The sequence below is a fragment of the Pseudomonas sp. RIT409 genome, from assembly GCF_003052515.2.
Taxonomy (GTDB): Bacteria; Pseudomonadota; Gammaproteobacteria; order Pseudomonadales; family Pseudomonadaceae; genus Aquipseudomonas.
Window position 1 is genome coordinate 1 of sequence record NZ_QARE02000030.1, and the last position, 56,794, is coordinate 56,794.

The 56,794-nt window shown below is 61.3% G+C and carries 42 protein-coding genes, 3 tRNA genes and 3 pseudogenes; 24 read left to right on the plus strand and 24 right to left on the minus strand.

All coding sequences use genetic code 11. The annotated features are described in order from the left end of the window. Positions 1 to 161: pseudogene (locus tag DBP26_RS27410) on the minus strand (oxidoreductase); the annotation flags it as partial. Positions 162 to 208: 47 nt separating this feature from the next. Further along, positions 209 to 847 (minus strand): TetR/AcrR family transcriptional regulator, encoded by a 639-nt coding sequence (locus DBP26_RS24790; RefSeq protein WP_108240228.1) that lies wholly within the window; start codon positions 845 to 847, stop codon positions 209 to 211. 110 nt (positions 848 to 957) lie between these two features. Between DBP26_RS24790 and DBP26_RS24795 the strand changes: the two genes are divergently transcribed. The 6 genes from DBP26_RS24795 to DBP26_RS24820 all read left to right on the plus strand — a co-directional run bounded on the left by DBP26_RS24795 (position 958) and on the right by DBP26_RS24820 (position 8,467). Continuing rightward, on the plus strand, positions 958 to 2,040 hold the full coding sequence (locus DBP26_RS24795) for a nitronate monooxygenase (RefSeq protein WP_108240229.1): 1,083 nt from the start codon (positions 958 to 960) through the stop codon (positions 2,038 to 2,040). 180 nt (positions 2,041 to 2,220) lie between these two features. After that, on the plus strand, positions 2,221 to 2,931 hold the full coding sequence (gene modA / locus DBP26_RS24800) for a molybdate ABC transporter substrate-binding protein (RefSeq protein WP_177411135.1): 711 nt from the start codon (positions 2,221 to 2,223) through the stop codon (positions 2,929 to 2,931). After that, positions 2,932 to 3,612: a molybdate ABC transporter permease subunit gene (gene modB, locus DBP26_RS24805; protein WP_108240231.1), complete on the plus strand. Its 681-nt coding sequence runs from the start codon at positions 2,932 to 2,934 to the stop codon at positions 3,610 to 3,612. A gap of 4 nt (positions 3,613 to 3,616) precedes the next feature. Further along, the gene (gene modC, locus DBP26_RS24810; protein ID WP_108240232.1) at positions 3,617 to 4,705 is read left to right on the plus strand and encodes a molybdenum ABC transporter ATP-binding protein; all 1,089 of its coding nucleotides are present in this window, start codon (positions 3,617 to 3,619) and stop codon (positions 4,703 to 4,705) included. A gap of 87 nt (positions 4,706 to 4,792) precedes the next feature. Next, a complete protein-coding gene (locus DBP26_RS24815) occupies positions 4,793 to 5,842 on the plus strand; it encodes a DNA topoisomerase IB (protein WP_108240233.1) in 1,050 nt (349 codons plus the stop codon). A gap of 60 nt (positions 5,843 to 5,902) precedes the next feature. After that, positions 5,903 to 8,467 (plus strand): excinuclease ABC subunit UvrA, encoded by a 2,565-nt coding sequence (locus DBP26_RS24820; protein WP_108240234.1) that lies wholly within the window; start codon positions 5,903 to 5,905, stop codon positions 8,465 to 8,467. 146 nt (positions 8,468 to 8,613) lie between these two features. Here DBP26_RS24820 and DBP26_RS27415 read toward each other — a convergent pair. The 8 genes and pseudogenes from DBP26_RS27415 to DBP26_RS24860 form a co-directional block, all read right to left on the minus strand. Next, positions 8,614 to 8,691 (minus strand): annotated as a pseudogene (locus DBP26_RS27415) (DUF6021 family protein); the annotation flags it as partial. Between the two features lie 758 nt (positions 8,692 to 9,449). Then, a tRNA-Leu gene (locus tag DBP26_RS24830) sits at positions 9,450 to 9,536 on the minus strand. Between the two features lie 181 nt (positions 9,537 to 9,717). Beyond that, positions 9,718 to 9,791, minus strand: a tRNA-Cys gene (locus DBP26_RS24835). Between the two features lie 45 nt (positions 9,792 to 9,836). After that, positions 9,837 to 9,912, minus strand: a tRNA-Gly gene (locus DBP26_RS24840). 245 nt (positions 9,913 to 10,157) lie between these two features. After that, positions 10,158 to 10,709, minus strand: a complete 552-nt coding sequence (pgsA, locus tag DBP26_RS24845; protein WP_108240235.1) for a CDP-diacylglycerol--glycerol-3-phosphate 3-phosphatidyltransferase — start codon at positions 10,707 to 10,709, stop codon at positions 10,158 to 10,160. Between the two features lie 32 nt (positions 10,710 to 10,741). Further along, a complete protein-coding gene (gene uvrC / locus DBP26_RS24850) occupies positions 10,742 to 12,565 on the minus strand; it encodes an excinuclease ABC subunit UvrC (RefSeq protein WP_108240267.1) in 1,824 nt (607 codons plus the stop codon). Position 12,566: 1 nt separating this feature from the next. Next, complete coding sequence (gene uvrY / locus DBP26_RS24855; protein WP_108240236.1) at positions 12,567 to 13,211, minus strand: UvrY/SirA/GacA family response regulator transcription factor; 645 nt, start codon at positions 13,209 to 13,211, stop codon at positions 12,567 to 12,569. A gap of 204 nt (positions 13,212 to 13,415) precedes the next feature. After that, complete coding sequence (locus tag DBP26_RS24860; RefSeq protein ID WP_108240237.1) at positions 13,416 to 13,760, minus strand: helix-turn-helix transcriptional regulator; 345 nt, start codon at positions 13,758 to 13,760, stop codon at positions 13,416 to 13,418. Between the two features lie 82 nt (positions 13,761 to 13,842). On the opposite strand from DBP26_RS24860, the gene DBP26_RS24865 reads away from it, so the two are divergent. The 11 genes and pseudogenes from DBP26_RS24865 (at position 13,843) to DBP26_RS24910 (ending at position 26,046) form a co-directional block, all read left to right on the plus strand. After that, a complete protein-coding gene (locus tag DBP26_RS24865) occupies positions 13,843 to 14,076 on the plus strand; it encodes a DNA-binding protein (protein WP_108240238.1) in 234 nt (77 codons plus the stop codon). A gap of 453 nt (positions 14,077 to 14,529) precedes the next feature. Next, complete coding sequence (locus DBP26_RS27095; RefSeq protein WP_177411133.1) at positions 14,530 to 14,679, plus strand: hypothetical protein; 150 nt, start codon at positions 14,530 to 14,532, stop codon at positions 14,677 to 14,679. Positions 14,680 to 14,720: 41 nt separating this feature from the next. Continuing rightward, positions 14,721 to 15,806 (plus strand): 3-deoxy-7-phosphoheptulonate synthase, encoded by a 1,086-nt coding sequence (locus DBP26_RS24870; protein ID WP_108240239.1) that lies wholly within the window; start codon positions 14,721 to 14,723, stop codon positions 15,804 to 15,806. A 153-nt stretch (positions 15,807 to 15,959) separates the two neighbouring features. Next, a pseudogene (locus DBP26_RS24875) lies at positions 15,960 to 16,247 on the plus strand (peptidylprolyl isomerase); the annotation flags it as partial. Between the two features lie 329 nt (positions 16,248 to 16,576). Further along, positions 16,577 to 18,445: an extracellular solute-binding protein gene (locus tag DBP26_RS24880; protein WP_108240241.1), complete on the plus strand. Its 1,869-nt coding sequence runs from the start codon at positions 16,577 to 16,579 to the stop codon at positions 18,443 to 18,445. Continuing rightward, complete coding sequence (locus DBP26_RS24885; RefSeq protein ID WP_108240242.1) at positions 18,445 to 19,509, plus strand: microcin C ABC transporter permease YejB; 1,065 nt, start codon at positions 18,445 to 18,447, stop codon at positions 19,507 to 19,509. Before DBP26_RS24880 ends, DBP26_RS24885 begins: the two co-directional genes overlap by 1 nt. Next, positions 19,509 to 20,531, plus strand: a complete 1,023-nt coding sequence (locus DBP26_RS24890) for an ABC transporter permease (protein ID WP_108240243.1) — start codon at positions 19,509 to 19,511, stop codon at positions 20,529 to 20,531. Before DBP26_RS24885 ends, DBP26_RS24890 begins: the two co-directional genes overlap by 1 nt. Position 20,532: 1 nt before the next feature. Next, the gene (locus DBP26_RS24895) at positions 20,533 to 22,116 is read left to right on the plus strand and encodes an ABC transporter ATP-binding protein (RefSeq protein WP_108240244.1); all 1,584 of its coding nucleotides are present in this window, start codon (positions 20,533 to 20,535) and stop codon (positions 22,114 to 22,116) included. A 61-nt stretch (positions 22,117 to 22,177) separates the two neighbouring features. After that, positions 22,178 to 23,596 carry a sigma 54-interacting transcriptional regulator gene (locus tag DBP26_RS24900; RefSeq protein ID WP_108240245.1) on the plus strand — a complete coding sequence of 473 codons (1,419 nt, stop codon included), beginning with the start codon at positions 22,178 to 22,180 and terminating at the stop codon, positions 23,594 to 23,596. A gap of 277 nt (positions 23,597 to 23,873) precedes the next feature. Further along, positions 23,874 to 25,265 (plus strand): GntP family permease, encoded by a 1,392-nt coding sequence (locus tag DBP26_RS24905; protein ID WP_108240246.1) that lies wholly within the window; start codon positions 23,874 to 23,876, stop codon positions 25,263 to 25,265. A gap of 10 nt (positions 25,266 to 25,275) precedes the next feature. Beyond that, on the plus strand, positions 25,276 to 26,046 hold the full coding sequence (locus DBP26_RS24910; RefSeq protein ID WP_108240247.1) for a 3-hydroxybutyrate dehydrogenase: 771 nt from the start codon (positions 25,276 to 25,278) through the stop codon (positions 26,044 to 26,046). Positions 26,047 to 26,083: 37 nt separating this feature from the next. Here DBP26_RS24910 and DBP26_RS24915 read toward each other — a convergent pair whose 3' ends face one another. Next, positions 26,084 to 27,247, minus strand: coding sequence for a PilT/PilU family type 4a pilus ATPase (locus DBP26_RS24915; protein ID WP_108240248.1), 1,164 nt, complete (start codon positions 27,245 to 27,247; stop codon positions 26,084 to 26,086). A gap of 190 nt (positions 27,248 to 27,437) precedes the next feature. On the opposite strand from DBP26_RS24915, the gene DBP26_RS24920 reads away from it, so the two are divergent. Then, complete coding sequence (locus tag DBP26_RS24920; protein WP_108240249.1) at positions 27,438 to 27,713, plus strand: peptidylprolyl isomerase; 276 nt, start codon at positions 27,438 to 27,440, stop codon at positions 27,711 to 27,713. A 49-nt stretch (positions 27,714 to 27,762) separates the two neighbouring features. On the opposite strand, the gene DBP26_RS24925 is transcribed toward DBP26_RS24920, so the two are convergent. After that, on the minus strand, positions 27,763 to 28,347 hold the full coding sequence (locus tag DBP26_RS24925) for a TIGR04211 family SH3 domain-containing protein (protein WP_256602026.1): 585 nt from the start codon (positions 28,345 to 28,347) through the stop codon (positions 27,763 to 27,765). 400 nt (positions 28,348 to 28,747) lie between these two features. Here DBP26_RS24925 and mapR point away from each other — a divergent pair, with 400 nt between their 5' ends. Continuing rightward, complete coding sequence (mapR, locus tag DBP26_RS24930) at positions 28,748 to 30,205, plus strand: GntR family transcriptional regulator MpaR (protein WP_108240251.1); 1,458 nt, start codon at positions 28,748 to 28,750, stop codon at positions 30,203 to 30,205. A gap of 52 nt (positions 30,206 to 30,257) precedes the next feature. On the opposite strand, the gene DBP26_RS24935 is transcribed toward mapR, so the two are convergent. The 8 genes from DBP26_RS24935 to DBP26_RS24970 all read right to left on the minus strand — a co-directional run bounded on the left by DBP26_RS24935 (position 30,258) and on the right by DBP26_RS24970 (position 44,001). After that, positions 30,258 to 31,004 (minus strand): SDR family oxidoreductase, encoded by a 747-nt coding sequence (locus DBP26_RS24935; protein ID WP_108240252.1) that lies wholly within the window; start codon positions 31,002 to 31,004, stop codon positions 30,258 to 30,260. 100 nt (positions 31,005 to 31,104) lie between these two features. Then, a complete protein-coding gene (locus tag DBP26_RS24940; RefSeq protein ID WP_108240253.1) occupies positions 31,105 to 32,994 on the minus strand; it encodes an EAL domain-containing protein in 1,890 nt (629 codons plus the stop codon). A gap of 129 nt (positions 32,995 to 33,123) precedes the next feature. Beyond that, on the minus strand, positions 33,124 to 34,614 hold the full coding sequence (locus tag DBP26_RS24945) for an efflux transporter outer membrane subunit (protein ID WP_108240254.1): 1,491 nt from the start codon (positions 34,612 to 34,614) through the stop codon (positions 33,124 to 33,126). Continuing rightward, positions 34,611 to 37,718 carry an efflux RND transporter permease subunit gene (locus DBP26_RS24950; protein WP_108240255.1) on the minus strand — a complete coding sequence of 1,036 codons (3,108 nt, stop codon included), beginning with the start codon at positions 37,716 to 37,718 and terminating at the stop codon, positions 34,611 to 34,613. Before DBP26_RS24950 ends, DBP26_RS24945 begins: the two co-directional genes overlap by 4 nt. 118 nt (positions 37,719 to 37,836) lie before the next feature. Next, on the minus strand, positions 37,837 to 40,932 hold the full coding sequence (locus DBP26_RS24955; RefSeq protein ID WP_108240256.1) for an MdtB/MuxB family multidrug efflux RND transporter permease subunit: 3,096 nt from the start codon (positions 40,930 to 40,932) through the stop codon (positions 37,837 to 37,839). Continuing rightward, entirely contained in the window at positions 40,929 to 42,257 is a 1,329-nt protein-coding gene (locus DBP26_RS24960; RefSeq protein ID WP_177411134.1) for an MdtA/MuxA family multidrug efflux RND transporter periplasmic adaptor subunit, read from the minus strand. Before DBP26_RS24960 ends, DBP26_RS24955 begins: the two co-directional genes overlap by 4 nt. Before the next feature lie 210 nt (positions 42,258 to 42,467). Continuing rightward, entirely contained in the window at positions 42,468 to 42,968 is a 501-nt protein-coding gene (gene tpx, locus DBP26_RS24965) for a thiol peroxidase (protein WP_108240257.1), read from the minus strand. Between the two features lie 100 nt (positions 42,969 to 43,068). After that, positions 43,069 to 44,001 (minus strand): LysR family transcriptional regulator, encoded by a 933-nt coding sequence (locus DBP26_RS24970; RefSeq protein ID WP_108240258.1) that lies wholly within the window; start codon positions 43,999 to 44,001, stop codon positions 43,069 to 43,071. A gap of 133 nt (positions 44,002 to 44,134) precedes the next feature. On the opposite strand from DBP26_RS24970, the gene DBP26_RS24975 reads away from it, so the two are divergent. After that, complete coding sequence (locus DBP26_RS24975) at positions 44,135 to 45,130, plus strand: aldo/keto reductase (RefSeq protein ID WP_108240259.1); 996 nt, start codon at positions 44,135 to 44,137, stop codon at positions 45,128 to 45,130. An 87-nt stretch (positions 45,131 to 45,217) separates the two neighbouring features. Here DBP26_RS24975 and DBP26_RS24980 read toward each other — a convergent pair whose 3' ends face one another. The 3 genes from DBP26_RS24980 to DBP26_RS24990 all read right to left on the minus strand — a co-directional run bounded on the left by DBP26_RS24980 (position 45,218) and on the right by DBP26_RS24990 (position 51,349). Then, entirely contained in the window at positions 45,218 to 48,871 is a 3,654-nt protein-coding gene (locus DBP26_RS24980; protein WP_108240260.1) for a translocation/assembly module TamB domain-containing protein, read from the minus strand. A 35-nt stretch (positions 48,872 to 48,906) separates the two neighbouring features. After that, positions 48,907 to 50,637 (minus strand): autotransporter assembly complex family protein, encoded by a 1,731-nt coding sequence (locus DBP26_RS24985; protein ID WP_108240261.1) that lies wholly within the window; start codon positions 50,635 to 50,637, stop codon positions 48,907 to 48,909. Positions 50,638 to 50,704: 67 nt separating this feature from the next. Continuing rightward, positions 50,705 to 51,349, minus strand: coding sequence for a GNAT family N-acetyltransferase (locus DBP26_RS24990; protein ID WP_108240262.1), 645 nt, complete (start codon positions 51,347 to 51,349; stop codon positions 50,705 to 50,707). Positions 51,350 to 51,698: 349 nt separating this feature from the next. Here DBP26_RS24990 and xthA point away from each other — a divergent pair, with 349 nt between their 5' ends. Next, complete coding sequence (gene xthA, locus DBP26_RS24995; RefSeq protein ID WP_108240263.1) at positions 51,699 to 52,511, plus strand: exodeoxyribonuclease III; 813 nt, start codon at positions 51,699 to 51,701, stop codon at positions 52,509 to 52,511. Positions 52,512 to 52,589: 78 nt separating this feature from the next. Here the strand turns inward: xthA and DBP26_RS25000 are convergent, their stop codons facing one another. Further along, positions 52,590 to 53,822, minus strand: a complete 1,233-nt coding sequence (locus DBP26_RS25000; RefSeq protein WP_108240264.1) for an acyl-CoA dehydrogenase — start codon at positions 53,820 to 53,822, stop codon at positions 52,590 to 52,592. A 168-nt stretch (positions 53,823 to 53,990) separates the two neighbouring features. On the opposite strand from DBP26_RS25000, the gene DBP26_RS25005 reads away from it, so the two are divergent. Genes DBP26_RS25005 through DBP26_RS25015 form a run of 3 tightly spaced genes read left to right on the plus strand, consistent with a single transcriptional unit; the run spans position 53,991 to position 56,316 of the window. Further along, complete coding sequence (locus tag DBP26_RS25005; protein ID WP_108240269.1) at positions 53,991 to 54,950, plus strand: LysR family transcriptional regulator; 960 nt, start codon at positions 53,991 to 53,993, stop codon at positions 54,948 to 54,950. A gap of 57 nt (positions 54,951 to 55,007) precedes the next feature. Continuing rightward, complete coding sequence (locus tag DBP26_RS25010) at positions 55,008 to 55,388, plus strand: MerR family DNA-binding transcriptional regulator (RefSeq protein WP_108240265.1); 381 nt, start codon at positions 55,008 to 55,010, stop codon at positions 55,386 to 55,388. Positions 55,389 to 55,416: 28 nt separating this feature from the next. Next, positions 55,417 to 56,316 carry a hydroxymethylglutaryl-CoA lyase gene (locus DBP26_RS25015; RefSeq protein ID WP_108240266.1) on the plus strand — a complete coding sequence of 300 codons (900 nt, stop codon included), beginning with the start codon at positions 55,417 to 55,419 and terminating at the stop codon, positions 56,314 to 56,316. The last annotated feature ends 478 nt before the right edge of the window (positions 56,317 to 56,794 follow it).

Here is a 56,794-nt window from a genome sequence, read left to right on the forward strand (position 1 = left end):
ATGGGCCCTTTGTTGGTGATGGCCAAGGCATCCTTATAGTTGAGCGTGCTGTGGGCCACGCGTACCGTCACATCGCCTTGCGGCAATTGTGCCTCGTCAACGGCGGTGAGCTTTACCTGGTAGCCGCCGTCATCCTTGTCGATCAAAACGCCGTTAAACATGGTTTGCCTCCGGTATAGACCAATCGTCTATAAATAGAACCGGAAAATCACCGTGGCAGGCCACGGAGAAATCCGCTGATGAAGGTGTTAAGGGGAGCGTCGCCTTGGACCAGCCGAGCACGAAGCACCGCGCCCTCCCAGCCGATCCAGAAATAAGCCGCCAACTCAGCGCAATCGGTGTGTCGGGGCAGTTCGCCCGCCTCTTTAGCGGCTTCGAAACACCGGCACAGTCGTCGCTGCCAGTCGAGGAAGATGGCTTCCAGCGCGCCTCGGAACCCTTCGGGCAGGACGCTGACTTCCTGACCCATGTTGCCGACCAGACAACCTCGACGGTAGTCATAGCGCGCCATGCTGGCCTTTGAGTGTTGCACGAACCCGGCCAGTCGCTCCAAAGGTGAAAGCGACTCGTCCAGCAGCCAGCGGTCCAGCCGCCGGGCAAAATACCCGGCATAGCTGGCCAGGACGTCGAGACCGAACGCCTCTTTGCTCGCGAAATAGTGATAGAACGACCCTTTCGGCACGCCAACGCGCTTGAGAAGGCCGTCGATACCGGTGGCCATGAAGCCCTGTTCGGTCAAGACTTCCACGCCACACCGAATCAGCGCTTCACGGGTGTCGAAGTCATCCGGACGGGCGATTTTCGGCGGCCGACCTGGGCGTCTGGGTTTAACAGTCGAGTCATTCATGGGGTTGCATATTAGACTGACCGTCTATTAAATCAACCGCGCACTGAAAAAAATAATCGACGCCCTCACCGCGTCGCCAGCGGAAAAGAGTCTTTCAGGAGAAGCTGCCCATGATTGCCTGGCCTGACACCCGGTTGCTCAAGTTACTCGGCATCGAAGTCCCCATTCTGCTTGCACCCATGGCAGGGGCTGCAGGCTCGGAACTGGCCATCGCCGTCGGGCGAGCCGGTGGGCTGCCGTCGCTGCCCTGCGCGATGCTCAGCCATGAACAGATCATCGAGGAGGTGGCATTGATCCGCGCCGGGACTCGCGCGCCGTTGAACCTCAATTTTTTCAGCCACCCAAACCCGGCGCCCAATGCAGCAGCCGATGAGGCCTGGAAGCAACTCCTCAAGCCTTACTATCAAGAACTGGGGGCCGACTTCGAGGCGCCTACGCCGCGCTCGAACCGGGCCCCATTCGACGAGGCCAGTTGTGCCTTGGTCGAAAACCTCAAGCCCCAAGTGGTCAGTTTCCATTTTGGCCTGCCCGCCGCGCCCCTCGTCGAACGCGTCAAGGCCACCGGCGCTGTCATCCTTTCCTCCGCAACGAATGTCGAGGAAGCCATCTGGCTGGAGCAGCATGGATGCGACGCGATCATTGCCATGGGGTACGAGGCCGGAGGGCATCGCGGCATGTTCCTCAGCGACCAGTTGCACACCCAGATCGGCACACTGGCCCTGGTGCCACAAGTCGTCGACGCCGTCAGCGTCCCGGTCATCGCCGCCGGCGGCATCGCCGACAGCCGTGGGATTGCCGCCGCGTTCATGCTCGGCGCCGCTGCGGTCCAACTGGGGACCGCCTATCTGTTCACTCCACAAGCCCGAATCTCGCCCCTGCACCGCACGGCGCTCGCGTCGGCAACCGACAGCCAGACAGCGCTGACCAATCTTTTCACCGGTCGCCCGGCGCGCGGGATCGTCAACCGCATCATGCGGGAGATCGGCCCGATGAACCCCAGCGCCCCTGCCTTTCCAACGGCCGGGGGTGCGCTGATGCCCTTGCGCAGCCAGGCTGAAGCCAAAGGCGACGAGGGCTTCATGAACCTGTGGGCAGGCCAGGCCGTGGGCATCAAGCACGCTTTACCAGCCGAAACACTGACCCGAGAGCTTGCGATTGGGGCCCTGGCTCGGCTCAGCGGCATCCGCAGCTGACCGACACGGTGTACGTCGGGCTTCCTTGAGGTGATCAGTCGCTATATATTTCACTGCATAGCGGTTGACCGACCTCCGGCGGCTCCGTGATCACCCTGTCCCAGCTATCATGGAGCTGCTTCAATGCGCGCCACGCCCTTTCGCATCCCGTTCACTTCCTTGACGATCGCCCTGTTCGCCATGTCGACCGCGACCTGTTATGCCGATGAAGTACAGGTCGCCGTCGCGGCCAACTTCACCGCGCCGATCCAGGCGATCGCCAAGGACTTCGAGAAGGACACCGGTCATACGCTGGTCGCCTCGTACGGAGCGACTGGGCAGTTCTATACCCAGATCAAGAACGGCGCGCCTTTCGAGGTGTTCCTGTCGGCGGATGACACGACCCCAGCCAAGCTGGAAAGCGAGAACGAAAGCGTAAAGGGCTCGCGGTTCACGTATGCGGTCGGCACCTTGGCCCTATGGTCGGCCAAGGCAGGCTATGTCGATGACAAAGGCGAGGTGCTCAAGAGCCCTGGTTACCAGCACCTGTCGATCGCCAATCCTAAAACGGCCCCCTACGGCCTCGCTGCGACGCAGGTGCTGGAAAAACTGGGCCTGACCGAGGCCACCAAAGCGCGGATCGTTGAAGGCCAGAGTATTGCCCAGGCCTATCAGTTCGTGCAGACAGGCAATGCCGAGTTGGGTTTTGTCGCCCTTTCGCAAGTGTACAAAGATGGCAAGCTGAGTAGTGGCTCGGCCTGGATCGTGCCCGCCGACCTGCATGAGCCGATCCGACAAGACGCGGTGATCCTCAACAAAGGCAAGGACAACCCCGCCGCCAAGGCGTTGATGGATTACCTCAAGGGCCCGAAAGCCGCCGCTGTGATCAAGTCGTTCGGGTACCAGCTGTAAATGCCGCTCAGCAGCGCGGACTTTGCCGCCATTTGGCTGACCCTGAAGCTGGCCTCCCTGACGACTCTGATCTTGCTGATCCTCGGCACGCCCGTGGCGCTGTGGCTGGCGCACACGCGCTCCTGGCTCAAGGGGCCGGTTGGCGCAGTGGTGGCCTTGCCGTTGGTGCTGCCGCCGACGGTCATCGGCTTCTACCTGCTGCTGTTCCTCGGGCCGAACGGCGCAGTAGGCCGGTTTCTGGAGAGCCTGGGGCTCGGCAGCCTGACCTTCAGCTTCAGCGGCCTGGTGGTCGGGTCGGTGCTGTATTCCATGCCGTTTGTGGTTCAACCTTTGCAAAACGCCTTCATGGCCATCGGCCCGCGCCCGCTGGAAGTGGCCGCCACCCTGCGTGCCAGTCCGCTGGACACGTTCTTCTCAGTGGTGTTGCCGCTGGCGCGCCCGGGTTTCGTCACGGGTGCGATCCTGGGGTTTGCCCACACCGTCGGAGAATTCGGCGTGGTACTCATGATCGGCGGCAACATTCCGGAGCGAACCCGCGTGGTGTCGACGCAAATCTACAACCACGTCGAATCCATGGAATACACACAAGCACACTGGCTGGCCGGTGCCATGCTGGCGTTCTCCTTCCTGGTCCTGTTGGTGCTCTATTCCCGCGGCAAGACCCAAGCAGCCTGGCGCTGATCCCATGACTTCATCCCTCGATATTCGATTGAACCTGACGTTTCCCGACTTCGACGTCGACCTTGATTTGTCGCTGCCGGGACAGGGCGTGACGGCCTTGTATGGCCAATCCGGCTCGGGCAAGACCACCTGCCTGCGCTGCATTGCCGGGCTTGAAGCGGCGGCCCGCGGCTACATCTCGATCAACGGCCAGGTCTGGCAGGACAGCAGCACTCGCCTATTCGTCCCGCCATACAAGCGTGCACTGGGCTACGTGTTTCAAGAAGCCAGCCTGTTCGAGCACCTGACCGTGCGGGGTAACCTGGAATTCGGGCTGAAACGCGTCGCCCCCGCCGAGCGTCGAGTGGACCTCGAACAGGCGACCACGTTGCTGGGCATCGATCATCTGCTGGCGCGACGTCCCGACAAGCTTTCGGGCGGCGAACGCCAGCGCGTCGGCATCGCACGCGCGCTGCTGACCAGCCCTCGCCTGTTGCTGCTCGATGAACCCTTGGCGGCGCTGGACGCGCCGCGAAAGGCAGAGATCCTGCCCTATCTGGAGCGCTTGCACGCTGAACTCGAAATCCCCATGGTGTACGTCAGCCATTCCCAGGACGAGGTCTCGCGCCTGGCCGATCACCTAGTGCTGCTCGACGGTGGCCGCGCGCTGGCCAGCGGCCCCATCGGCGAAACCCTCGCCCGCCTCGACCTGCCACTGGCCATGGGAGACGATGCGGGCGTCGTCATCGAAGGCGTCGTCGACGCCTACGACAAGGCTTACCAATTGGTCACCGTGCGGATTCCCCACAGCGACCTCACCTTGCGCGTCGCCCACAGCGCTGTGGCGACCGGCAAAGGGCTACGCTTCAAGGTGCAAGCCCGGGACGTCAGCCTGAGCCTGCAAGCCGAGGACCACAGCAGCATCCTCAATCGCTTGCCGGTGACCGTGGTCAGCGAAGCGGCTGCGGACAACGCGGCCCACGTGCTGGTCAGGCTCGACGCCGCGGGCACTCCGTTGCTGGCGCGGATCACCCGCTACTCCCGGGACCAATTGCACCTCAGAGCGGGCCAGCAGCTCTGGGCGCAGATCAAGTCAGTGGCGGTGCTGGCGTGAAGCGTCCACTGACAATCCGATCAGAATTCCGGCACGACTGCGCATGGGAACGGTCAACCAAGAGACTCGTTATCAGGACCGCTGCTCATGCCGGACGTCACCCACATCGAAGACCTGCCCAAAGACCTGCATTACGTCGATGACAGTCAGCCGGGCTTCACCCGCAAGATCCTGCGGGGCAAATTCGCCTATTTCGATACCCACGGCGAACGCATACGCGATGAGGCGCAGATCAAACGCATCAATGCCCTGGTCATCCCGCCTGCCTATAAGGATGTGTGGATCTGTGCCGACCCGCAGGGCCACCTTCAGGCCACCGGGCGCGATGCGCGAGGACGCAAACAATACCGTTATCACCCGCGCTGGCGAGAGATCCGAGATGAGAACAAGTACTCGCGCATGATCGCCTTCGGCGCGGCGCTGCCCAAGGTGCGCAAACAACTGGAAGCCCAACTGGCAGCCCCGGGCATGGGCCGAGAGAAAGTCATGGCGGCCGTGGTGTCTTTGCTGGACCAGACGCTGATCCGAATCGGCAACAGCCAGTACGCACGGGACAACCGTTCCTATGGCCTGACCACCTTGCGCAACAAACATGTCGACGTGCGTGGCAGCAAGATTTTGTTCCAGTTTCGCGGCAAGAGCGGCGTCGAGCATCAGGTCAGCGTGACCGACCGACGCCTGGCGAACATCATCAAGCGTTGCATGGAGCTGCCTGGTCAAAACCTGTTCCAGTACCTCGACGATGAGGGTCAGCGGCACACCGTAAGTTCCCACGACATCAATCAGTACCTGCATCAACTGACCGGCGCCGACTTCACCGCGAAGGACTACCGCACCTGGGCTGGCAGCGCCATGGCCCTGGCGACGTTGCGTAAACTGGACTGGGAACCGGAATCCGATGCGAAGAAGCACATCGTCGCCATGGTCAAAGAAGTGGCCCGATTGCTGGGCAACACGCCTGCCGTGTGCCGCAAATGCTACATCCACCCGGCGGTACTGGAAGCATTCGTGATTGGCGAATTGGCTAAACTGCCTCGCTCACGCCAACGCAAAGGCCTGCGCCTCGAGGAAGCCGCGCTCGCCGGTTTCCTCAACGGCCTGCAAGTTGCCGAGCGGTTGCGAGAGGAAACCCCCTGAGTCACCGTGTACCGCCCGCGCAGATAAGCTGCGCGTTGTCACCGCTGAACAAGGCCCACCATGACGACTGCGCCACAACCGCCTGAAAAAGCCAATCCGCCCTCCGACGCCTCGTCCAACGCGCCGCCAGACCGTACCGGTTTCGTGCGGGTGCGAGGCGCGCGCGAGCACAATCTCAAGAACGTCGACGTCGACATTCCTCGCGATGCGCTTGTGGTGTTCACGGGCGTTTCCGGCTCGGGCAAATCTTCACTCGCCTTCTCGACGCTGTACGCCGAGGCGCAGCGCCGCTATTTCGAATCGGTCGCGCCTTATGCCAGGCGTCTGATCGATCAGGTCGGCGTCCCGGACGTGGACGCCATCGATGGACTGCCGCCTGCCGTGGCGCTGCAACAGCAACGTGGCACGCCCAGCACTCGCTCCTCGGTCGGCAGCGTGACCACGCTGTCGAGTCTTATTCGCATGCTGTACTCTCGCGCCGGCGACTACCCCGCCGGGCAACCGATGCTCTATGCAGAAGACTTTTCACCCAACCTGCCGCAGGGCGCCTGTCCCGAATGCCATGGGCTTGGCCGGGTCTATGAAGTGCCTGAAGACCTGATGGTGCCGGATGATTCCCTGACCATCCGCCAACGCGCGATTGCTTCCTGGCCTCCGGCCTGGCAAGGGCAAAACCAGCGGGACATCCTGGTGACGCTGGGGTATGACGTGGACATCCCTTGGCGCGACCTGCCGAAAAAACAACGCGATTGGATTCTGTACACAGAGGATCAGCCCACCGCCCCCGTGTATGCAGGCATGACGCCCGAACAAACCCGTCAAGCGCTCAAGCGCAACCTTGAACCCAGCTATCAGGGGACTTTCATCGGCGCCCGGCGGTATGTTCTGCATACGTTTACCCATTCACAAAGCGCGCTCATGAAAAAGCGTGTTTCTCAGTTCATGCGCGGCAGTCCCTGCCCGCTGTGCGATGGCAAACGGTTGAAGCGTGAAGCGCTTTCAGTGAAGTTCGCTGGGCTGGACATCGGCGAGCTGTCGCAGATGCCTCTGCTACGCCTGGCCGATATCCTGGCCCCCGTCGCAGCGGGAGACGACGCGACGGGCGCTTCCGTGGAGAAGAAGCTTGCCGCCGAGCGCATCGCTCAGGACCTGCTGGCTCGGGTCCGCACCCTGACCGATCTGGGCCTGGGCTACCTCTCGCTCGATCGGAGCACACCCACCCTTTCTTCGGGGGAACTGCAACGCCTGCGGCTGGCTACACAGCTCGGGTCGCAATTGTTTGGCGTGATCTACGTGCTGGATGAGCCCTCCGCCGGACTTCACCCGGCCGACAGCGAAGCGCTGTTCGCTGCTCTTCAGCAGCTCAAGGCCGCGGGCAACTCGCTGTTCGTGGTCGAGCATGATGTCGAAACCATGCGCCGGGCCGATTGGCTGGTGGACGTCGGCCCGGCTGCCGGCGAACAAGGTGGACGGGTACTGTACAGCGGCCCGCCCGCAGGCCTGGCGCAGGTCGAGGCATCAAAAACCCGAGAGCACCTGTTCGACGATCGACACGACTTGCGCACCGATCGGCGTCAACCGAAGGACTGGTTGCGTCTGGCGGGGGTAACGCGCAACAACCTCCAGGACCTGAGCGCCGAATTCCCGGTGGGCTGTTTCACCTCAGTGACGGGCGTCTCCGGATCAGGCAAATCCAGCCTGATCAGTCAGGCGTTGCTGGAATTGGTGGGTGATGAATTGGGGCGGCCCGCCACGGGGCCCGACCAGGAAGAGCTCAGCCTCGAAGACGACTCACCTCAGCCTACCGATGGCCGCATCACGAGCGGCCTCACGGGCATCAAGCGGTTGGTGCAAGTGGATCAGAAACCGATCGGCCGTACCCCACGCTCCAATCTCGCGACTTACACCGGTCTGTTCGACAATGTCCGTAAACTGTTCGCGGCCACCGACGACGCAAAAGCCGCTGGCTATGACGCCGGTCAGTTCTCCTTCAACGTCGCCAAAGGTCGTTGCGAGCGCTGCGAAGGCGAAGGTTTCGTCAGTGTCGAATTGCTGTTCATGCCCAGCGTGTATGCCCCCTGCCCGACCTGCCATGGCGCGCGTTACAGCCCGCAGACACTGGCCATCCAGTGGCAAGGGCTGACCATTGCCCAGGTGCTTCAACTGACGGTTGACCAGGCCGTCGAGGTGTTCGCGGCCCAACCCGGCGTGTTACGCGCACTGACCGTTCTGCATGACATCGGTTTGGGCTATCTGCGCCTGGGCCAACCGGCCACTGAACTGTCGGGTGGCGAAGCGCAACGTATCAAGTTGGCGACCGAACTCCAGCGTAATGCCCGCGGCGCCACGCTCTACGTGCTGGATGAGCCCACGACGGGCCTGCACCCCAGCGATGTGGACCGACTGCTCAAGCAGCTCAATCACCTGGTCGACAACGGACACACCGTCATCGTGGTCGAGCATGAAATGCGAGTGGTTGCGCAGAGTGATTGGGTGATCGATATCGGACCGGGCGCCGGCGATGAGGGGGGCAACGTCGTGGCCAGTGGAACGCCCGAACACGTGGCCAGCTCCCAAACCAGCCGCACGGCGCCTTTCATCAGAAAACTCGTGCGCAAGCCCTGATACACCCCTGCTGGATACGGGACGGCGCTGATCGCGGTGCCCAAAGAAAAGCCCGGCTGCGAAAGCCGGGCTTGGAATGCCGAAACCAGTTCCTATTCAGGGACTTTTCCGGGCACCGCTTCGCGAGAAACGGGGTCATTGCTGGTGCGGGCAGGATGCAGCGGATCCACTTGAGGATCCGACACATCGGGAGAGTCAGGATCGAAACCCAGCTCATCATCCACGCCACTGCCAGTATTCGCCGTGCCGTTTTCCCGTTCGACCTGCGAGTCCTGATCCGACCCCGGGTTGCCAGGGGGTGGATTCCAGTCGACGGGGCGCTCGCCCCCCTGTTTCGGCTCGGACGCCGCTTGCTCCAAGCCCGAGCCGTGCCCTTCGCCGGTATCGGCGTTCGGCTCATCCGGGCCGGGATAGGCAGCTTTAGGTCCATTGTTATCGATGTTCATCTCATTCTCCCGAGTGACACGCGGTCTATCGCGCATACACATCGGAATGACGATATCGCCGAGAGTGCGATGGGATCGACGAGCGGGCAAATCCTGCATCATCCCCGCTTGCGGCGCTTAAATGATTGCCCACAGCAAACCGGCACAGAACACAATCAGCACTGCACAGCCGAAAAATTGCAGGTCAGTGGCAAAATCCAGTTCTTCATCCATTTCACAGCACTCCATGGGGTCGAGATGGATTGATTGATTCTGCGGATTATCAGGAGTTCACAGCGTTTTCTGGCTAGAAATCATCGGTACTGATCGTGACTGATGGGTCGGCTGTGGAGCAGTCGCCCGGATGCTTTCCATGCAACCTCTCGTCAGTCCGCCCCAAGGGTAGGCCAGGTCATGGGAGCCGGCACGACAGTTGATTTCGAGGCTGAGCAATAAGGTAAAACTCGGAAACCCGCTAAAGTGGTCGAGCGCTTTCAACAGGCCGAAGTAGGGAGAGGAGAAACAAGGACTGCACGCTGCAATCCCTGTTTGAAAGATGGTGCCCCGAGCCGGAGTCGAACCGGCACATCCTTTCGGACGACGGATTTTAAGTCCGGTGTGTCTACCAATTTCACCATCAGGGCATGTTGCAAATGGATTCAGCCGGTTCGACATTTGTCGACTGCTGAACCCGCAAGAGCTGGGAATATATACATCCCCTCCCTGCGACGCAAGCGTGAAACATTGCTGGATACATCTAAAAAATCTACAGACTCAAAAATAAAAAAGCTCTGTAAATCATGGATCTACAGAGCTTGTTTATAGTGGAGGCCGAGGTCGGAATCGAACCGGCGTAAACGGATTTGCAATCCGCGGCATAACCATTTTGCTACTCGGCCTCAAACATTCAACGCTCTAACCGCTAGCGCTCAATGCATACAAACTGGAGCGGGAAACGAGACTCGAACTCGCGACCCCGACCTTGGCAAGGTCGTGCTCTACCAACTGAGCTATTCCCGCTTGGTGTGGGCGCCATTCTATAGATTCAAATGACCCCGTCAACCCCTTGATTTAAAAATACTTATTATGGGCCCCTACTGCGCGCCGCCTGAAAGCACACTGCCCTTTGCGCCAGTATCCAGCCCCGCCGCGGCGGCGACCTCGAGGCAACGACGCCCATGGGTTCATGGTAGGAGCCTTTACGCACGGCGCAGGGGAAAATGCCCCTTAATTGAACGCTTGAGGGGGCAATTGATCCACGACGACTACGCCGTTGTCTTCAAATGCGGCCAGGCCGCCCGCAAATATTGCATCATCGACCACAACGTGAGCCCTGCCGCGACCATCAGTAGCACATAACCCAACACCACCCAGAACGTAAAGGCAGGCGGGTTGGCAAGCAGGATCACCAACGCAAGCATCTGCGCTGCTGTCTTCCATTTGCCGAGGTTCGAAACGGCGACTTGAGCACGCGCGCCCAGCTCGGCCATCCATTCGCGCAATGCAGAGATCACGATTTCGCGGCCGATGATCACCGCTGCGGGCAGGGTCAGCCAGAAATTGGCATGGACCTGCACCAACAGCACCAGCGCCACGGCTACCATCAGCTTGTCGGCAACGGGGTCGAGAAAGGCACCGAAGGGCGTGCTCTGCTGCAGGCGACGCGCCAGGTAGCCATCGAGCCAGTCTGTCGCGGCCGCGAGTGCGAATACCGAACTGGCCGCCAGGTAGCTCCAGTGGTACGGCAGATAAAACAGCAGAATGAAGATCGGAATCAGCAGGACACGTAAGACGGTGATCAGATTAGGGATGTTCATCGGCACAACTGGCTACAAGGTGAACGGGCATTCTACTCGCTGTGCAAGCTTGCATAAATCGACTCTGCAAGCTTTTTGCTGATTCCAGGTGCCTTGGCGATTTCCTCGATGCTGGCGCGGGACAGCTCCTGCAGGCCGCCGAAATGCTTCAACAGATCGCGACGCCGTGTCGGGCCGACCCCGGCTACCCCTTCCAGCGTCGACGTGCGGCGGGTTTTACCGCGGCGCGCGCGGTGCCCCGTGATCGCAAAACGGTGCGCCTCATCGCGAATCTGCTGGATCAGGTGCAACGCTGGAGAATCGCCACGCAAGGTGAACTCATTGGCCGCCTCATTGAGGTACAACGTTTCGAAACCCGCCTTGCGTGTGGTCCCCTTCGCCACACCCAACAGGATCAGATCAGGTATGGCCAGTTCATTCATGACTTCCCTCGCCATGTTCAATTGGCCTTTGCCACCGTCCACCAACAGGATATCCGGAAGTTTGCCTTCGCCGTCCTTGATCTTTCCGAACCGCCGGGTCAGCGCCTGATGCATCGCGGCATAGTCGTCGCCGGCCGTGACCCCTTCGATGTTGTACCGACGGTAATCCGACTTGATCGGGCCTTCGGGGCCGAAGACCACGCACGACGCAACGGTCGCTTCGCCGCTGGAATGGCTGATGTCGTAGCACTCCAATCGCTGAGGCGGCTCGTCGAGTTTGAGGACCTCGGCCAGCGCATCGAACCGCGCGGCGACGTGTTGACGGTTGGCGAGGCGCGCAGCGAGCGCTTGCTCGGCGTTGGTGACGGCCAGTTGCTGCCAGCGCGCCCGGGTGCCGCGCACTCGGTGACTGATGGTGATTTCACGACCACGGGAGTTCTCGATCGCTTCGATCAACGCAGGAAAGTCTTCATTGACGACGTTGACGATCACTTCCCCCGGCAATTCGCGCTCACCCCCGCCTAAAAAGTACTGCGCGAGGAAAGCCGACATCACTTCGCCGACCTCTTCCTCGATACCGACCTGAGGGAAGAAATTCTTGCTCCCCAGCACCCGGCCTCCACGCACGCTGATCAGGTGAACACAAGCGCCCCCGGGATTGACGAACGCCGCGACCACATCGACATCCCCCGTCCCGCCTTCCATGCTTTGTTGATCCTGAACGCGCCGCAGCAGGCCGATCTGGTCGCGCAACTCGGCGGCATGTTCGAAATCCAGGGCCATCGCGGCCTTCTCCATGAGCGCATTGAGTTCATCGCTCAGGGCATTGCTTCGCCCTTCGAGAAACATCACCGAGTGACGCACGTCCTCGGCGTAAATCTCAGGCTCCACAAGGCCCACGCAAGGTCCCTTACAGCGCTTGATCTGGTACTGCAGGCACGGCCGCGTGCGGTTTTTGTAGAAACTGTCCTCGCACTGGCGCACGTGAAAGGTCTTTTGCAGGATGCTCAGGCTTTCGCGAATGGCCCCAGCACTGGGGTAAGGGCCGAAATACCGACCTTTGGCCTTCTTCGCCCCGCGGTGAATGCTCAGACGCGGAAATGCGCCGTCCGACAGGTGCACGTAAGGATAAGACTTGTCGTCGCGCAACAGAATGTTATACGGCGGCCGTGATTCCTTGATCAACGTCTGCTCAAGCAGCAGGGCTTCCGTTTCGTTGGCGGTGATGGTGGTCTCAACGTGGGAAATGCGGCCAACCAGCGCGCTGGTTTTCGGCGCATGGCCGGTCTTGCGAAAGTAACTGGCCAGGCGCTTCTTGAGGTTCTTGGCCTTGCCCACGTAGAGCAGCCGCCCCTCCGTGTCGAACATGCGATACACGCCGGGTCGGCCGCTGCAGGTGGCCAGAAAGGCACTGGGATCGAACGATGGATTCATTTCAGGCGCTGGCATCGACCATGCCGTGACGCACGGCGAGCAAGGCAAGCTCGACGTCACTGCCGATCGACAGTTTCTCGAAGATACGATAACGGTAGGTATTGACGGTTTTGGGCGACAGACACAGTTTGTCGGAAATGGTCTGCACCTTCTGACACCCGACGATCATCAAGGCAATCTGGATTTCCCTTTCGGAGAGCAGATCGAAGGGGGATTGGCTGGTCTGGGGCTGAAAGGATTTCAAGGCCAATTGCTGGGCGATCTGCGGACTGATATAGCGCTGACCGGCAAACACCAGGCGGATGGCCTGGACCATTTCCGTCAGCCCCGCACCTTTGGTCATGTAGCCCGCCGCCCCCGCTTGCAGCAGGCGGGTCGGGAACGGATCTTCCTCGCACACCGTGACGGCGACCACCTTCATGTCGGGATGGCTGCGCATCAGTTTGCGCGTGGCCTCCAGCCCTCCTATGCCAGGCATCTTTACGTCCATCAGGATGACGTCAGGCTTGAGCTCGCGAGCCTTTTTCAAGGATTCTTCGCCCGAGTCGGCCTCCCCGACCACCTGAAGACCGTCGATGTCAGCCAGCATCCGCGTGATACCTGTCCGAACCAGATCATGGTCATCGACAACCAACACCCTAATCAAGCAGACACCTCGCGGAACGTTTTATGACGAAAGATCGCCACCTTAACAAAAAGAAAGTGCATGACCTAGCGCGACATCGGTCGTCTGACCATGACAGAGGGTGTGTAGAGATAACGTCACGCTACCACTACCAACCTCGGAACCTGCAAAAAATCTCCACCGGCGCTGCCCGGCGCCCCTAGACCCGCGGCCCTCCTACCCGGTTCATTTATCGGCTGTATAACTGGCTTTGTACTCGGCCAGAGTCGTCGTCAGGCGCCGAATGGCATCCTGATCCTCTTTGACCAGCGTTCGGTAGCTGCCCAATACCCATTCCTCCACTTCACTCAGGTTATCGATCGGCATCGGTGTGCGCGCGCCGGTCAGGACATACAGGACGTCGACACCTTTGGCGGCCACGGCCGCCAGGTAGTCGGCTTTGGGCGTGCGGTCGCCACTTTCATATTTACCCTGAGCATTGGGCTCAACACCGCCAATTTCTCCAAACGCTCGTTGTGAAAGCCCCAAGCGTTCGCGTTCTTCCCTAAGACGGGCACCAATTCCACTCATTTGAATGCGTAACCTTATTGACCCCATCCTTACGAATGGTAGAATCCCGATAAATTTAAACAGACTTGAACGGTTTTGAACTATGCCCGGAATACGCACCGCAGCACAAGCCAAGGCCTGGCTGGAACAACAGGGCAAATCTGTTCAAGAGTTTGCTCGGGAAAACAGCGTCGATCCGGCCACTACTTACCAGATCCTTTCCGGCCGGAAGAAGGGCCGACGTGGCGAATCCCACAAGGTCGCGGTGCTTCTTGGCATGAAAATCGGAATCATCCCGACAGCGCCCGTGGCAGAGAGCGAGCCATCGGCTGACTGAGCGTAGACTGGCCAGTCTGCGATAAACATTTTTTCGTCATGATGTCGCGGGCGGATTCAACCGTTCACGCTCCCGACCCTTCGGAGCGCCCTCGCACCGATCGATGTCATCGAAATTTCCAATTGCCCGGATGCAGCAGCGTGAAGTAAGCTCCCGGTCATTCAACGGAGACAGACCATGTTCCTTTCCATCCTTCCACAGCCTGTGAACCCTGCCGACGCCTCGCGTCAGGTGGCGGTCCCGACTGCATGCAAGGGCGGTTCGGATCGCTCTCCCGCTTCCTATTTTTATGGGTATTGGTTTAGCCACTGGCGCGCCTGATACCCAAACGGCGCCCGCGATCAAAGGGACGCCACCAGAGAACACTCTAACCCCCGGTCGGCCTCCCGATCGGGGGTTTTGTTTTTCTGGCCTGAACACACCGAACACCGTTACGACTCAAGGAGCCCTCACATGAACGTCATCACCTATTACCGCAGCGACCTCGGCTTTGACTGGCGATTTAGCAACCTCCGTTCGGGACAGCCTGCCGCCTCCGATCGGTCACTCAACGGTGGCGAATCAGCATTGACGCTCACGACCCTTTGTCGAACACCCCAGTAGGTCCGCGCGGGAAAACGCCCGCCGACCAGGAAGCCTTGCACATGAACTCATCCGTCGCCGCAAAAGCCTTGTCCAACCTGCCAGACAGCCCAGTCAGGTTGATGGACACCCACCCTGCCCCGCCTCGTCTGCCCAGTACCATGGCGCTCAAACACCAGTTGCCGTTGACGTCTGAATTGACCCAGCAGATCGCTCGCCACCGGCAATCGGTGCGCGCCATCCTCAATGGCGAAGACAGTCGCCTACTGGTCGTCGTTGGCCCTTGCTCCCTTCACGACCCGCTATCCGCCCTTGAGTACGCCGAACGGCTGGCCAACCTGGCCACCGACGTCAGCGATCAGATGCTGCTGGTCATGCGCGCCTACGTTGAAAAACCGCGTACCACGGTAGGTTGGAAAGGGCTGGCCTACGATCCCCGCCTGGATGGCAGTGACGACATGATCGGGGGGCTGACACTGTCCCGCACCCTGATGCGCGAGATGGTCGGCTTGGGATTGCCGATCGCGACCGAACTGCTGCAGCCGATGGCCGCCGGGTATTTCGATGACTTGCTGAGCTGGGCCGCCATCGGCGCGCGCACCACCGAATCACAGATTCACCGCGAAATGGCCAGCGGCCTTGCTTTGCCGATCGGGTTCAAGAACGGCACCGACGGCGGCGTTGCAGTGGCCTGTGACGCGATGCGCGCTGCCGCTCATGCCCACCGTCATTTCGGGGTCGACGCCCACGGGCACCCTGCGGTCATCGAAACCTCTGGCAACCCGGACACCCACATTGTGCTGCGGGGCGGCCATGGCGGACCCAACTACGATGCGCAGAGCATCGAGCGAGTCAACGCCAGCCTCGATAAACAACGCATCGCGGCGCGCATCATGGTCGATTGCAGCCACGCCAACAGCGGCAAGGATCCGCTGCGCCAGCCCCATGTCTTCAACGATGTGTTGCAGCAACGCCTGGCAGGGAATCAAACCCTGATCGGCATGATGCTGGAGAGCCACTTGTTCGAGGGTTGCCAGCCGTTGAGCGAGTCGTTGCGTTACGGCGTTTCCGTGACGGACGGCTGCCTGGGCTGGGACGGCACAGAGCGACTGTTGCGCGACGCCGTCGACAGGCTGCGCTACCGATAATCGACGGTCACAAGGTGCTGGCTAAACGCTGGCCTCTCCTTAATCCTTCAGGGGATCGCCGACGATGATCGCCCTGAGGGGGAACCCGTCGGAACTTTCCGCGGGAAAACCCGACCTTAATCCGGTAGGCTTTCATCTCTTTATCAGGAGTACCTTTCCATGGCCAAAGCCACTGCCCGCCACATCCTTGTTTCCAGCGAAGAGAAATGCCAGGAGCTCAAAACCCAAATCGAAAACGGAGCTGACTTCGCCGAGGTCGCCCGCGCCAACTCCAGCTGCCCCTCGAGCCGCCAAGGAGGCGATCTGGGCTCGTTCGGTCCCGGCCAGATGGTCAAGGAATTCGATACGGTGGTGTTCAGCGCCCCGGTCAATGTGGTTCAAGGTCCGGTGAAAACCCAATTCGGCTACCACCTGCTCGAGGTCACCAGCCGCCAGGACTGAGGTTCCGGCTGACTGACCCAGACGGCTCGCTTAGGCGGGCCGTTTTGTTTTGTCCGAAAGAAGCCGGTGTCCAATCGATTCCGGCAGAGAACTTGCTTGGCTTTCAACCGCCGACGGCAGTCCAGCATGGCCTTCCTTGCAATGCCTGATCCAGCAAGGGACCAGACCGACGACCGCGGCGATACGGTGACAAAGATCACGGGATTCCGGTACCTTGCCACCGGAGGTAACGCACAACAACAAATGGAAAACCGATGGAGCGGGCGGCAATCGTCGGCTCAAGACCTTCAACCCTGATGTTGCGCGCAACGTCAGTCAGGATTCGTGTAATGCGTTTTGTTTTTTCGTCGCTGCTGGCTGCCACACTGATCCTGCTTTCGGGTTTTCAATCCTTGTCCGCCGCACCACAGCACGCTTTGACCGTCTATGGCGAAGCCCCTCGCTACCCCGCGGATTTCAAACATTTCGATTACGTGAACCCCGATGCCCCAAAAGGCGGCAGCATGCGTCGCTCTGCGCAGGAAATCGGTCAGTTCGACCACATCATGCCGTACATCGACAAAGGCACGGGTGTATCGCAAGTCAACGGTCTTCTTTATTCACCGCTGGCGGTCAGGTCCCTGGACGAGCCGTACACGGTCTATGGCCTGATTGCGGAAAAAATGGAACGCGCGCCGGACGGGCTCTCGCTGCGTTTCTATCTGAACCCCAAAGCCACCTTCTCCGACGGAACGGCCATCACCGCCGAGGACGTGCGCTTCACGTACAACCTGTTGATGACCCAGGGCAGCCTCTCCTATCGCACCGAGTTCGGCGACGTACAGCAGGTCGAGGTCGAATCGCCCACCACGATCCGTTTCGTCTTCAAAAGCAGCGAAAGCCGTACCCTGCCCCTCGATCTCGCTTCTCTGCCGGTGTTTCCGGAACATGACTGGAAAGGCCGGGATTTCGCCAACGGCGGCGGTTTCGATATCCCGGTCGGCAGTGGCCCCTACCGCATCGGTAAGGTCGATCCGGGCCGCAGTATCACGTTCGAGCGCAACCCCGAGTGGTGGGCCAGGGACCTGCCCGTCAGCCGCGGGATGTATAACTTCGATCATTTCAGCGTCGAGTACTTCGGCGACACGGACGTGGCCCGCCAAGTGTTGCTGGGCGGCGGGTATGACTACAACCGCGAATATTCAGCCACCGGCTACGCCGTGCGTTATGACAGCCCGGCATTGACCGAGGGTCGGCTGCAACGCGCGCAACTGGCGCCCGGCGCGGTGCAGAGCTCTCAGGGCTTCGTGTTCAACCTGGATCGGCCGAAATTTCAGGACCGCCGGGTGCGCCAGGCGTTGGCGATGCTCTGGGACTTCGAATGGACCAACAAGCAGATGATGCGCAACGGCTACGTGCGCCAGAACAGCTATTTTTCCAACAGCGAACTGGCGGCGACCCAGTTGCCCAGCGAATCCGAACTGAAAATCCTGGAACCCTTGCGGGGTCAAGTTCCGCCGGAAGTGTTCACCCAAGTGTTCCATACGCCAAAAACCGATGGCAGCGGCTTCATCCGTGACAAACAACTTCAGGCGCTGGGGTTGCTGGAAGAAGCCGGTTGGATGCCCAAAGGCGACAAACTGGTCAATGCGGCCGGCGAGCCGCTGAGTTTCACCTTCCTCAATGGGCAAAGCGGCTTCGAAAAAATCCTGTTGCCCTACAAGCGCAACCTGGCGCAGATCGGCGTTGGCTTCGAGATCCGACGCATCGACTCGGCCCAGTACCTGAACCGGGTGATGGCGAGGGACTACGACATGATCGTCACCGGCTACGGCGTGTCGACCTCCCCGGGCATGGAGTTGTACAACAACTTCGGATCGAAAGTCGCTCGCGACCCCGGCTCCAGCAATTACATGGTGCTGCGCGATCCCGCCATCGACAGCCTGATCGAAGGATTGGCCAAAGCCGACAGCAAATCGGCCATGATCGATTACGCCCACGCGCTGGATCGCACCCTGCAATGGGGGTTTTACTGGATCCCCAATTATTACCCGCCCGGCTCGTCCACCGTCTGGTGGAATCGCTTCGGCATTCCCCGCACGCAGGCTGCCAACAGTGAGGCGATCGATACCTGGTGGGAGCTGAGCCCTCAGGCGCTGACCACCGATCAGTTCGCGCGTCAGCGAGGCGCCTCGGCCCTGCCTTGGGAGATCAAGTGATGCTCGGCTACTTGATGCGGCGTCTGCTGCTGATCATCCCGACGCTGTTCGCCATCCTGCTGGTGAACTTTTTCATCGTCCAGGCGGCCCCTGGAGGGCCCGTGGAGCAGGCCATCGCAAAATTGCAGGGCGTGGCGGGCGGCACCATCGGTGCCGGTCATACGGAAACCATGAACACCGGCCAGTCCCGCGCCAGCCGTGGCCTGGATCCGAAGCTGATCAAGGAGATCGAGCATCAGTACGGCTTCGATAAACCCTTGCACGAGCGTCTGTGGCTGATGTTGAGCCACTACGCACGGCTGGATTTCGGCAACAGTTTCTTCCGCGGGGCCAAGGTGACTGACCTGATCCTGCAAAAGATGCCCGTTTCGATCTCGTTGGGCCTATGGGCGACGCTGATCACCTACCTGGTGTCGATTCCGCTGGGTATCCGCAAGGCTGTCAAGCACGGCAGCCATTTCGACATCTGGAGCAGCACCGCCATCGTCATCGGGTATGCGATGCCGGCTTTCCTGTTCGCCATGCTGCTGGTGGTGCTGTTCGCCGGGGGCACTTCGCTCAGTTGGTTCCCGGTTCGCGGCCTGGTGTCGGAAAACTTCGACCAGATGAGCCCGCTGGGCAAGGTCGCCGATTACTTCTGGCACTTGGTCCTGCCGGTGGCGTCGCTGGTGATCGGCGGGTTCGCGACGCTGACCATTCTCACCAAGAACTCCTTCCTCAATGAGGTGACGAGACAATACGTGGTGACCGCGCGAGCCAAGGGCCTGAGTGAACGCCGCGTGCTCTACGGTCATGTGTTCCGCAACGCCATGCTGTTGGTGGTGGCAGGCATACCTCAGGCGTTCATCAGCGTGTTCTTCGCCGGGTCGTTGCTGATCGAAGTGATCTTCTCCCTCGACGGGCTGGGGCGCATGAGTTACGAAGCGGCGGTGTCCCGGGATTACCCCGTGGTGTTCGGCTCGCTGTTCATCTTTACCCTGTTCGGCCTGCTGATCAAACTGGTCGGTGACATCTGCTACACCCTGGTCGACCCCCGCATCGACTTCAGCGCGAGGAATGCGTGATGCGCAGACTGTCTCCGGTGGCTCGCCGACGCTTCGAGCGTTTCCGCAACAATCGCCGTGGTTGGTGGTCGCTGTGGCTGTTTTGTGGCCTGTTCGTCATCAGCCTGTGCGGGGAGCTGATCGCCAACGACAAACCGCTGGTGCTCAGTTACCAACACCAACTCTACTTTCCTGCCTTCAAACGCTACACCGAGCAAGCCTTCGGCGGGCAATTGCCTTTCCAGCCGGACTACCGCAGCGATTACGTGCGCCAACTGATCAGCAAGGGCGACGGCTGGATGCTGTTCCCGCCCATTCCATTCAGTGAAGACACGCCCAATTACGATTTGAACAAGCCGGCCCCCAGCCCACCGTCCGACATCAACTGGCTCGGTACCGATGACCAGGCGCGCGACGTGTTGGCACGGGTGATCTATGGCGCCCGTGTCTCGATCCTCTTCGCCCTCGCCCTGACCGCGATCAGCGCGCTGATCGGCATCGCGGCTGGCGCGCTGCAGGGCTATTACGGCGGCTGGGTGGACTTGCTCGGGCAGCGCCTGCTGGAAGTCTGGTCCGGGCTGCCGGTGTTGTACCTGCTGATCATCCTGTCCGGCTTCGTCGAGCCCAACTTCTGGTGGCTGCTGGGCATCATGGCGCTGTTTTCGTGGCTGGCGCTGGTGGACGTGGTGCGTGCCGAATTCCTTCGGGGCCGCAATCTGGAATACGTCAAGGCCGCGCGGGCGCTGGGCCTGGATGACCGCAAAGTGATCCTGCGGCACATCCTGCCCAACGCCATGAACGCCACATTGAGCTACCTCCCCTTCATTCTGACCGGGGCCATTTCGACACTCACGGCGCTGGATTTTCTCGGGTTCGGCATGCCGGCGGGAAGCGCGTCGCTGGGGGAGCTGATCAGTCAAGGCAAGCAGAACCTGCAGGCCCCGTGGTTGGGTTTCACGGCGTTCTTCACCCTGGCGTTGATTCTTTCGTTGCTGGTGTTCATTGGCGAGGCGTTGCGTGACGCCTTCGATCCGAGGTCCTGACATGACTGAAAACCTGATTGAAATCCGTGATCTGTCGGTCTCGTTCAACGGCAATACGGTCGTCAAACACCTGAGCCTGGACATCCCCGCCGGGCAGTGCCTCGCGTTGGTCGGCGAATCGGGCTCGGGTAAATCGGTCACTGCCCATTCGATCCTGCAACTGCTGCCCCAGACCGGGACGGTCAGCACAGGCAGCATTCGTTACCGCGGGCAGGAATTGCTGGGAGCCGACGGCAAGTTGCTGCGCCAGATCCGGGGCAACCAGATCGGCATGATCTTTCAGGAGCCGATGACCTCGCTCAACCCCTTGCATACGGTGGCAAAGCAGATCGGTGAAACCCTGCTGCTGCACAAAGGGCTGAGCGGCAAGGCAGCGCAGGCACGCATTCTCGAACTGCTGGAGATGGTCGGTATTCAGCACCCGGCAAAGCGTTTGAAAGCCTACCCCCACGAATTGTCGGGCGGGCAGCGCCAGAGGGTGATGATCGCCATGGCCCTGGCCTGCGAGCCCGAATTGTTGATCGCCGACGAGCCCACCACCGCGCTGGACGTCACGGTCCAGCGCAAAATCCTTCTGCTGCTCAAGGCCCTGCAGCAACGCCTGAACATGTCCCTGTTGCTGATCAGTCACGATCTCAATCTGGTGCATAGCATCGCCCAGAAAGTCTGTGTGATGCGCGCGGGAGAAATCGTCGAGCAGTCGAACTGCCAGAGCCTGTTCAAAAACCCGCAGCATCCTTATAGCCGTCTGCTGCTGGACGCTGAACCGGCAGGCGAACCCTTGCCACGCGACACGCGGGAAAAGGTCCTTGAAGTGGACAACCTGCGGGTCTGGTTTTCCCTGGGCAGCGGCATTTTCAATCGCCATGTCGAATACCTCAAGGCGGTGGACGACATCAGCCTGAGCATCGAGCGGGGCAAGACCCTCGGTATCGTCGGCGAATCGGGCTCTGGAAAATCGACACTTGGTCAGGCCATCCTGCGCTTGCTGGAATCCCGTGGCAGTATTCGGTTCAAGGGTCATGCACTGGACCACCTCAATCCCAAGCAAATGCGCCCGTGGCGCAAGCAGATGCAGGTGGTGTTTCAGGACCCTTATGGCAGTCTCAGCCCGCGCATGTCGGTGGCGCAGATCATCAGCGAGGGACTGGAGGTGCACAGTGAACTGGACAAGGTGTGTTGTGAGGCCGAAGTCGTTCGCGTGCTGGAGGAAGTCGGGATCGACCCCCTGAGTCGGCACCGCTATCCCCATGAATTTTCCGGCGGGCAGCGGCAACGCATCGCCATCGCCCGTGCCCTTGTGCTCAAACCTGCCTTGATTCTGCTCGACGAACCCACGTCTGCGCTGGACCGCACCGTGCAGAAACAGGTCGTGGCCTTGTTGCGCCAGTTGCAGGAAAAACACGGCCTGACGTACCTGTTCATCAGCCACGATCTGGCCGTGGTCAGGGCGTTGGCCCATGACCTGATCGTGGTCAAGGATGGCAAGGTGGTCGAGCGGGGCGCCAGCCATGACGTGTTCGACGCACCCCAGCACCCCTACACGCGGGAGTTGCTGGCGGCGGCACACCCAGGCTTCAACTGAGAGCAGCACCTAACAGCAGTCTGTGCGGCCAGATGCCGAGATGGAGACATCGGAACAGTGCATGAAAGACAGTGACAGCCTGAAGGACTACCGCCGCGTGCGTCGACTGGCGATCCGTTCGCTGTTCGAAATCATCGAGCAGTCCAGCGAAGGCACGGTCATCGTCGACAAAGAGGCGCGGATTGTCTGGATCAACGAACGCTACGCCAGGCGCTTCGGCCTCGAGGACGCCAGCCGTGCGGTGGGCCAGCCATGTGAAAAAGTGATTCCCGGCAGCTTGCTGCGGCAGGTGGCCACCAATGGGCAGCCGATTCTGCTGGACATGATGGACACCGCCAAGGACCCGCTGGTGGTCATGCGCCTGCCGATCCACGACGACGTTGGCGGGGTGATCGGCGCCATTGGTTTTGCCCTGTTCGATGAATTGCACGCGTTGTCGCCGCTGCTCAAACGCTACCTGAGCATGCAGCAGGAACTGGCCTCCACTCGCTCGTTGCTGCGGGCCCGTCAAGCCAAGTACAGCTTTGCGCACTTCATCGGCACCAGCGCCGCGAGCCTGGAGGTCAAGCGTCGCGCCCGCCGCAGTGCCAGTGCCGAATCGCCCGTCCTGCTGCTGGGGGAAACCGGTACGGGCAAGGAATTGCTCGCCCATGCCATTCACAACACCTCCCCCCGCGCCCACAAGCCCTTCGTCAGCGTCAACAGTGCCGCCATTCCGGAGACCCTGCTCGAAGCCGAGTTCTTCGGAACCGCGCCTGGCGCGTTCACCGGGGCCGACCGACGGGGCCGGCAGGGCAAGCTTTTTCTGGCCGAAGGCGGAACCCTGTTCCTCGATGAAATCGGCGACATGCCGTTGCCACTGCAGAGCAAACTGCTGAGGGTCCTGCAGGAGAAGGAATACGAACCTGTCGGCTCCAACGAAATGATTAAAAGCGATGTGCGATTGATCGCCGCGACCTCCACGGACCTTCAAGCGGCAATCAAGCGCGGCGAGTTTCGCGCCGATCTGTACTACCGCCTCAATGTCCTGCCCATCGAAGTCCCGCCGCTGCGCGAACGGCTGGACGATTTGCCGGCCCTGACCGAAGTGATCCTGGAAGAGCTGCGCAGCCAACACGAACTCACGCAGGAGGCGTTGGATACCCTTGCTCAACACTGTTGGCCAGGGAACATTCGAGAGCTGCGCAACGTGCTGGAGCGAGCCGCCTTGCTCAGTGAACACTCGCACCTGACGGTCGCAGACATACGCGCTGCGATTGGTACCCTCATTCCGCCTCAGCCCTCCATGCCAACGGCTCATGTGGCTGCCGTGCCGAACGAAACGTACAGTGAAGCCCGCGAGCGGTTCGACCGTGAGTTGATTCAGGCCAAGCTGGCCGAATGCCAAGGCAACGTGGTACTCGCAGCCCGCCAGCTCGGGCTGGGCCGCTCTACCCTCTACAAGAAAATGTCAGCCCTGGGAATCGCCGAATCTCATTAGTGGGATGACCTGTCTCCTTTTGTAGACAGCGCGATGACTTGCCCCTTTATGCCCGGCCCTTCGGCCTTTTCAAGCCCCTCCACCTGCTACCAAGGTCACCCAATCCCGCCGCGTGCCGGGGCAGCGTCTCAAAATCGAGACAAAGCCCTTCGGTATTTTTCCCGGCTAATCAGATTTTCCCTTACAAATCAGTGTGTTGGCCTGATGGCACAGAAATAGCTATGACGCACTCACGCGGCTCGACCGCATCCATAACAAAAACAACAGGAGACACTCGATGAGTGTGATCATCGCCCTGGCAGCCCTCGCGCTGCTGATGCTGGCTGCCTACCGGGGTTACAGCGTCATCCTCTTTGCCCCGCTTGCTGCGCTTGGCGCCGTGCTGCTCACGGATCCTTCCGCTGTAGCCCCAGCCTTCACCGGCGTGTTCATGGACAAGATGGTGGGCTTCGTCAAACTGTACTTCCCGGTGTTTCTGCTGGGCGCTGTGTTCGGCAAGCTGATTGAGCTCTCAGGGTTTTCCCGGTCCATTGTTGCCGCTGCGATCAAGGTGCTCGGAACCCGCCAGGCCATGCTGGTCATCGTATTGGTGTGCGCCCTGCTGACCTACGGCGGAGTTTCGTTATTTGTCGTGGTGTTCGCCGTTTACCCGTTCGCGGCGGAGATGTTCCGCCAGAGCGATATCCCGAAACGACTGATACCGGCCACGATCGCGCTGGGCGCGTTTTCCTTCACCATGGACGCGGTGCCGGGCACGCCACAGATTCAGAACATCATTCCCTCCACTTTTTTCAACACCACCGCGTGGGCCGCGCCTTGGCTGGGGCTCATCGGCACGGCGTTCGTGTTCTGCGCAGGCATGCTGTTTCTCCAACGCCAGCGCAACAAGGCCCAGCGCGCTGGAGAAGGCTATGGCACCGAATTGCGTAACGAGCCTGACACCCCTGAAGATATTCGCTTGCCCAACCCTTGGATCGCGCTGGCGCCTCTGTTGCTGGTGGGCGTGATGAATCTGCTGTTCACCCAGTGGATTCCGCAGTGGTACGGCAAGACCCATGCGCTGGCACTGCCGGGAATGGCGACGCCAGTCACCACCGACATCGCCAAGATCACAGCCATCTGGGCGGTAGAGGCGGCGTTGCTGGTGGGCATCGTCTTCGTGCTGATATTTGCTTTCAGCGCGGTGAAGTCGAAACTCGCCGAAGGCAGCAAGGGTGCCGTCAGCGGCGCGCTGCTGGCGGCCATGAACACCGCCTCCGAATACGGCTTCGGTGCCGTCATTGCATCGCTGCCAGGCTTTCTGGTGCTGGCGGACTGGCTGAAATCCATCCCCAACCCGCTGGTCAACGAAGCGATCACCGTCACCCTGCTGGCGGGCATCACGGGCTCGGCCTCCGGTGGGATGAGTATCGCCCTGGCGGCCATGTCCGACAGCTTCATCGCCGCCGCCCACGCCGCCAATATTCCACTGGACGTGCTGCATCGAGTGGCCGCCATGGCCAGCGGCGGCATGGACACCCTGCCTCACAACGGTGCGGTAATCACCCTGCTCGCGGTCACCGGCCTGACCCACCGCGAGGCGTACAAAGACATTTTCGGCATCACGATCATCAAGACCCTGGCGGTCTTCGTGGTGATTGCGACGTTCTACGCAACTGGCATCGTATGAGGAATCGAACATGAGTCTGCAAGGCAAAACCGCACTGGTCACCGGCTCCACCAGCGGCATTGGCCTGGGCATCGCCCTGACGCTGGCCAAGGCAGGCGCCAACCTGGTGCTGAACGGCTTCGGCGATGCATCGGCAGTGGTCGAAGAGGTCAAGCAGTACGGCGGCAAAGTCGGCCATCATCCCGCGGATGTCAGCGACGTGGCGCAAATCGCCGACATGATCGCCTACGCCGAGCGCACCTTCGGGGGGGTGGATATTTTGGTGAACAATGCCGGCATTCAACACGTCGATGCGGTCGAAGACTTCCCCGTGGACACCTGGGACAAGATCATCGCCATCAACCTGTCTTCGGTTTTCCACAGCACCCGCCTGTGCCTGCCGGGCATGCGGACCAAGGGCTGGGGGCGGATCGTCAACATCGCCTCGGTACATGGGCTGGTGGGGTCCACCGGCAAGGCCGCGTACGTCGCCGCCAAGCACGGCGTCATCGGCCTGACCAAGGTGGTCGGTCTGGAAACAGCGACCAGCCCGATCACCTGCAACGCCATCTGCCCCGGCTGGGTGCTGACGCCCCTGGTTCAGAAACAGATCGATGACCGGGCCGCGCAAACCGGGAATGCCGAGCAGGCCAAGCATGACCTGCTCGCCGAAAAGCAGCCTTCTCTGGATTTCGTGACCCCAAGTCAATTGGGCGAGCTGACGCTGTTTTTGTGCAGCGAGGCCGGTGCGCAAGTCCGTGGCGCGGCATGGAACATCGATGGCGGATGGCTGGCACGCTGACCGCCCGCTTCAGCCACCCCACACGGCTGCCGAGGATTCAGCTCCCCGGCTCGTCCCGCTCGTCCACCAGCCCCCAGTCTTCGACGCTCACCTGCGCAGCAGGCTGCGGCGGCGTGGGGGCGCTGGTGATGGCCGCACCGTTTTCGTTGTGCAGCTTCAAACGCAAGCGTACGTTGTTGGCTGAGTCGGCATTTTTCAGCGCTTCCTCCTCGCTGATCGCCCCTTCCACCGCCAGGTCGTACAGCGCGTTATCGAATGTCTGCATCCCCAGGTTGGTGGATTTTTCCATGATGCCTTTGAGTTCGGTGAGCTCGTTGCGGTGAATCAGATCGCGAATGGTCGGCGTGCCCAACATGACCTCCACGGCAGCCCTGCGCTTGCCGTCCTTGGTTTTCACCAGACGTTGCGACACAAAGGCCTTCAAGTTATTGCCCAGGTCGTGCAGCAATTGCGGGCGACGCTCCTCGGGGAAGAAATTGATAATGCGATCCAGCGCCTGATTGGCGTTGTTGGCATGCAGGGTCGAAATCGCCAGGTGGCCCGTATCCGCGAAGGCCAAGGCGTGCTCCATGGTTTCCCGATCACGGATTTCGCCGATGAGGATCACGTCCGGGGCCTGGCGCAGCGTGTTTTTCAGCGCCGCATGGAAGCTGCGGGTGTCGACCCCGACCTCACGTTGGTTGATGAGCGACTTCTTGTGCTTGTGGATGAATTCCACGGGGTCTTCGATGGTGATGATGTGGCCGCTGGCATGGCGGTTGCGATGGTCGATCAAGGCGGCCAGCGAGGTGGACTTGCCCGACCCGGTAGCGCCGACGAACAAGACCAGGCCGTGCTTTTCCATGACCACATCGAGCAGCACCGGCGGCAGGTGCAAGTCTTCGAATTTCGGAATGTCGAGTTTGATATTCCGCGCGACGATGGACACTTCGTTTCGTTGCTTGAAGATGTTGATCCGAAAACGCCCGACGCCCGACAGCGAGAAGGCCAGGTTCATTTCCAGCTCCCGCTCGAAATCCTGACGTTGTTCGGCGTCCATGATCGCGTCGGCAATGTGTGCCACGTCGCCGGGCTTGAAAGCTTCGGTGCCCAGCGGTTTGAGCACGCCATTGAACTTGGCGCAGGGGGGCGCGCCGGTAGAGAGATAAAGGTCCGATCCGTCCTGGGTGGCAAGCACCTTTAACAACGCCGGGAAATCCATAGGGCACACCGCACATAGAGGTTGAGAAGACTGCAGGTCGACGCCGAGTGCCTGTCAGGCACCTCTCCTAGCTGCGACCATCGACCGTTACCGTCGTTCGGCTAAGGTTTATCAGATCAAGTGCAGGGAAAGTACCTGAAATCGTCCCGCAAGGGCATAATGCGCGGCTTTTTATCGAGGCCATTTCATCATGAAAGCTCAAGCCCGCCACATCCTGGTCAAAACCGCCGAAGAGGCTGAACGGCTCAAGCAGCGCATCGCGCAAGGCGAGGCATTCGACGTGTTGGCGAAAAAACACTCCACCTGCCCGTCCGGCAAGCGCGGCGGCGACCTGGGCGAAGTGCGGCCGGGGCAGATGGTGCCCGTGATCGACCAGATCATCTTCAAGAAGCCGTTACGGACCGTCCATGGCCCGGTCAAGAGCAAATTCGGCTATCACTTGGTGCAAGTGTTCTTCCGGGATTGAATCGCCGAGCCCGGCACGGCGATTTCCGGCACGACCCCGTCCGTTAACCTCAGAACCAGCGGTCGTTGCGCTTACGTCCCCGGGTCAGCGCAGGAAGGATCAGGCCGACGAGCAGCCCCGCGCCAGCGATGCTGCCGCCGTAGACCATGTAGCGCATCAGCACTTGGTTGTTTTCATCGCCCAGCTTGGCCTGGGTCGCGCGCAATTCCGACTGCGCGTCGGTCAGTTGCGCGTTGAGGTCTTTGGTGCGGGCCTCCAGTTCATCGACCAGCTTCTTGCGCGAGTCGAGGGTTTCCTGCATACCCTGGACCTTGGTCTTCCAGTCGTCGTCGATGGTTTTCAACTGACCGCTGAGATCCGCCACCTGCTGCGTCAGTTGCGGCAGACGTTCAGCCTGCCCGGGAACGTCCTGCAAATCGCTCGAGGGGATCCACACGCTGTCACCGGAGCTGCCGCGCACTTGGCTGTAGTCGCCCTGGGTGTTGAGCAGTTCGACCTTCTGCCCGGACTTCAAAGTGCCGACGATGCGATAGCCATCGGTAGGACCGCTGCGAACATAGGTGCTCAAGGTGTCACTGACCCAACGCTCTTTACCCTCGGCCTGAGCCTGGGGGGTCAGCGCGGTGAAAAGCATGCTTCCCAGCAGACTGGCGCGAAGCAAGCGGCGTGTGACGCTCGGCGTCGAGGGGGAAGGCGAAGCGGAAACAGAATGAAAAGGCGATGATGACATGGAGATTCTTCGACAAAAAATAAAAGAAAGGCCGGGTGGATGGGCCCCATACGGTAAAGAAAGCGTGGTCAACAGACCGTACAAAAGGTTTCAGGTTCAGTGCATCAAGGTGACGTTCGTCTGATGCGATCTCCCGTTCCGTCGGCATCGATGGCCCGGAAAGCTGGGAGGATGAGGGATCTCGGCAGCATCTGATCTGCTGTTTATTGAAAAAACTGATCCTGTACTGGAACCTCATCCAAGCGCATAGTCCGCGGCTGAGAAGTCTCTCCCCTGCCCTGCACCGGCCATCCGCGAGCGCGCCATGAAACGTTACGAAAAGTTTGCCGACGACATTGCCGAGCTGATCCGCTCGGGCGTGCTGGCCGCCGGGCAGCGGGTACCTTCGGTGCGCTATGCCAGCCAGACGCACGGCATCAGCCCCTCGACGGTGTTCCAGGCCTACTACCTGCTGGAGCGTCGAGGGCTGATCCGCGCCAGGCCGCGCTCCGGGTATTTCGTCAATGACAGCCTGATCAACCCAACCTTCGCGGGCCAACGCTTCGACGTCACGCCCCTCGCGGCCGATGACCTGGCCTCATCACGCGTCGCAGAGTCGACCGAGGTCGACGTCAGTGAACTGGTCTTCTCGGTGCTCGAATCGATCAAGGACCCCAACACCGTGCCGTTCGGCTCGGCCTTTCCCAGTGCCGGGTTGTTTCCTTTGCAACGGCTGGCCAGGTCGTTGGCCAGCGCCACGCGGGACATGGACCCCAGCATGGTGGTCAGCGATCTCTCACCCGGCAACCCGGTGCTGCGTCGGCAGATTGCCTTGCGCTACATGGTCGCCGGACAGATGTTGCCCATGGAGGAGTTGCTCATCACCAATGGCGCCCTCGAAGCCCTCAACCTGTGCCTGCAAGCAGTTACCGAGCCAGGCGACCTGGTGGCCATCGAAGCCCCGGCTTTCTATGCCTGTCTGCAGGTGCTGGAGCGCTTGAAACTCAAAGCGGTGGAAATCCCGGTGCATCCCCACACGGGCATCGATCTGGACGTGCTGGAGCAAACCCTTGAACGTCACCCGATCAAGGCGTGCTGGAGCATGACCAGCTTTCAGAACCCGACGGGCGCCAGCGTGCCGGAGCCGCGTAAAAAAGCGCTGGTCGAACTGCTGCGTCGGCATGAAGTGCCGCTCATCGAAGACGACGTCTACGCCGAACTCTATTACGGCCAGAACGCGCCCAAGCCAGCGAAAGCCTTCGACACCGAGGGGTTGGTGCTGCATTGCGGCTCGTTCGCCAAAAGCCTGGCCCCCGGTTATCGCGTGGGCTGGGTCGCCGCTGGGCGGTATGCGCAGAAAGTCGAGCGCTTGAAGCTCATGACCTCCCTGTGCGCGTCGATGCCAGCCCAGGCGGCGATTGCCGATTACCTGCAGCACGGGGGCTACGACCGGCATCTGCGCAAGCTGCGCCACGCTCTGGAAGACCAGTTGCGCGCGATGCTCGGTGCGGTGGCCCGTTATTTCCCGCCGCAGACTCGAGTTAGTCAGCCGTCAGGGGGGTACTTCCTGTGGCTGGAATTGCCGGAACAGGTCGACTCATTGAAGGTATTCCATATCGCCTTGGCGCAAGGCATCAGCATTGCGCCGGGCCCCCTGTTCTCGCCGACCCGGCGGTTTCAGAACTGCATACGCCTGAACTACGGCACGCCGTGGAGCGAAACGTCAGAACGGGCAATGGAGACACTGGGCAAAGTCATTCGCTCGATGACGCCGAGGGAATGACCCGGCTCGCCGTTCAAGCGCGCCAAGGGTCATGCCTAGCCATCGAAGCGCTTCAGCGGCCGCCGCCCAGGTCAATGAAGGTGCCGGTCGAATACGACGCCTTGTCGGAGAGCAGCCACAGAATCGCTTCGGCCACTTCGTCAGCCAGGCCGCCTCGGCCCATGGGAATCGTCGGTTCGAGTTTGCTGACCCGCTGCGGGTCGCCGCTCAGCGCATGCAGGTCAGTGAAGATGTAACCGGGGCGGACCGCATTGACCCTCACCCCCTCGCCCGCCACTTCCTGGGCCAGGCCGACCGTAAAAGTGTCCAAAGCGCCTTTCGACGCGGCGTAGTCGACGTATTCGCCAGGCGAACCCAAGCGCGCTGCGACCGAAGACACGTTGACGATGCTACCGCCGTGGCCGCCATGGCGAGGCAGCATGCGCAGCAGGGCATGCTTGCTGCACAGCATCGGGCCGACCACGTTGCTCATCATGATCTTGAGCAGGCGGAATTCCGACATGCTCTCGACCCGTGACTGCTCGCCGAGGGTGGCAGCGTTGTTGACGAGCGCGTCGATACGCCCCAGCTCGGCGTCCACGCGTGAGAACAGGCGGATGATTTCGTCTTCGTTACTGACATCGGCCTGGACGGCGATGGCATGCCCGCCCGCTTCGCGAATCTGCGCGCAAACCCGCTCGGCCGCCTCGTGATCCGAAAGGTAGTTGATGCAAACGCGGTAACCGTGTGACGCCGCCAAAACTGCCGTGGCCGCACCAATACCTCTGGAGCCGCCCGTTATGAGGAGGTTTTTATCCATGGGATGTCCGAATCAATGCTCAATCTTTTCAGGTCCACCGTGCGACCGACTGCGCTGGCCGGTACGCGACAGGAACCCCTGTTATGCAAAGCGTGAAACGTCAAAGTGTGTTTTCGGATACGCGTTTCTGTGCCGCGCTAATATCCGTCATGAACCGGTCCGCTGGCAATGGATGCCCCAGCAGATAGCCTTGCAGCGAATGGCACCCCAATTGGGTCAGGAAGCTTCGTTGGCTGGCGGTCTCGACGCCTTCGGCGACGATCCTCAGGTTCAACGCCCGGCCAAGCGCCACGATGGCCGAAACGATGGCGGCATCGTCGCTGTCGCGCTCCAGGTCGCGGACGAAGCCCCGGTCGATTTTCAGCTCATTGGCGGGCAACCGCTTGAGATACATCAGGCTGGAATAACCGGTGCCGAAATCGTCGATGGACAGGTCCACCCCCATGTCCGCCAGTTGCTGCAAGACCATCATGCTGCTGTCGGCGTCGTGCATCGCAGTGGTTTCGGTGATTTCCAGGGTCAGGCAGTTGGCCGACAGGCCGTGCGTCGACAGCGCATGCGCCACTGCCGCCACCAACCCCGCGTGGCCGAACTGCAAGGCCGACAGGTTCACCGCGATCCGCCAGTGGGTGTAGCCGGCGTCGTACCAGACCCGCATCTGCCGACAGGCTTCGTCGAGCACCCACTCGCCCAGCGGGATGATCAAGCCGGTCTTCTCCGCCAGACCGATGAATTTGTCCGGCATGAGCAAACCCTGATCCGGATGATTCCAGCGCACCAACGCCTCGGCGCCGATCGCCTTGCCCGAGTCGGCGGCGAACTTGGGCTGATAGTGCAGGCAGAACTGCCGGTCACGCACGCCGGCGCGCAAATCCTGCAACAACTGCAGTTGGTTACGGGCGTTGGTGTTCATCGATGCATCGAAGAAGCTGTAGCCGTTCTTGCCAGCGCTCTTGGCGTGGTACATCGCCGCGTCCGCATTCATCAGCAGTTCCTGCTGCGTGCGGCCATTCCCGGGGTACAGGCTGATACCGATGCTGACGGTCACCTGCAGGTCATGGTCCTGCACCGTGAACGGCTTGCTCACCAGCGCGACCTGTCGCGAGGCGACGGTAGTGGCGTCATCGATCTCCCCCAATTCGACCAGCAGGACGAACTCGTCTCCGCCGATCCGGGCCAGGGTGTCATGGCGATGGATATTCTCCCGCATGCGCGCCGCCACGTTCCGCAACAGTTGATCCCCGACGTGATGACCGAAAGCGTCATTGACCGGCTTGAAGCCGTCCAGGTCCATGAACATCAAGGCGAACAGGCCCCCTTGCGAATCGACCTTGCGCATGGCTTGTTCGATGCGGTCGGCCAGAAGAATGCGATTCGGCAAGCCCGTGAGGGTGTCATGCAGCGCCAGTTGCGTCAGCTCGCGGTTGGCGTCGCTCAGGGATCGGGCCAGTTTCGCGGTGCGGGCTTCGAGCCGCGCATCCAGCACCGACGTCAGCAAGGTAATGGTCAGCACCGCTAGACTGGTCACCAGCACCAGTTTGTCGAGGCCGTCGGTCCGCAGGCCGTCAGCCGCAGCGCCGCAGAAACTGCCTTCCGGGAAATTGGCTGCCGCCATCCCGGTGTAGTGCATGCCGACAATTGCGAAGCCCATGGCGAGTGCGCCGAGCAGAATGTGCAGCAGCGGGACGTGACGATGACTGACCAGCCATAACGCGAAACCCGAAGAGAGCACCGACACCAGCAGCGAAAGGAGTGTCAGCGCCACATCGAAACCCAGGTCGATCGACAGTCTGAAGGCCAGCATGCCAATGAAATGCATGGACCAGATGCCAATGCCCAGGGACAGCGCGCCGCCACCGATCCACAGCATCATCGCCCGGCCTTTGGCACTTGCGATACGCCCCGCCAGGTCGAGCGCCGTGTAGGACGCCAGAATCGCCACCATGATGGAAACCAGGACCAGCGACAGCGTGTAGTGTCCAATCAGCATGGCGCGCGACTCATGACTCAATGACCCAGGCTTCGCAGCCCAACGAATTCGGTGGGCGATTCTACTGAAATCCGCAAGAATGTCGCGTCGTTCCGACGAAATAATGGCATTGCGCCATTTTAAGCCTGCCTAGCGCCGGGAAAGCTCCGAATCGAGCGACAGACCGCTGTCGGCGCTCCACCCGCCGCCGAGCGCTGCAATCAGTTGAACGCTGGCGACCAGCCTGCTCTGCAACAGCGTCAACACACTCCGCTCGTTGCTCAGGGCCGTGGTCTGCACGTTCACGACATCGAGGTAGCCGATCAACCCCGCCTTGTACTGGTTCGTCGTCAAACGCAGCGAATTGCGGGCTGCCGTCAGCGCTTCGGTCCGCACCGTCGCCTCTTGTTCGTAAGTACGCAGTTGCGCCATGTAATCCTCCACCTCCCGGAAGCCGTCGAGGACGGTCTGGCGGTACTGCGCGACCGTCTGGTCGTAAACCGCCTCGGTCCGGTCGACTTCGGCGCTGCGCTGGCCACCGTCAAACAGTGTCAGGGCCAGTTGCGGCCCGACCGACCAGAAACGGTTCGGCAATGTCAGCCAGTTGCTGTAGGTGCTGCTGCTGTAGCCGCCGTTCATGCTCAGGGTGAAATCGGGGTAATACGCGGCCTTGGCCACACCGATGTTGGCGTTGGCAGCCATGACCGAGCGCTCGGCCGCTGCGATGTCCGGCCGGCGCTCCAGTAACTGCGAGGGCAATTGAGCAGGCACCTGCGGCAGCACCGGGAGCATCGTGGTGGGTGCCAGCGAGAAATCGGCTGGCGCCTGCCCCATCAATACCGCGATGGCGTTCTCATACTGAGCCCGCTGCCAGGCCAGATCGATCAAGTCGGCCTGGGTGCTCTTGAGCTGAGTCTGCGCCTGGGCGACCGCATCCTGCCCGGAAATACCCGCCCGGTACTGATTCTGGGTCATTGTGAGGGAGCGCTCATAGGCCGCAACCGTAGCCTCCAGCAAACGCTTCTGCTCATCGATGACCCGCAGTTGCAGGTAGTTCTGCACCAGTTGCGACTGCAGACTCAGCCGCATCGACGCCAGGTCCGCCAGGCTGGCCTGGGCGCTGGCCTTGTCGGCTTCCAGCCCACGGCGCAGCTTGCCCCAGACATCGGCCTCCCAGCTCACGCCCAACTGCGCGTTGTACGTGTCGCGAATCCCGCTGCTGGAGCTGCTCAGGCTGGAGTTGCTGCTGCCGGTCCCCTGGCTCGATCGGTTCTTGCTGGCACTTAGATCGAGCGTCGGAAAGAACGCACCCCGCGCACTCTTCACCAACGCTTGTGCCTGGCGATATTGCGCTTCGTATTGAGCGACCGTCTGGTTGGAGCGATTCAGCGCTTCGACCAGCCCATTGAGTTGTGCATCGCCATAGAGCTCCCACCAGGCCCCGCGAGCCATGGCATCGCTCGGGTTGGCCTGGGTCCAGCCCTCGGCCTGCTTGAAGTGAGCGGGAGTGGTGACGTCCGGCTTTCTGTAGTCGGGGCCGACCGCGCAGGCGCTGAGCAGCAACGCGCAGAGCGCGACGCTGAACGTCCGTCGAAACGAAGAGGTGTCAGGCGGGACGGCTGCGTTCAGGGTGTCGTTCATAGCGGTGTTTCCAGTGCGGCATCCGTCTGCACCCCGCGCCAGGCATTGAAGCGGTGGCGCAGACGGTCGAGGTAGAGGTAAACCACGGGCGTGGTGTACAGCGTGAGGATCTGGCTGAGCACCAGCCCGCCAATGATGGTCAGGCCCAGCGGACGGCGCATTTCAGCCCCTTCCGCACTGCTGAGCAACAACGGGACGGCGCCAAGAATGGCGGCCAGTGTGGTCATCAGAATCGGACGAAGCCGTTGCAGACAGGCATTGCGAATCGACTCCACCGGGGTCATGCCGCTGCCACGTTCCAGTTGCAGCGCCAGGTCGATCATCAGGATGGCGTTCTTTTTCACCACGCCGATCAGCAGGAACAGGCCCAGCAGGGATATCAGGCTGAACTGACCGCCGGTGAGGTAGATGCTCAGCAACGCACCGACGCCAGCCGATGGCAGGGTCGACAGAATCGTCAGCGGATGAATGTAGCTTTCATAAAGGATGCCGAGCACCAGATACACCGCCACCAGCGCACCGAGGATCATGAAGGGCTGGCTCTTCTGGGTGGCGGCGAAAGCGTCGGCGGTCCCTGCCATCTTGGCGATCACGTCTTCCGGCAACCCGACCGCCGCCACGGCACGCTCGATGGCCGCCGAGGCCTGATCCAGGTCCACGCCTTCGGCCAGATCGAACGAGATATTCTCCGACGCGAACTGCCCATCGTGGCTGACGCGGTCATCTTCCAGGCTGCGCTCGTAATGCGCGATGGTGGACAACGGCACCCGCGCGCCGTCAGCGGTAATGACCTGCACCTGCTGGAGGGTGACCGGGTCCTGGGCGTATTTCGGGTTCACCTCCATCACCACCTGATACTGGTTCAGCGGATCGTAGATGGTGGAGACCTGACGTTGGCTGTACGCGTTGTTCAACACCGTGGTGACCATGTTCATGTCGATACCCAGGCGCTTGGCGGCATCCCGGTCGACGACCAGCGTCACCTGTTGGGTCCCCCCACCGTCCCGGGCGTCGATCGCGGTCAGTTCCTTGAGCGACTTCAACGCCTCCACGACTTTCGGGTACCAGGCGCGCAGGCTTTCCAGATCGCCGCTTTGCAGGATGTATTGATACTGCGAGGTGGTCTGTTCACGTCCGCCCCCCAATTGCAGGTCCTGATCCGGTTGCAGGAACAGGCGCCCGCCCGGCACCGGCGGCATCTCCTTGCGCAGACGCTCGACCACTTGCTCGGCGCCTATCTTGCGTTCGGCGATAGGCTTGAGGCGGACGATGATGAAGGCGTTGCCGGTGCCGCCGTTTCCACCAATGAATCCCGCGACGCTTTCCACCGCCGGGTCCTTGAGGATCGCGTTGCGGAACACGTCCATCTTCGGCTGCATGACCGAGAACGAGAGCCCGTCGTCACCCCGTACGAAGCCCATCAACTGGCCGGTGTCCTGCTGCGGCAGGAAGGTTTTCGGCACGACTACGTACAGCGCGATGTTCACCCCGATGGTCGCCACCAGGGACAGCAATGTGAGGCGGCGATGACGCAGCACCCAGCCCAGACTGCGGTCGTAGCCGGCCACCATGCGGTCGTTGACCCGCTGGCTCCAGCGTTGCAGCCGGTTCTCGGACCCGGGCACATGGGGGCGCAGCCAACGTGCGCAGAGCATGGGGGTCAAGGTCAGCGAGACGATGAGCGACACCACGATCGACACCGACAAGGTGATGGAAAACTCGCGAAACAGGCTTTCCACCAGCCCGCCCATGAACAGGATCGACAAGAACACCGCCACCAGCGACACGTTCATCGACAACAGGGTGAACCCGACCTCCTTCGAGCCGAGGTAAGCCGCCTGCAGCGGGGGCACGCCCTCATCGATGTGCCGGGAGATGTTTTCCAGCACCACGATGGCGTCGTCCACCACCAGGCCGGTGGCGAGAATCAAGGCCATCAGCGACAGGTTGTTCAGGGAAAAACCGTAGAGGTACATGACGGCGAAGGTGCCCACGAGCGACACGGGCACGGCGAGGGTCGGGATCAGCGACGCCCGGAAGCTACCGAGAAACAGGAAGACCACGATGATGACCAGCACCACCGCGATCAGCAGGGTCATTTCGGCCTCGTGCAGCGTGGCTTTGATCACCGGCGACCGGTCCATCGCCAGGTCCAGTTTGACGCTGGCGGGCAGCACCGCCTGCAACGCTGGCAATTGGGCTTTGATGGCCGCGACCGTCTCGATGATATTGGCCCCGGCCTGGCGGTTGATCACCAGCAACACGGCGGCCTTGTCATTGAAGAAGCCGCTGTTGTAGCGGTCCTCGACCGAATCCTTGACCTTCGCGACGTCCTTGAGTCGCAGTGCTGCGCCATTGGCGTAATGGATGATCAGCGGTTCGTAATCCTTGGCCTTTTCCAACTGATCGTTGGCCTGCACCTGCCAGTTGTGGGCGTCCGTTTCCACGAAGCCCTTGGGCCGTCGCACATTGGAACCGGAAATCGTCGTGCGCACTTCGTCCAGCGACACGCCGTACTGATCCAGCAGCTTAGGTTCCAGCTCGACGCGCACCGCAGGCAGCGAGCTGCCGCCAATCTGCACCTCACCCACACCCTGAACCTGTGACAGGCTCTGGGACAGGATGGTCGAGGCCATGTCGTAGAGTTGGCCCTTTTCCAGCACGTCCGAGGTCAGCGACAGCACCATGATCGGCGCTTGCGAGGGGTTGACCTTCTTGTAGGTCGGCATGCTGCGCATCCCGCTCGGCAGCAGGCTACGCGACGCATTGATCGCCGCCTGCACTTCCCGTGCTGCCCCGTTGATGTCGCGGTCCAGATCGAACTGCAGGATGATCCGCGTGCTGCCCTGGCTCGACCGGCTGCTCATGGTGTTGACCCCGGCGATCGTCCCCAGCGAACGCTCCAGTGGCGTGGCCACGCTGGACGCCATGATTTCCGGGCTGGCGCCGGGTAGCGACGCACTGACCACGATCACCGGAAAGTCCATGTTCGGCAGCGGTGCCACCGGCAGCAAGCCGAAGCTCACGCCGCCCAGCAGCATGATCGCCAGGCTCAGCAGCAGGGTTGCCACGGGCCGGCGAATGAAAGGTGCCGACAGATTCATGGGGCACTGCTCCCGGTCACGCCAGGCGCGGAGGTCCGTCTTTCAAGCGGCAAGCCACAGAAAAATACCGCACTGCCTCTGCGCTCGATGCGGCCCACCCCTGCCCCGAAAAACCCGGTCATGCAGCCACCTCTGACCCGCGAGAACCGCGTAACCGGCGCCCCAGACGATCGAAATACAGGTAGATGACCGGCGTGGTGAACAAGGTCAGCACCTGGCTGACCAGCAGGCCGCCGACCATGACCAGGCCCAGTGGCTGGCGCAATTCAGCGCCCGAACCCGTGGCGAACATCAGCGGGATGGCGCCGAACAGCGCCGCCAGCGTGGTCATCAGAATCGGCCGGAAGCGCAGCAGCGCCGCTTCGTAAATCGCCGTCTGCGGGTCGACACCGCGGTTGCGCTCGGCGTCGAGGGCGAAGTCGATCATCATGATGGCGTTTTTCTTGACGATGCCGATCAGCAGAATGATGCCGATGATGGCGATCATACCCAGGTCGTTACCGCTCAGAATCAACGCCAGCAAGGCGCCGATGGCCGCCGATGGGAGGGTGGAAAGAATCGTGATGGGATGAATGTAACTCTCGTACAGCACGCCCAGTACGATGTACATCGTCACCACCGCCGCCAGGATCAGCAGCAGGGTGCTGGACAACGACGCCTGGAACGCCTCGGCCGCTCCCTGGAACTGCGTCTGCACACCCACCGGCATGCCAATGTCCTTCTGCACCTGCTCGATGACGTCCACCGCCTGCCCCAGCGCCACCCCGGGCGCCAGGTTGAACGACATCATCACGGCCGGGAATTGACCGATGTGGGCGATGGCCAACTGCGCCTGGCGTTGCTCGATGTGCGCCAGGCTCGACAGCTTGACTTGACCGCCATCGGTGGTCTTGACGTAAATCTGCTCCAGCGCCTGAGGCCCCAGTTCACTGCTGGCCGCTGCCTGGAGGACCACCCGGTATTGGCTGGCCTGGGTATAGATCGTGGAAATCTGCCGTTGCCCGAACGCGTCGTACAGCGCGTCGGTGATCGCCGAGACGTTGACCCCCAGCCGGCTGGCCGCATCGCGGTCGATGTTCAGGTACACCTGCAGGCCTTTGTCCTGAAGGTCGCTGGCCACGTCGGTCAATTCCGGACGCTGGGCCAGTGCATCGACCAGCTTGCCGCTCCACAGCGCCAGCAGTTCGGCGTCTGGCGAGGACATGCTGAACTGGTATTGCGTACGGCTCACGCGGTCTTCGATGGTCAGGTCCTGCACCGGCTGCATGAACAGACGGATATCCGAGAGCCTGTCCACCTCCGGCTGCAGCCGCTGGATCACCTGCGTGGCGGTCTCCTCACGCTGGCCATGGGGTTTGAGGTTGATCAGCATGCGCCCGCTGTTGAGGGTGGCGTTGTCGCCATCGACGCCGATGTAGGACGACAGGCTTTCAACCGCCGGGTCTTGCAGCACGATCTTCGCCAAGGCTTGCTGGCGCTCACTCATGGCGGCGAACGACACCGCCTGGGGCGCCTCGGAGATGCCCTGGATCACCCCGGTGTCCTGCACCGGGAAAAAGCCTTTCGGGACCGCCAGGTACAACAGCACCGTGACGGCCAGGGTGGCGATGGCGATCAGCAGCGTCAGCGGCTGGTGTTTCAATACCCATTGCAACCACCGACCGTAGCCGGCGATCAGCCAATCGATCCAGGCACCGCTTGCCCGGTAGAACCTGCCCTGCTCATGCGCCTGCGGCTCACGCTTGAGCAGGCGTGCGCACATCATCGGCGTCAGCGTCAGCGAGACCACCAGCGAGATCAGGATCGCCACGGCGAGGGTAATCGCGAACTCCCGGAACAAGCGCCCGACCACATCCGCCATGAACAGAAGGGGAATCAGCACGGCGATCAGCGAAATGGTCAGGGAAATCAGGGTGAAGCCGATCTGTTTTGCGCCTTTGAGCGCCGCTTGCAGAGGAGAGTCGCCCTCCTCCAGGTGTCGGGAGATGTTCTCCAGCATGACGATGGCATCGTCCACCACGAAGCCCGTGGCGATGGTCATTGCCATCAAGGTCAGGTTATTGACCGAGAAACCGGCGAGGTACATCACGCCGAAGGTCCCCACCAAGGACAGCGGCACGGCCACTGAGGGGATGATGGTCGCGCTCAGGCGACGCAGGAAAAGGAAGGTCACCAATACCACCAGAACGATGGCAATCAACAGCTCATGCTGCACGTCGCGTACCGATGCACGGATGGTCTGGGTGCGATCGGTCAACACGACCACGTCCAGCCCGGCGGGCAGGTTGCTGGTTATGCCAGGCAGCATGGCCTTGATTCGGTCCACCACGTCGATGACGTTCGCGCCCGGTTGACGCTGGATGTTCAGCAGCACGGCCTGGTTCTGGTTGGCCCACGCCGCCAGCCGTTCGTTCTCCGCACCGTCGACGATTTGCGCCACGTCCTTGAGCCGCAACGGGCCGCCATTGTGATACGCCAGAATCAGGTTGGCGTACTCCTCGGGCGACTTGAGTTGGTCATTGGCATCGAGCATCGATACCCGTGTCGGCCCATCGAAGTTGCCCTTTGGAGTGTTGACGTTGGAGGCGCTGACCAGGGTTCGCACGTCCTCGAGGTTCAAGCCGTTGGCCGCCAGCGCTTCAGGGTTCACCTTGATCCGCACCGCCTGGCGCTGGCCGCCTGCGATGCTGACCATGCCCACTCCGCTGATCTGTGCGATTTTCTGCGCCATGCGCGTGTCGACCAGGTCATTGAGCTTGGGCAGCAGCATGGTTTTCGAGGTGATCGCCAGGGTCAGCACAGGCGTGTCCGCCGGATTGACCTTGTTGTAGGTGGGAGGCGCAGGCAGGTCAGTGGGCAACAGGTTGGTCGCGCCATTGATGGCCGCCTGCACCTCCTGCTCGGCGACATCCATGTTGATGTCCAGGCTGAAGCGCAAGGTGATCACCGAGGCGCCGCCCGAGCTGGTCGAGGCCATTTGCGTCAAGCCCGGCATCTGCCCGAACTGACGCTCCAGCGGAGCCGTCACGGCGCTGGTCATCACTTGCGGGCTGGCACCGGGGTACAGCGTCATGACCCGGATGGTCGGGTAGTCCACTTGCGGCAACGCGGACACCGGCAGCAGCGTGTAGGCGATCAGACCGGCGAGGACGATCGCCAGCATGCTGAGCGTGGTGGCGACCGGCCGCAGGATGAACAGGCGTGACAGGTTCATACGTTGCCTTTTTTCACCGGTTCGGCGGTGGCCGATTCACTGGATTCTTTCGAGGGCTTGCCCTGCAGTTGTCCGCCCGGTGTTTTTGGCACGTCCTTGCTGTCGTTGACCACCTCGACGTCGCTGCCGTCCTTCAGACGGTCCGTACCTTCCAGCACCACGCGGTCCCCGGCCGCGAGGCCCTCGGTGATCACGGTTGAAGTCTCGTCGCTGGCACCGGTCTTGAGCGGTCGAATGCGCACCTTCTTGTCGCCTTCCAGCACGTAGACATACGTGCCATTGACGCCGAACTGCACGGCGGCGGTGGGCACCAGGACGACATTTTTCAGGGTGTTGGCCAGCAGTCGGGCGTTGACGAACTGATTGGGAAAGAGCATTTCATCTTCATTATCGAAACGCGCCTTGAACTTGAGGGTGCCGGTGGTGAGGTCGATCTGGTTGTCGATGCTCGCCAGCACGCCCTTGGCTTGTAGCCGGGTGTCTCCACGGTCCCAGGCTTCTACCAACAGCTTGTCGCCCTTGCGGTAATGGCTCAGCACGTCGGCCAGGTCCTTCTCCGGCAGGGTGAAATTGACCGTGATAGGACGGGTCTGGGTGATGACGGCCAGCGCGGTGGTGTCATTGGCGGCGACGAGGTTGCCGACATCCAATTGACGCAGGCCGATACGCCCGGAAATCGGCGCGCGGATCTGGGTGAAGTCGAGGTTGAGCTTGGCATCACCCACCGCCGCCTGGTTGGTCTTGATCGTGCCCAGGTACTGGCCGACTTGAGATTCCGCGGTGTCGAGGGTCTGCTTGGCGATGCTGTCTTCCTTGTACAGGTCGCGATAGCGCTGGACATCGATCTGCGCATTCTTGAGCAGCGCCTGATTCTGCATCAACGTGCCCTCGGCCTGCTGCAAGGCAATCTGGTAGCTGCGCGGGTCGATCACCGCCAGCAGATCACCGGCCTTGACCCATTGGCCCTCCTGAAAGTTGACCTTGACCAGCTCCCCTCCCACCCGGCTGCGCACATTGATCGTGTTCATCGCCGTGACGGTACCCAACGCCTTGTAGAAGATCGGAAAGTCCCCCGTCGTGGCGGCGGCCACTCGCACCGGGACCGGCCCGGTGGAGCCACCGAACCCAGGGCGTGGTGCACCGCTCGCGCGGCCGTTTGCAGCGCTGCGGCTATTGCTCTTGTGCGCTTGTTCGGCTTTCTGCGCGGAAGCATCGGTTTTGGAGGATGCGCCCGGCCAGTAGTGCCAGCAAACGCCCGCAACGATCAGGAGAACCAACAGGCTGAGCAGCCAGCGACGGGATGTACGAGGACCAGACAATTGCATGAATAAGTCAACCAGTGTGCAGGAGGGCATCTTCAGGAGGCTGAACAATAAGCATTGTGAACCGCCAAGCAAAGAACCTTTACCGGCAATTTACCTAAGGGAGAAGGCCATAACGTGCTGAAGCACAAATGAAAACGGCCTGATCAGATCAGGCCGCTTCATGTATCGAAGTGTTGCCGTGAAGGTTCGGACAACGGGCGCTCGAGGATGTTACTTAAGAACCGCCAGCGCCGCCTCGTAGTCCGGCTCCTGGCCAATCTCCGGCACCAGCTCGCTGTGCAGCACGGTATCGTTCTCATCCAACACCACGACAGCGCGTGCCGTCAGGCCGACCATCGATCCGTCGGCAATCGCAACGCCATAGGCCTGCATGAAGTCGGCGCCGCGCAGGGTGGACAGGTTCTTGACGTTCTCCAGGCCTTCGGCGCCACAGAAACGCGCCTGGGCGAACGGCAGGTCGGCGGAAATGCACAACACCACGGCGTTGTCCAAATCATTGGCCTGGGCGTTGAACTTGCGCACCGAGGTGGCGCAGGTCGGGGTGTCGACGCTTGGGAAAATGTTCAATACCTTGCGCTTGCCGGCAAAGTTTTCCAGGGTCACGTCCGACAGATCGCTGCCCACCAGTTTGAATGCCGGTGCCTTGCTGCCGACTTTTGGCAGCTCGCCGCTGATCTGTACCGGGGCGCCTCTACGAGTCACTTGAGCCATGAGCTGAGTCCTTATTCTGAGGTTGCAGGGTTCGGTTTTCGACAAGACCGGAAGTTAAGCACGAAACCGCGCGCCGACCTAACGCCTGGCAGGATTTTTATCATCGGTCGGCCTCATCAGGCAGGGGCTTGTCGAGCAGGCCAGGCCGTGCGCAGAGCTCGACCAGCCAGTCCACGAACACCCTCACCCGTCGCGACGTCTGCCGATGTGCCGGGTACAGCGCAGTCAACGACAACCGGGGCTGTGCGTAATCACCCAAGACCTCGATCAACGCGCCCCGGCGCAACGGCTCGGCGACATGGTAGTAAGGCGACTGCACCAGGCCATAGCCCGCCAGGCATGCCGCCAGATAGCCGTCTGCGCTGTTGGTGGCGATACTCTTGGGCAGGTTCAGGGCCTGATCCCTGCCCTCGATGACGAATTCCAACCCGTAACGCTTGTTCGACACCGTGGAGAAATACTCGATGACGTGGTGGCGCGGCAGGTCTGCCAGGGTGCGCGGTACGCCGTGGCGGTCCAGATACGCGGGGCTGGCGCACACAACCTGACGCATGCGCACCAACGGACGGGCCACCAGCGAATGATCCAGCACCTGCCCTCCGCGTATGACGCAATCGAAACCGTCGCGGATCAATTCGACGGGCCGGTCGCTCATGCCCACTTCCATTTCCAGGCCAGGGTAGCGTCGAGTGAACTCAGGCAGCGCGGGCATTAGGATCAGACGACCGAAGCCGGAAGGCATGTCGACCCTCAGCACACCACTGGGCGCTTTGGCCACCGACGAAAACTCCGCTTCGGCGTCATCCAGGTCGTTGAGCAGAGCGACGCACCGTTCGTAATACGCCTGGCCATCGAGTGTCGGTGTCACTTGGCGAGTGGTGCGCATCAACAACTGCACCCCGAGGTGTGCCTCCAGTTGCTTGATCAACACCGTGACCGACGCACGCGGCAGGTGCAGGCTGTCAGCCGCCTTGCCAAACCCGCCCAGTTCGACAATGCGGGTGAACACGCGCATGGCATTGAATCGGTCCATGGGGCAGCGGTCCTTTTGGCCATTATTGAGAAAATACGAATAGTGAAAGCGTTTTTAGCCGGTTTATCTGATTTTTGTCGAGAGCAAGAATGGGAGACGGTTTTCTCGAATCCCTTAAAAAAAGGAAAACATCATGGAGATGCGTCAACTCGGCAAAAACGGCCCCCGTGTGTCGGCGGTCGGCCTGGGCTGCATGGGCATGACCGATTTCTACACCACCGGCGTCGACGCCCAGGAAGCGACCGCGACCGTTCACCGGGCGCTGGACCTCGGCGTCACCTTTTTCGACACCGCGGACATGTACGGCCCCCACACCAACGAAGAACTGCTGGGCAAGGCCTTGGCCGGCAAGCGTGATCAAGCGTTCATCGCCAGCAAGTTCGGCATCGTTCGCACCCCCGGCGATCCCGCCGCGCGTGGGGTCGACGGCAGCCCGGAATACATCCGCCGCGCCATCGACGGCACCTTGAAACGTCTGAACATCGACACGCTGGATTTGTATTACCAGCACCGAATCGATCCGAAGGTTGCCATTGAAGAGTCCGTCGGTGCCATGGCTGACCTGGTCAAGGCCGGCAAGGTGCGCTACCTGGGCCTGAGCGAAGCTTCCGCCGCGACATTGGAACGGGCGCATAAAGTGCACCCGATTGCTGCGCTGCAAACCGAATACTCGCTGTGGAGCCGAGACCCGGAGGAAAATGGCGTATTGGAAACCTGCCGCCGACTGGGGATTGCCTTCGTGCCCTACAGCCCGTTGGGACGTGGGTTCCTGACCGGCGCCCTGAAGAGCCCGGACGATTTCGCCCCGGACGACTACCGCCGCAGCAGCCCACGCTTTCAGGGCGAGAACTTCGCCAAGAACCTGCTGCTGGTGGAAAGGGTTCGGCAGTTGGCGACGGAGAAAGGCGTCACGGCCGGTCAGCTGGCGCTGGCATGGGTATTGGCGCAGGGCGATGATGTGATCCCGATTCCGGGCACCAAGCAGCGCAGATACCTGGAAGAGAACATCGCCGCGTTGCAGGTCAAACTGAGCGCTGAAGAGGCTGAGGCGCTCAGGGCGCTGTTTCCCGTGGCCGAGGTCGCCGGCGGGCGCTACACCGACGTGGGGATGAAGCTGGTCAACGGTTGAGCGTCATCTGAAAAACGTCGATTTCCGTGCTGGCAGGTGCCGTCTACGGTGTGTACGGTCGCACCGTCGACGACACCTCATGCCACGCTAAAAATCCCGCTTATAGAAAATATCCAGCGAGCTGGCCACGCCGCTCGCCACCTCCACATAGACCTTTTTGCTCAACAGATAGCGCAACGCGATGGTGTTGGCCGGTTCGAATACGCCGACGCCATAACGCAGGCTCAACTTGTCCGTGATCTTCCCGCTCGCCACCACGGCCGTCTTGTCGCCACTGCCGGAGGTGTCGAGGTCGAAATCCTTGATACCCAGCCCGGAAGCCAGCTTGCCTGCGGTGGACGAGCTGCCCGCCAGCCCCAGGGCCAATGCCGCTTGGGCCATCATGTTGTTGTCTTCGCCGGTGGTACTCAGTGGACGGCCCAGCACCAGATAGGACAGCGCCTGCTCCTGACTCATGGCGGGTTCGGAAAAGACCGTCGTGGTCGGCTGCTCCGCACTGCCGGTCAATCGAATCCCGGCGATCACATCGTCGGTCTGGCGAATGGCCTCGATGTCCAGATACGGCTGGTCCACAGGCCCCGCAAACAGCAGCCGCGCCTTGCGGATGGTAAGGCGCTGGCCATACGCCCGGTAGCGGCCATCGTTCAGGTTCAGCTCGCCACGGGTGTCGAGGTTGTCACCGATGTGTACGTGCCCGGCCAGATTGGCGGTGAGCCCGAAACCGCTGAAACTCAACCTTTCTTGTCCGACTTCGACGTCGATGTCCATCGCGATGGCGATGGGCGGTTTGCCCTGTTCAGTCTGCGCACCGACGATCACGGTGTCATCGGACACCTTGACCGTGGACGGCGGCAACTGTCGAACAGTGATCTCCCCTTTGGGGATCGACACTTTGCCCGACACCGCCAGCCGGTCCCCTTGAAGTCTGATCTTCAAATCGGGCGCGGCTTCGAGCTTGGCGTACGGTTCCACCGTGATCGGCAGGCGCGTCCCGCGCAAACTGACGTCCACGGCCAGCGCCTCGCCCCAACCGATGTGACCTGCCACATTGCCCTGCCCGGTCGCGCCGCTGGCCCACTGCCCCGTGAGCTGAATATTTTCACCGGCAATCAGCGCCTGCACGTTGAGCTTCTCCAGGCTGATCGGCAATTCCGGCCCGGACACTTCACCGTTGCTCAATGCCACGGTGCCATTGACTTGCGGCGCCAGAAGCGTCCCGGAAATGCGGCCGTTGCCGTCCAGCTTGCCATTGAGCCGTTCTACCACCGGAACGAAGGGCCTCGCCACCGAGACATCCAGACCGGCCAGCCGGAAATCGCCGCTGACCGGTTTGTTTCTAGCCAGTGGATCGATGCTCAGATGGGCAGACAAGTCACCCAGTTTTCCGCCCTGGAAGTCCAGCGACGTGTCGACCTTCCTGGGGGTGAGTCTGCTGGTGAGCTTTAACGCCTGATAGGGAAAATCCAGCCATTGGTTCTTGTCCTTGACCCGCAGCGTCCCGCCACTGGCGTCGACGAGCACCTGGCCGTTGGGGCCAGCGGCAGGAATGTCCAGTTGCACATCGGCGTTCAACGCACCTTTCCAACTGAAATCCTTGGGCATCCACTGGGCCAGGCTTTCCAGCGGGAACTGTCGCAGGTGGTAGCGCAGGCGCGGCTCGGGCATCAGGCGCTGTTCCTCGCCGCAAAGGCTGGCAGGGCCCGAGGCCCAGCAGTGGGCACCGAAGTTGACCCGGCCGTCCGCCAGCCGCTCCAGTTTCGCCGGCTGCTGGAGCTTCCAATCCTGGCCTCCGGTCTGGATGTCGCCGCTGGCCAGACGCCCGCGCCAATTGCCGTTGTCGAGGGTGCCATCCAGTGCCAGTGCCAGTTTCAGCAGCGGCCCTTGCAGATCCAGTGCCACGCGTTGCCGGTGCACGTCACCGGTCCCATTGACGGTCAACGTGCCCAGGGCGGTGTCACCGGCCTGGATGCCGCTGGCTTTCAGGTCGATCGTGCCACGCTGGGCATTGTCGACCTTGGCCGCCAGGGTCAGGCTTTGCAGCGCGTTGGCTTCATACCCCAAGCGAGCGCCTTGCAACGTCAATTGCCCTTGAGGCGCCTGCAAAGTGCCCGCCAGATCCAACCGGCCCTTGGCTTGCCCTTGCAAGCGCGGCCACAGCTGACCCAGGCGCGGCAAGTCCATGTCCAGTTGGCCTGTGAGTGTCTGCTGCAGGCTGCCCGTGCCCTGAATGCGGTTGTCCCCCAAGCGGATTTGTAAGGCGCTGACGTTCCAGCGTTCCGCTGCGCCGGCAGCCTTCACTTGCAAGACCGCAGGCTGACCGCGCAACCGGCCCTTGAGCCCCAGGTCAGCATCGAGACTGAGCTGTTCATGCTTGAAGGCGCCTTTGCTGCGCAGGGCGCCAGCCAGGGAACCCGGCAGCTCGCCGACCCAGAAAGAAGGGTCGATGGCACTTAGATCCAGCGCGGTGTCCCAGGACACGTCATCGGCAAAACCAATCGTCAGGTGCCCGTCAGCCTTGCCCTGCCCCGCCACCAATGCCAGTTGCGGCAGATAGACTTGTTGCAGGTCGCCGCTGAACGGGCTTTGCAATGTGAACGGCCCGGCGGGGCCCTTGAACGCCCCGGTGAAATGACCGAGGTATTTTCCGTCGGTATAAGACACTTCTCCGGTAAACGTATGAACGCTGACTTGCGGTTCGTCGATCACCGGGTACAGCCGATGCCATGGAAAATCGAGCCAGTCGACCTTCGCGTCGGCACGCAGGCCGCTTTGCCAATCGACCTTGCCGCTCATCCGGAGCCGTTGATCGGGATTGGCCGTCAGGTCCAGGGTCTCGATGTCTGCCCCGTTGGCATCCACACGTCCTCGCAGTTGCAAGGGCACCGCGCCTTGCTCGGCGGGCAGGCTGGCGTTGCCCAGGATGGCGTAACCCTGCGCCAGGTCGCCCTTGGCCGTCAGCTTCAGCTGGTTGAGTTGCAGGGTATCGGGCAAGTCTGCAGTAGGCTTGAAGCTGTCACTGGTGATCGTCACGTCCGCCGGGAGGTTGTCTGCCAAAGGCTGTAATTGGCCCACCAGCCTGGCGTCGATATAACCCTGGGTGTGCGCATCAAGATTCAGGGTCTTGAGCAAATCACCCTCGATGTCGAGACGAAGGTTCAGCGGCTGGCCGTTGATGTCCGGCAACTTGACCTCGCCTTGCGCGGTCAGCGGCCAGTCCGCCGTTGGCTTGAGCAGGCCGACCAGGTCCAGGGCCATTTCGTCGCGCTGGGCGTGCAGCGAGTCGATCTTCAAGCCCTCGGCCGTCCAGTGCGCCGCAAGGTGCAGGTCGCGGACCTGCTCGGCTCCGTCCAGCCGCACACTGCCCACTTGCACACGTCCAAGCTCGATGGCAAGCGGCAGGTCAAGGTCAGGCAAGGTTATCGGTCCGCTGCGCGGCGCGGCATCCGATGGCGCGAAGCGCATGCGGATGTCTTCCGCCTGGAGGGTATCGATGCACAGGGTCATCCGCGCAAGGCAGGACGGCGACCAGGCGAATACCGGCGCGTCCACCTCCACCTGGCTCTCGCCCGACTGCCATAGCAGCGAATCCGCCTGCCAAGCGCCCCCCAGACGCCCCGTGAAGTGCTGAAGGGACAGACCCGGCACCCTCGCCAGCGCCCAGCGACCGCCGGATTCGGTGCCCAGCAGCCAACTCGCGGCGAGACCAACGAGCAGAACGACCACCAGCACGCTCAGCGCCATGTAAGCCGAAATTCGTTTCAAGCGCGCCCTACCCGTCACAGTTCCGGCCCCATCGAGAAGTGCAGACGGATACCGCCCTCGTCATCCAGCGCATGCGCCAGGTCCAGGCGCAACGGCCCAACCAGTGATACCCAGCGCACGCCGATGCCCACGCCGGTCTTCAGACTCGGGAAATCCAGAGAATTGAACGCGTTGCCCTGATCGACGAACGCCGCGATGCGCCATTTTTCGGCGATCGAATATTGATATTCGGCGCTGCCCGCCACCATGTAACGGCCACCGATCTTGTCGCCGTCAGAGTTCTCCGGTGACAGGGACTGGTAGTCATAGCCGCGGACGCTCTGGTCACCGCCGGCGAAAAACCGCAACGATGGCGGGATGGCCTTGTAGCCGTTCGTCGCGGTGCCGCCAACCTGAAGCCGCCCCAGAAACCGGTGGTTTTGTGCCACAGTTGTCAGCCCTTTGATCGTGGCCATCCCGTGCAAGACGTTGGCGTCGGAACCCAGCCCTTCCTTGGCGACTTGGGACTCGAATTGCAAACGGTACCCCTTGTGTGGATCGATCCGATTGTCGCTGCGCAAGTAGGAATAGCTGATGCCCGGCATCAGGAGGGTGCTCAGCCCCGAATCGTTGCCCAGCCGGTACTCCTCGCGCTGCCATTTGAGGGAAATCACCCGCTCCCAGCCGCTGGGCAACTTGCTGTGCCACTCCGGCCCGACCGTGAGCAATTTGCTCAGGCTGTCGGTGTCGGCGATTTCTTCGTATTGGTAACCGCCGGCGAAGCGCAGCTTGTCGGTGAGCGGTGGGTCGAGGGGAATGTCGTAGAACAGCCCAACGTTCTGGCGCGGCGCCGAGAGCTCCGACTCCACGCCATAGCTGTGGCCCTGCGGATTGACCCAATGTCGCGTCCAGTTGGCCTTGACGCGCGGGCCCACGTCGGTGGAGTAACCGACGCCCAGGCCCATGGTCCGCGGCTTGCGGGTCTGCAGTTGCACATCGACGGGGATGACTTGCCCTTGGGCGGTCGCGGGAGAGGCATCTACACGAACGCCCTCGAAATACCCGCTGGACTGCATCGCCTGATTGAGCTCGGCGATGAGTTCGGAGTCATAGGGGGTGTCTTCCTTGAACGGCACCATACGCTTGAGCAGGTCTTCATCGAATGGCGCATCCCCGCTGAAAGTGACCTTGCCGAGTGAAAACCGCGGTCCACTGTCGTACACCAGCTCGATGTCCGCGACGCCTGCGCGCGGGTCCACCAGCAGCCGTTGCGTGACGAAGCGTCCATTGAAAAACCCGTAGCGCGCCGCCTGGTTCTGGATGAGTTTCTTTGCGTCTTCGTAGTAACCGTGGTTGAGCACCGTACCCGGTTTCAGGCCGTCGCTCTTCGGCACTCGAAACGCCTTGAGCTGGTTCGCCGGCCCGTCGATGCGCACCGTAACGTGACGCAAATGCACCGGCTCACCGGGCTGCACGGTCAGGATGAGGTGCCAGGCCTTGTCGACCTGGCGCACTTCGCTGTCGATCTGGGCCTGGTAAAACCCCAACGCCTGCGCAGCCTTGCGCGCCTGCTCGACAGCGCCCACGCTGAAACGCTCGAGGGCTTGCTCGTCGCGCTCGCCGAGGCTGCCCACGTACCCTTCAATATTGGATTTGAGCTCGGAATTGGAAGGTTTGATCCGCACGTCCAGTTGGGCATCGGCAAACGCCGCACAGCTGGACAACATCAGGAGAAAACCGCTGGTGAAACGACCGGGAAACTTCATAGGCGCGAATGCTAACACGAGCGACGGGTACGTCTGGAACCCGCCAGGCGCGCGGCACAGAACGCGTTCACGCCGTCGAGCCCAGCGAAACGTGGGGGTTGGGATGGAAAAATATGTGCTCGCGGATTGGTCCTACAGCAATTTCGCCGATTTCCTCATATCCATGTCGGCGATAAAACTCCAGGTAATGGCCGTTTCCGCTGTCCAGCACCACCCCTTGAGAATGCTCGTCGACGGCGCACCAGTCGTGCAGCGCCTGCAACAAATGCTCGCCATGGTGCTGGCCCTGGAAGTCCGGGTGAATGGCGAACAGCGGCAGTACGTGAACGGCCTCTGAAGGCAAACAAGCCAATACTGCATGGTAGTACTCGAGGTACCGCTGCGTGCAGCGCAGGCCGGTGGACATGACCATCCGCAGCCGCCAGGCCCAGCTCTCGGTGATGCCCAACCGACGCTGGGGTGGTGCGATGAGGACCACGCCGATGAGCCGGTCGTCGAGAAGCAACCCCAAAGCAGGCAGCGCCTGCAGAAAGTGCTGCTTGACCAATTCACGAATGGTCGCGCGGACCCGCTGTTCATACCCCGCCCGCCCTGATTCGAACAGATAAGCGAAACTGGGCTCATGTCGATAAGCCTGATACAGCAACGAGCGAGCCTCCCGAGAATAACCACTGTCCAGTTGGCGAATGTCGAGGTTGGCGGATTCAGGCATCAAAGGCGTCCTTGAGTGGGCCCACTCGCTTGGAACAAGCGGCTTGGTGGCGTCAGGCGTTCGAGTCGGCGGGCATGGCGACAGTTCCCCGTGGCGCTACAGACAGCGTAGCAGGGCCAGTCTGGCTCCGAACGTCTCTGGACGGCAGCCACGACAGGGGCACGTGGCTAGCGTCGCTGTCTGATTTTTGCTAGGGTCCGCGCAACCCGAAGGACCCGCTCCTCCTTCTTCGATACCCGGCTCCGCCGACTCATCCTGCCCGCCGATCGCCTGACTGGTGCTGCGTCTCGCCGACTCAACGGCGGTCGCCCAGGGGCGATGGGCCGGGCCCAGCCCAGGACTGCCGTCTATGAAAATCGTGTCTTTCAACATCAACGGCCTGCGGGCCCGCCCACATCAGTTGGCGGCGCTGATTGAAAAGCATCAGCCAGATGTGATCGGCCTTCAGGAAACCAAGGTCTCCGATGATCAGTTCCCACAGGCGGAAATCGAAGCGCTGGGGTACCACGTGCATTTCCATGGCCAGAAAGGCCATTACGGCGTGGCCTTGCTGTCCCGCCTGGCGCCCCTGTCCTTGCACAAGGGCTTTGACAGCGACGATGAAGACGCTCAACGCCGCTTCATCTGGGGCACGTACGCCGACCCTCAAGGCCAGATCGTCACCGTCATGAACGGCTACTTCCCGCAAGGTGAAAGCCGTGACCACCCCACCAAATTCCCGGCCAAAACCAAGTTTTACGCCGACCTTCAGCAGTTGCTCGAAACGCGTTTCAGCAATGATCAGCCGCTGATCGTCATGGGGGACGTCAACATTTCTCCGGAAGACAGCGACATTGGTATCGGCCCCGACAACGCCAAGCGCTGGCTGAAAACCGGCAAGTGCAGCTTCCTCCCCGAAGAGCGCGAGTGGATGGAAAAGCTGAAGAACTGGGGGTTGGTGGACAGCTTCCGGCATCTGTACCCGGAAGTGATCGACCAGTTCAGTTGGTTCGATTACCGCAGCCGCGGTTTCGAGGACGAACCCAAGCGCGGCCTGCGCATCGACCTGATCCTGGCATCCAAGGGCCTGCAGCCGCGCATCAAGGCGGCCGGTGTGGATTACGATCTGCGCGGCATGGAAAAGCCTTCCGATCACGCGCCGATCTGGCTGCAGTTGAGCTGAACCGTTCCGGTTGGCACGCCAGAAAGCGATGCTTATCAACTGAATAAAACGCCCCCACCCTGCAGGGGGCGCCTGCAATCAGCGGTATTCGCTGCGCATCATCTCTTTGGGCACGTACTTGCCCACTTCATATTTGCCAATCGCCGCCCGGTGCACTTCGTCCGGCCCATCCGCCAGGCGCAGGGTGCGCTGCATGGCGTACATGTAGGCCAGGGGAAAATCGCCCGACACCCCTGCCCCGCCATGCATTTGTATGGCCCTGTCGATGACGCGCAACGCGACGTTCGGGGCAACTACCTTGATCTGCGCGATCTCGCTTTTCGCGACTTTGTTGCCCACCGTGTCCATCATGTAGGCCGCTTTGAGAGTCAGCAGACGGGCCATATCGATTTCCATGCGCGAGTCGGCGATCTTGTCGATGTTGCCTCCCAGTCGCGCCAGCGGGCGACCGAAAGCGGTCCGTTGCACCGAGCGTTTACACATCAGTTCCAAGGCTCGTTCAGCCATCCCGATCGAGCGCATGCAATGGTGAATGCGCCCCGGGCCAAGACGCCCCTGCGCGATCTCGAACCCGCGACCCTCGCCCAGCAATACGTTGTCGTAGGGAACGCGAACGTTGTCGAACAGCACCTCGGCGTGACCATGGGGCGCATCGTCATAGCCGAATACGGGCAACGGCCGGACGATCTTCACGCCGGGGGTGTCAGTCGGCACGAGGATCATCGAGTGTTGCTGATGCCGTGGGCCATCGGGATTGCTCAGCCCCATGAAAATCATGATTTTGCAACGCGGGTCACAGGCCCCGGATGTCCACCATTTACGCCCGTTGATCACCCACTCATCCCCGTCGCGAATCGCGCGGGCTGCCATGTTGGTGGCATCGGACGACGCCACGTCCGGCTCGGTCATGGCGAACGCCGAGCGAATGTCGCCGCGCAGCAATGGCTCCAACCACTGGCGCTTCTGCGCGTCGCTGCCGTAGCGGACCAGCACTTCCATGTTGCCGGTGTCCGGCGCCGAGCAGTTGAACGGCTCGGGGCCCAGCAGCGAGCGACCCATGATTTCCGCCAGTGGCGCGTACTCCAGGTTCGTCAGCCCCGCCCCCAACGCCGACTCCGGCAAAAACAGGTTCCACAACCCCTCGGCTTTCGCCCGCGCTTTGAGCGTTTCCATGATCGCGGTCGGTTGCCAGCGATCCCCTTCCGCTACCTGGCGCTCGAACACCGGTTCTGCGGGGTAGACGTGAGCGTCCATGAACGCGGTGACGCGGTCGCGCAGTTCCTGAACCTTGGGGGAATAAGCGAAATCCATGGGCAGCTACCTTCTGTGAGGTGTTTCTAGACATGCAGCGGATGCTAGAGCACGCCCCCTCATTTATCTAACCTATTCTCGGCGTGTATAAACATTCATCACTGATATATGATTGCGCCGTTTCTGCACGATCGTCCCAACAACAAAAACAGCGTGAGGCGTACAGCAATGAACCTGAGCAAGGTCGATCTCAACCTCTTTATTGTCTTTGACGCCATCTACACCGAGGCCAACCTGACACGCGCCGGCCAGATCGTCGGGATCACCCAACCGGCCGTGTCCAATGCCCTGGCCCGCCTGCGCGAGACCTTCAACGACCCGCTATTCGTGCGCACCGCTCAAGGCATGGTGCCGACCCCCATGGCGCAGAACATCATCGGTCCGGTGCGCAACGCGTTGGCACTGTTGCGCGTCTCGGTGCAGGAAAGCCGTATCTTCAATCCGCAGCAAGCGAACAAGAACTACCGGATCAGCATGACCGACTTGACCGAGGCGATCATTCTCCCACCGCTGTTTCAACGCCTGCGACGACTCGCCCCGGCCGTGACCATCGAAAGCTTTCTGTCGAAACGCCGGGAAACCACCAAGGAACTGGCCGCTGGGCGGCTGGACTTCGCCGTCGATGCTCCGCTCAATACCGACCCCCAGGTGCGCCACGTCAAGCTGATGGAAGACAACTACGTCTGTGCCATGCGCAAGGGCCATCCATTGGCGCACAAGGCCGCGCTGACCCTGGACGACTACCTGTCAGTGGCCCACATTCACATTTCCAGCCGCCGCAGCGGGCTGGGCTACGTTGATCTGTCGCTCGGGAAGATGGGTATTCAGCGCAAGATCGCGTTACGTTCGCAACACTACCTCATGGCCTCCCAGGTGCTGCAGCAGACGGACATGGTCATGACTGTCCCGGAACGCTTCGCCCGTCGCAACGACCTGCACTTCGTGCAACTGCCGGTCAACGATGTGCCCAGCGTCGAAACCCATCTGTATTGGCACGAAAGCACCGATCAGGATCCTGCCAACCGCTGGATGCGCGAGCAGATCATCGAGTTGTGTCAGTGGATCGTGGCCCAGGAGCGCAAGCAGGCACAGCCATTGGAAGACGCGTTGAAGCCATCCTACGGTTGACGTTAACGTCAAGGTCGCCGTAGGTTACGCGCATCGCCTCCCCGTTCGAGTTGAGCCATGACCCACCCGACCTACAGCATTTCCGACCTTGCTCGCGAGCTGGACATCACCACGCGCACCATTCGCTTTTACGAAGAACAGGGGATGCTCAGCCCCGAGCGGCGCGGCTTGGAGCGCATCTATTCGCCAAGAGACAAGGTCACCCTGAAACTGATCCTGCGGGGCAAGCGCATCGGATTTTCTTTGGCCGAATGCCGCGATCTGATCGGGCTGTACGACCCGACGGGCGATAACCAAAAGCAGCTCACGACCATGCTGGCCAAGATCGCCGAACGCCGCGCGCAGTTGGACCAGCAGCTGTTGGACATTCAGCAGATGCAGTTGGAGCTGGACACTGCCGAAGAGCGCTGCAAGGCCGCGCTCGGCCTGGCCCACTGAGCTCTCCTCACTCAAGGACTTCCCCGCCATGACCCTCCCACAACGCGTACGCCTGGTCGAAGTCGGTCCCCGTGACGGCCTGCAGAACGAGGCCCGCCCCCTCTCCGTAGAGGACAAAATACGCTTGGTGGATGACCTGGCGGATGCAGGGCTTTCCTTCATTGAAGTCGGCAGTTTCGTTTCGCCGAAATGGGTGCCACAGATGGCAGGGTCGGCCGATGTATTTGCGGGCATTCATCGCAAGGACGGGGTGACCTACTCCGCGCTCACCCCTAACCTGCGAGGGTTCGAGGATGCGCTGGCCGTCGGCGTGAAGGAAGTGGCGGTGTTCGCTGCAGCCTCGGAAGCGTTCTCTCAACGCAACATCAATTGCTCGATCAGCGAGAGCCTGGACCGTTTCCTTCCGATCATGGAAGCGGCGCGCCTGCATGGCATGCCGGTGCGCGGCTATGTGTCCTGCGTGCTGGGTTGCCCTTATGAAGGCCACGTTGCGCCAAAACAGGTGGCTGCGGTGGCGAGGGAGCTGTTTTCGATGGGCTGCTACGAGGTCTCCCTTGGCGACACCATTGGTACCGGCACGCCGGGGGCGACCCGGGCGTTGATCGATGCCGTGGCCGCATTCATCCCCCGCGGAAAGCTGGCCGGACACTTTCACGACACGTACGGCCAGGCGCTGGCCAATATCTACGCCAGCCTCCTGGAAGGCCTGCACGTGTTCGACAGTTCAGTGGCCGGGTTGGGCGGATGCCCGTACGCCAAGGGCGCGACGGGCAACGTCGCCACCGAGGACGTGCTCTACCTGCTCAACGGCTTGGGCATCGACACCGGCGTTGACCTGGAACGCTTGATTCGCGCAGGGCAGCGCATCAGCGACCTGCTGGGCCGGGCCAACGGTTCGCGGGTCGCCACTGCACGTTTGTCGGGCTGAAGTGCGACAACTTGTCACAGAGTGTTACCCTGATCGGCATTCAAACGCAGGAAACGGGTAACACGGAAACACCCGAGCGGTTTACCAGCGTGCCGCAACCCGGCATCGCAGCCTGCGAGCCCCGGTTTTCGGGCATTTGCAAAAATTGGCATGGCTCCTGCTATGTCTTGGTACAACAAAAATAACAAACAGCAGCAACCCAATAAAAACAAGACGTATCGGCTCTGACATAACAAGAACAACACGGACAGAGACGCAGCTAACTGATTTTTTTGGAGTGGATCGCTTTGTGAGGCCAAGGCCTCTGAACCGGACAGAGAACAATAAAACTGCCCTCAGGCAGCTCCCGCGTCGGGTCAATCGCAAGATCGAAGCTGTATCAGCGCTCAAAAAAATACGTTTGCTCTTGGCTCCGAATGGGGTCGCTCAAAAAAGCAAAAAAGGTCTGGCCGCCAATAACAACAACAGGTCGCCTAAA

Bases quoted from the DNA above. Each gene is read 5' to 3' on its own strand.
- DBP26_RS24860 (WP_108240237.1), bottom strand. From the start codon at position 13,760: ATGAGTGGAATTGGTGCCCGTCTTAGGGAAGAACGCGAACGCTTGGGG.
- DBP26_RS24970 (WP_108240258.1), bottom strand. From the start codon at position 44,001: ATGGACCGATTCAATGCCATGCGCGTGTTCACCCGCATTGTCGAACTG.
- DBP26_RS24795 (WP_108240229.1), top strand. From the start codon at position 958: ATGATTGCCTGGCCTGACACCCGGTTGCTCAAGTTACTCGGCATCGAA.
- DBP26_RS24975 (WP_108240259.1), top strand. From the start codon at position 44,135: ATGGAGATGCGTCAACTCGGCAAAAACGGCCCCCGTGTGTCGGCGGTC.
- DBP26_RS24920 (WP_108240249.1), top strand. From the start codon at position 27,438: ATGAAAGCTCAAGCCCGCCACATCCTGGTCAAAACCGCCGAAGAGGCT.
- DBP26_RS24900 (WP_108240245.1), top strand. From the start codon at position 22,178: ATGAAAGACAGTGACAGCCTGAAGGACTACCGCCGCGTGCGTCGACTG.
- DBP26_RS24990 (WP_108240262.1), bottom strand. From the start codon at position 51,349: ATGCCTGAATCCGCCAACCTCGACATTCGCCAACTGGACAGTGGTTAT.
- DBP26_RS24820 (WP_108240234.1), top strand. From the start codon at position 5,903: ATGACGACTGCGCCACAACCGCCTGAAAAAGCCAATCCGCCCTCCGAC.
- DBP26_RS24895 (WP_108240244.1), top strand. From the start codon at position 20,533: ATGACTGAAAACCTGATTGAAATCCGTGATCTGTCGGTCTCGTTCAAC.
- DBP26_RS25015 (WP_108240266.1), top strand. From the start codon at position 55,417: ATGACCCTCCCACAACGCGTACGCCTGGTCGAAGTCGGTCCCCGTGAC.
- DBP26_RS24925 (WP_256602026.1), bottom strand. From the start codon at position 28,347: ATGCTTTTCACCGCGCTGACCCCCCAGGCTCAGGCCGAGGGTAAAGAG.
- DBP26_RS24890 (WP_108240243.1), top strand. From the start codon at position 19,509: ATGCGCAGACTGTCTCCGGTGGCTCGCCGACGCTTCGAGCGTTTCCGC.
- pgsA (WP_108240235.1), bottom strand. From the start codon at position 10,709: ATGAACATCCCTAATCTGATCACCGTCTTACGTGTCCTGCTGATTCCG.
- DBP26_RS24935 (WP_108240252.1), bottom strand. From the start codon at position 31,004: ATGGATAAAAACCTCCTCATAACGGGCGGCTCCAGAGGTATTGGTGCG.
- DBP26_RS24910 (WP_108240247.1), top strand. From the start codon at position 25,276: ATGAGTCTGCAAGGCAAAACCGCACTGGTCACCGGCTCCACCAGCGGC.
- DBP26_RS24865 (WP_108240238.1), top strand. From the start codon at position 13,843: ATGCCCGGAATACGCACCGCAGCACAAGCCAAGGCCTGGCTGGAACAA.
- mapR (WP_108240251.1), top strand. From the start codon at position 28,748: ATGAAACGTTACGAAAAGTTTGCCGACGACATTGCCGAGCTGATCCGC.
- DBP26_RS24885 (WP_108240242.1), top strand. From the start codon at position 18,445: ATGCTCGGCTACTTGATGCGGCGTCTGCTGCTGATCATCCCGACGCTG.
- modB (WP_108240231.1), top strand. From the start codon at position 2,932: ATGCCGCTCAGCAGCGCGGACTTTGCCGCCATTTGGCTGACCCTGAAG.
- DBP26_RS24915 (WP_108240248.1), bottom strand. From the start codon at position 27,247: ATGGATTTCCCGGCGTTGTTAAAGGTGCTTGCCACCCAGGACGGATCG.
- DBP26_RS24880 (WP_108240241.1), top strand. From the start codon at position 16,577: ATGCGTTTTGTTTTTTCGTCGCTGCTGGCTGCCACACTGATCCTGCTT.
- DBP26_RS25000 (WP_108240264.1), bottom strand. From the start codon at position 53,822: ATGGATTTCGCTTATTCCCCCAAGGTTCAGGAACTGCGCGACCGCGTC.
- DBP26_RS24815 (WP_108240233.1), top strand. From the start codon at position 4,793: ATGCCGGACGTCACCCACATCGAAGACCTGCCCAAAGACCTGCATTAC.
- modC (WP_108240232.1), top strand. From the start codon at position 3,617: ATGACTTCATCCCTCGATATTCGATTGAACCTGACGTTTCCCGACTTC.
- tpx (WP_108240257.1), bottom strand. From the start codon at position 42,968: ATGGCTCAAGTGACTCGTAGAGGCGCCCCGGTACAGATCAGCGGCGAG.
- DBP26_RS24870 (WP_108240239.1), top strand. From the start codon at position 14,721: ATGAACTCATCCGTCGCCGCAAAAGCCTTGTCCAACCTGCCAGACAGC.
- DBP26_RS24790 (WP_108240228.1), bottom strand. From the start codon at position 847: ATGAATGACTCGACTGTTAAACCCAGACGCCCAGGTCGGCCGCCGAAA.
- DBP26_RS24940 (WP_108240253.1), bottom strand. From the start codon at position 32,994: ATGCTGATTGGACACTACACGCTGTCGCTGGTCCTGGTTTCCATCATG.
- xthA (WP_108240263.1), top strand. From the start codon at position 51,699: ATGAAAATCGTGTCTTTCAACATCAACGGCCTGCGGGCCCGCCCACAT.
- DBP26_RS24950 (WP_108240255.1), bottom strand. From the start codon at position 37,718: ATGAATCTGTCGGCACCTTTCATTCGCCGGCCCGTGGCAACCCTGCTG.
- DBP26_RS24905 (WP_108240246.1), top strand. From the start codon at position 23,874: ATGAGTGTGATCATCGCCCTGGCAGCCCTCGCGCTGCTGATGCTGGCT.
- DBP26_RS25010 (WP_108240265.1), top strand. From the start codon at position 55,008: ATGACCCACCCGACCTACAGCATTTCCGACCTTGCTCGCGAGCTGGAC.
- DBP26_RS25005 (WP_108240269.1), top strand. From the start codon at position 53,991: ATGAACCTGAGCAAGGTCGATCTCAACCTCTTTATTGTCTTTGACGCC.
- DBP26_RS24985 (WP_108240261.1), bottom strand. From the start codon at position 50,637: ATGAAGTTTCCCGGTCGTTTCACCAGCGGTTTTCTCCTGATGTTGTCC.
- DBP26_RS24945 (WP_108240254.1), bottom strand. From the start codon at position 34,614: ATGAACGACACCCTGAACGCAGCCGTCCCGCCTGACACCTCTTCGTTT.
- DBP26_RS27095 (WP_177411133.1), top strand. From the start codon at position 14,530: ATGAACGTCATCACCTATTACCGCAGCGACCTCGGCTTTGACTGGCGA.
- DBP26_RS24960 (WP_177411134.1), bottom strand. From the start codon at position 42,257: ATGCAATTGTCTGGTCCTCGTACATCCCGTCGCTGGCTGCTCAGCCTG.
- modA (WP_177411135.1), top strand. From the start codon at position 2,221: ATGTCGACCGCGACCTGTTATGCCGATGAAGTACAGGTCGCCGTCGCG.
- DBP26_RS24955 (WP_108240256.1), bottom strand. From the start codon at position 40,932: ATGAACCTGTCACGCCTGTTCATCCTGCGGCCGGTCGCCACCACGCTC.
- DBP26_RS24980 (WP_108240260.1), bottom strand. From the start codon at position 48,871: ATGGCGCTGAGCGTGCTGGTGGTCGTTCTGCTCGTTGGTCTCGCCGCG.
- uvrC (WP_108240267.1), bottom strand. From the start codon at position 12,565: ATGAATCCATCGTTCGATCCCAGTGCCTTTCTGGCCACCTGCAGCGGC.